Annotated in this window: 52 protein-coding genes and 1 riboswitch (2 of these 53 cut by a window edge); of the genes, 19 read left to right on the forward strand and 33 right to left on the reverse strand. The window is 71.5% G+C overall.

From position 1 onward, the window contains the following. The 3 genes from OG522_RS26630 to OG522_RS26640 all read right to left on the reverse strand — a co-directional run. Window positions 1–614 carry the 5' portion of a methyltransferase gene (locus OG522_RS26630; protein WP_329467748.1) on the reverse strand. 523 nt of this gene lie to the left of the window's left edge, so the window shows 614 of its 1,137 coding nt (coding positions 1–614); it begins with the start codon at window positions 612–614; its stop codon lies beyond the left edge, outside the window. 101 nt (window positions 615–715) lie between these two features. Then, complete coding sequence (locus tag OG522_RS26635; RefSeq protein ID WP_329465525.1) at window positions 716–1,363, reverse strand: response regulator transcription factor; 648 nt, start codon at window positions 1,361–1,363, stop codon at window positions 716–718. Continuing rightward, the gene (locus OG522_RS26640) at window positions 1,348–2,613 is read right to left on the reverse strand and encodes a sensor histidine kinase (RefSeq protein WP_329465526.1); all 1,266 of its coding nucleotides are present in this window, start codon (window positions 2,611–2,613) and stop codon (window positions 1,348–1,350) included. Before OG522_RS26640 ends, OG522_RS26635 begins: the two co-directional genes overlap by 16 nt. A 229-nt stretch (window positions 2,614–2,842) precedes the next feature. Here OG522_RS26640 and OG522_RS26645 point away from each other — a divergent pair, with 229 nt between their 5' ends. Then, window positions 2,843–4,969, forward strand: coding sequence for an MMPL family transporter (locus OG522_RS26645; RefSeq protein WP_329465527.1), 2,127 nt, complete (start codon window positions 2,843–2,845; stop codon window positions 4,967–4,969). Here OG522_RS26645 and OG522_RS26650 read toward each other — a convergent pair. Next, complete coding sequence (locus OG522_RS26650; RefSeq protein WP_329465528.1) at window positions 4,951–5,532, reverse strand: winged helix-turn-helix domain-containing protein; 582 nt, start codon at window positions 5,530–5,532, stop codon at window positions 4,951–4,953. The two genes, OG522_RS26645 and OG522_RS26650, sit on opposite strands and share 19 nt — an antisense overlap. 375 nt (window positions 5,533–5,907) lie before the next feature. After that, window positions 5,908–6,939: a glutamine synthetase gene (gene glnII, locus OG522_RS26655; RefSeq protein ID WP_329465529.1), complete on the reverse strand. Its 1,032-nt coding sequence runs from the start codon at window positions 6,937–6,939 to the stop codon at window positions 5,908–5,910. Window positions 6,940–7,264: 325 nt separating this feature from the next. Between glnII and OG522_RS26660 the strand changes: the two genes are divergently transcribed. Further along, on the forward strand, window positions 7,265–8,176 hold the full coding sequence (locus OG522_RS26660) for a Gfo/Idh/MocA family protein (protein WP_329465531.1): 912 nt from the start codon (window positions 7,265–7,267) through the stop codon (window positions 8,174–8,176). On the opposite strand, the gene OG522_RS26665 is transcribed toward OG522_RS26660, so the two are convergent. Continuing rightward, window positions 8,173–8,532: an arsenate reductase family protein gene (locus OG522_RS26665; RefSeq protein ID WP_329465532.1), complete on the reverse strand. Its 360-nt coding sequence runs from the start codon at window positions 8,530–8,532 to the stop codon at window positions 8,173–8,175. The two genes, OG522_RS26660 and OG522_RS26665, sit on opposite strands and share 4 nt — an antisense overlap. A 117-nt stretch (window positions 8,533–8,649) precedes the next feature. Here OG522_RS26665 and OG522_RS26670 point away from each other — a divergent pair, with 117 nt between their 5' ends. After that, window positions 8,650–8,931 carry a hypothetical protein gene (locus tag OG522_RS26670; protein WP_329465533.1) on the forward strand — a complete coding sequence of 94 codons (282 nt, stop codon included), beginning with the start codon at window positions 8,650–8,652 and terminating at the stop codon, window positions 8,929–8,931. A 132-nt stretch (window positions 8,932–9,063) separates the two neighbouring features. On the opposite strand, the gene OG522_RS26675 is transcribed toward OG522_RS26670, so the two are convergent. Further along, entirely contained in the window at window positions 9,064–9,426 is a 363-nt protein-coding gene (locus tag OG522_RS26675) for an ArsR/SmtB family transcription factor (RefSeq protein ID WP_329465534.1), read from the reverse strand. A gap of 90 nt (window positions 9,427–9,516) precedes the next feature. Beyond that, window positions 9,517–9,715, forward strand: a riboswitch (cobalamin riboswitch). A 28-nt stretch (window positions 9,716–9,743) separates the two neighbouring features. Here OG522_RS26675 and OG522_RS26680 point away from each other — a divergent pair. Beyond that, window positions 9,744–10,853 (forward strand): HoxN/HupN/NixA family nickel/cobalt transporter, encoded by a 1,110-nt coding sequence (locus OG522_RS26680; protein WP_329465535.1) that lies wholly within the window; start codon window positions 9,744–9,746, stop codon window positions 10,851–10,853. Window positions 10,854–11,030: 177 nt separating this feature from the next. Here OG522_RS26680 and OG522_RS26685 read toward each other — a convergent pair whose 3' ends face one another. Beyond that, complete coding sequence (locus tag OG522_RS26685; RefSeq protein ID WP_329467749.1) at window positions 11,031–12,833, reverse strand: ABC transporter ATP-binding protein; 1,803 nt, start codon at window positions 12,831–12,833, stop codon at window positions 11,031–11,033. A 288-nt stretch (window positions 12,834–13,121) separates the two neighbouring features. Then, window positions 13,122–14,531: a type I glutamate--ammonia ligase gene (gene glnA / locus OG522_RS26690; RefSeq protein WP_329465536.1), complete on the reverse strand. Its 1,410-nt coding sequence runs from the start codon at window positions 14,529–14,531 to the stop codon at window positions 13,122–13,124. A 208-nt stretch (window positions 14,532–14,739) separates the two neighbouring features. Here glnA and OG522_RS26695 point away from each other — a divergent pair, with 208 nt between their 5' ends. Continuing rightward, the gene (locus OG522_RS26695; RefSeq protein ID WP_329465537.1) at window positions 14,740–15,207 is read left to right on the forward strand and encodes an RDD family protein; all 468 of its coding nucleotides are present in this window, start codon (window positions 14,740–14,742) and stop codon (window positions 15,205–15,207) included. Window positions 15,208–15,301: 94 nt separating this feature from the next. Here OG522_RS26695 and OG522_RS26700 read toward each other — a convergent pair whose 3' ends face one another. The 4 genes from OG522_RS26700 to lipB all read right to left on the reverse strand — a co-directional run bounded on the left by OG522_RS26700 (window position 15,302) and on the right by lipB (window position 18,368). Then, complete coding sequence (locus OG522_RS26700) at window positions 15,302–16,009, reverse strand: DUF4191 domain-containing protein (protein WP_329465538.1); 708 nt, start codon at window positions 16,007–16,009, stop codon at window positions 15,302–15,304. Between the two features lie 19 nt (window positions 16,010–16,028). After that, window positions 16,029–16,241: an SCO2195 family GlnR-regulated protein gene (locus OG522_RS26705; protein WP_329465539.1), complete on the reverse strand. Its 213-nt coding sequence runs from the start codon at window positions 16,239–16,241 to the stop codon at window positions 16,029–16,031. 262 nt (window positions 16,242–16,503) lie between these two features. Then, on the reverse strand, window positions 16,504–17,457 hold the full coding sequence (gene lipA / locus OG522_RS26710) for a lipoyl synthase (RefSeq protein ID WP_329465540.1): 954 nt from the start codon (window positions 17,455–17,457) through the stop codon (window positions 16,504–16,506). Window positions 17,458–17,570: 113 nt separating this feature from the next. Next, window positions 17,571–18,368 carry a lipoyl(octanoyl) transferase LipB gene (lipB, locus tag OG522_RS26715; protein WP_329465541.1) on the reverse strand — a complete coding sequence of 266 codons (798 nt, stop codon included), beginning with the start codon at window positions 18,366–18,368 and terminating at the stop codon, window positions 17,571–17,573. A gap of 231 nt (window positions 18,369–18,599) precedes the next feature. On the opposite strand from lipB, the gene OG522_RS26720 reads away from it, so the two are divergent. After that, complete coding sequence (locus OG522_RS26720; protein ID WP_329465542.1) at window positions 18,600–20,048, forward strand: regulator; 1,449 nt, start codon at window positions 18,600–18,602, stop codon at window positions 20,046–20,048. Between the two features lie 12 nt (window positions 20,049–20,060). Here the strand turns inward: OG522_RS26720 and OG522_RS26725 are convergent, their stop codons facing one another. Together OG522_RS26725 and OG522_RS26730 are read right to left on the reverse strand one after the other, a co-directional pair. Next, window positions 20,061–21,377: an NAD(P)/FAD-dependent oxidoreductase gene (locus tag OG522_RS26725; RefSeq protein WP_329465543.1), complete on the reverse strand. Its 1,317-nt coding sequence runs from the start codon at window positions 21,375–21,377 to the stop codon at window positions 20,061–20,063. 222 nt (window positions 21,378–21,599) lie between these two features. Next, window positions 21,600–22,499 (reverse strand): TIGR01777 family oxidoreductase, encoded by a 900-nt coding sequence (locus tag OG522_RS26730; RefSeq protein ID WP_329465544.1) that lies wholly within the window; start codon window positions 22,497–22,499, stop codon window positions 21,600–21,602. Between the two features lie 36 nt (window positions 22,500–22,535). Here OG522_RS26730 and OG522_RS26735 point away from each other — a divergent pair, with 36 nt between their 5' ends. After that, a complete protein-coding gene (locus OG522_RS26735) occupies window positions 22,536–23,060 on the forward strand; it encodes a GNAT family N-acetyltransferase (protein ID WP_329465545.1) in 525 nt (174 codons plus the stop codon). Between the two features lie 68 nt (window positions 23,061–23,128). Further along, entirely contained in the window at window positions 23,129–24,391 is a 1,263-nt protein-coding gene (locus OG522_RS26740; RefSeq protein WP_443074755.1) for an amidohydrolase, read from the forward strand. 18 nt (window positions 24,392–24,409) lie between these two features. Here OG522_RS26740 and OG522_RS26745 read toward each other — a convergent pair whose 3' ends face one another. Beyond that, the gene (locus OG522_RS26745; RefSeq protein WP_329465546.1) at window positions 24,410–25,057 is read right to left on the reverse strand and encodes a TetR/AcrR family transcriptional regulator; all 648 of its coding nucleotides are present in this window, start codon (window positions 25,055–25,057) and stop codon (window positions 24,410–24,412) included. 193 nt (window positions 25,058–25,250) lie between these two features. Here OG522_RS26745 and OG522_RS26750 point away from each other — a divergent pair, with 193 nt between their 5' ends. After that, window positions 25,251–26,054 (forward strand): SDR family NAD(P)-dependent oxidoreductase, encoded by an 804-nt coding sequence (locus OG522_RS26750; protein WP_329465547.1) that lies wholly within the window; start codon window positions 25,251–25,253, stop codon window positions 26,052–26,054. Window positions 26,055–26,079: 25 nt separating this feature from the next. Here OG522_RS26750 and OG522_RS26755 read toward each other — a convergent pair whose 3' ends face one another. After that, window positions 26,080–26,601: a DUF4240 domain-containing protein gene (locus OG522_RS26755; RefSeq protein ID WP_329467751.1), complete on the reverse strand. Its 522-nt coding sequence runs from the start codon at window positions 26,599–26,601 to the stop codon at window positions 26,080–26,082. A 124-nt stretch (window positions 26,602–26,725) separates the two neighbouring features. Beyond that, a complete protein-coding gene (locus tag OG522_RS26760) occupies window positions 26,726–27,598 on the reverse strand; it encodes a winged helix-turn-helix domain-containing protein (RefSeq protein WP_329465548.1) in 873 nt (290 codons plus the stop codon). A gap of 264 nt (window positions 27,599–27,862) precedes the next feature. Here OG522_RS26760 and OG522_RS26765 point away from each other — a divergent pair, with 264 nt between their 5' ends. Continuing rightward, window positions 27,863–28,090 carry a hypothetical protein gene (locus OG522_RS26765; RefSeq protein WP_329465549.1) on the forward strand — a complete coding sequence of 76 codons (228 nt, stop codon included), beginning with the start codon at window positions 27,863–27,865 and terminating at the stop codon, window positions 28,088–28,090. A 33-nt stretch (window positions 28,091–28,123) separates the two neighbouring features. On the opposite strand, the gene OG522_RS26770 is transcribed toward OG522_RS26765, so the two are convergent. From OG522_RS26770 to OG522_RS26800, 7 genes are all read right to left on the reverse strand, one after another. Then, a complete protein-coding gene (locus tag OG522_RS26770; RefSeq protein WP_329465550.1) occupies window positions 28,124–29,035 on the reverse strand; it encodes a FadR/GntR family transcriptional regulator in 912 nt (303 codons plus the stop codon). A 98-nt stretch (window positions 29,036–29,133) separates the two neighbouring features. After that, window positions 29,134–29,916: a VOC family protein gene (locus OG522_RS26775; RefSeq protein WP_329465551.1), complete on the reverse strand. Its 783-nt coding sequence runs from the start codon at window positions 29,914–29,916 to the stop codon at window positions 29,134–29,136. Window positions 29,917–30,016: 100 nt separating this feature from the next. Further along, complete coding sequence (gene aceE / locus OG522_RS26780; protein WP_329465552.1) at window positions 30,017–32,713, reverse strand: pyruvate dehydrogenase (acetyl-transferring), homodimeric type; 2,697 nt, start codon at window positions 32,711–32,713, stop codon at window positions 30,017–30,019. A gap of 226 nt (window positions 32,714–32,939) precedes the next feature. After that, window positions 32,940–33,566 (reverse strand): GntR family transcriptional regulator, encoded by a 627-nt coding sequence (locus tag OG522_RS26785; RefSeq protein WP_329465553.1) that lies wholly within the window; start codon window positions 33,564–33,566, stop codon window positions 32,940–32,942. Between the two features lie 128 nt (window positions 33,567–33,694). Next, window positions 33,695–35,464, reverse strand: coding sequence for a 2-oxoglutarate dehydrogenase, E2 component, dihydrolipoamide succinyltransferase (gene sucB, locus OG522_RS26790; protein WP_329465554.1), 1,770 nt, complete (start codon window positions 35,462–35,464; stop codon window positions 33,695–33,697). A 54-nt stretch (window positions 35,465–35,518) separates the two neighbouring features. Next, a complete protein-coding gene (lpdA, locus tag OG522_RS26795) occupies window positions 35,519–36,907 on the reverse strand; it encodes a dihydrolipoyl dehydrogenase (RefSeq protein ID WP_329465555.1) in 1,389 nt (462 codons plus the stop codon). Window positions 36,908–37,251: 344 nt separating this feature from the next. Further along, window positions 37,252–38,772 (reverse strand): leucyl aminopeptidase, encoded by a 1,521-nt coding sequence (locus tag OG522_RS26800; RefSeq protein WP_329465556.1) that lies wholly within the window; start codon window positions 38,770–38,772, stop codon window positions 37,252–37,254. 312 nt (window positions 38,773–39,084) lie between these two features. On the opposite strand from OG522_RS26800, the gene OG522_RS26805 reads away from it, so the two are divergent. The 5 genes from OG522_RS26805 to OG522_RS26825 are packed head-to-tail and all read left to right on the forward strand — an operon-like array spanning window position 39,085 to window position 45,621. Further along, entirely contained in the window at window positions 39,085–41,118 is a 2,034-nt protein-coding gene (locus tag OG522_RS26805) for a hypothetical protein (RefSeq protein ID WP_443074756.1), read from the forward strand. 52 nt (window positions 41,119–41,170) lie between these two features. Beyond that, the gene (gene pelF / locus OG522_RS26810) at window positions 41,171–42,721 is read left to right on the forward strand and encodes a GT4 family glycosyltransferase PelF (RefSeq protein WP_329465557.1); all 1,551 of its coding nucleotides are present in this window, start codon (window positions 41,171–41,173) and stop codon (window positions 42,719–42,721) included. After that, window positions 42,718–44,154 carry a hypothetical protein gene (locus OG522_RS26815; protein WP_329465558.1) on the forward strand — a complete coding sequence of 479 codons (1,437 nt, stop codon included), beginning with the start codon at window positions 42,718–42,720 and terminating at the stop codon, window positions 44,152–44,154. The genes pelF and OG522_RS26815 overlap by 4 nt, the downstream gene beginning before the upstream one ends. A 34-nt stretch (window positions 44,155–44,188) precedes the next feature. Further along, on the forward strand, window positions 44,189–44,806 hold the full coding sequence (locus OG522_RS26820) for a spherulation-specific family 4 protein (RefSeq protein WP_329465559.1): 618 nt from the start codon (window positions 44,189–44,191) through the stop codon (window positions 44,804–44,806). Beyond that, a complete protein-coding gene (locus tag OG522_RS26825; RefSeq protein WP_329465560.1) occupies window positions 44,803–45,621 on the forward strand; it encodes an endo alpha-1,4 polygalactosaminidase in 819 nt (272 codons plus the stop codon). The genes OG522_RS26820 and OG522_RS26825 overlap by 4 nt, the downstream gene beginning before the upstream one ends. 26 nt (window positions 45,622–45,647) lie before the next feature. On the opposite strand, the gene OG522_RS26830 is transcribed toward OG522_RS26825, so the two are convergent. Further along, window positions 45,648–46,445 carry an adenosylcobinamide-GDP ribazoletransferase gene (locus tag OG522_RS26830; protein ID WP_443074844.1) on the reverse strand — a complete coding sequence of 266 codons (798 nt, stop codon included), beginning with the start codon at window positions 46,443–46,445 and terminating at the stop codon, window positions 45,648–45,650. Between the two features lie 69 nt (window positions 46,446–46,514). On the opposite strand from OG522_RS26830, the gene OG522_RS26835 reads away from it, so the two are divergent. Next, a complete protein-coding gene (locus OG522_RS26835) occupies window positions 46,515–47,270 on the forward strand; it encodes a hypothetical protein (RefSeq protein ID WP_329465562.1) in 756 nt (251 codons plus the stop codon). On the opposite strand, the gene OG522_RS26840 is transcribed toward OG522_RS26835, so the two are convergent. The 4 genes from OG522_RS26840 to OG522_RS26855 form a co-directional block, all read right to left on the reverse strand. Further along, window positions 47,219–47,947, reverse strand: a complete 729-nt coding sequence (locus OG522_RS26840; RefSeq protein ID WP_329465563.1) for a hypothetical protein — start codon at window positions 47,945–47,947, stop codon at window positions 47,219–47,221. The genes OG522_RS26835 and OG522_RS26840 overlap by 52 nt on opposite strands. Further along, window positions 47,944–49,713 (reverse strand): phosphatidylglycerol lysyltransferase domain-containing protein, encoded by a 1,770-nt coding sequence (locus OG522_RS26845; RefSeq protein WP_329465564.1) that lies wholly within the window; start codon window positions 49,711–49,713, stop codon window positions 47,944–47,946. Before OG522_RS26845 ends, OG522_RS26840 begins: the two co-directional genes overlap by 4 nt. A gap of 79 nt (window positions 49,714–49,792) precedes the next feature. Continuing rightward, window positions 49,793–50,878: a nicotinate-nucleotide--dimethylbenzimidazole phosphoribosyltransferase gene (gene cobT / locus OG522_RS26850; protein ID WP_329465565.1), complete on the reverse strand. Its 1,086-nt coding sequence runs from the start codon at window positions 50,876–50,878 to the stop codon at window positions 49,793–49,795. 30 nt (window positions 50,879–50,908) lie between these two features. Next, a complete protein-coding gene (locus OG522_RS26855) occupies window positions 50,909–52,105 on the reverse strand; it encodes a bifunctional adenosylcobinamide kinase/adenosylcobinamide-phosphate guanylyltransferase (protein WP_329465566.1) in 1,197 nt (398 codons plus the stop codon). A 78-nt stretch (window positions 52,106–52,183) separates the two neighbouring features. Here OG522_RS26855 and OG522_RS26860 point away from each other — a divergent pair, with 78 nt between their 5' ends. Continuing rightward, window positions 52,184–52,393: a hypothetical protein gene (locus OG522_RS26860; protein ID WP_329465567.1), complete on the forward strand. Its 210-nt coding sequence runs from the start codon at window positions 52,184–52,186 to the stop codon at window positions 52,391–52,393. Window positions 52,394–52,432: 39 nt separating this feature from the next. Here the strand turns inward: OG522_RS26860 and OG522_RS26865 are convergent, their stop codons facing one another. The 3 genes from OG522_RS26865 to OG522_RS26875 form a co-directional block, all read right to left on the reverse strand. Next, entirely contained in the window at window positions 52,433–53,521 is a 1,089-nt protein-coding gene (locus tag OG522_RS26865) for a S1C family serine protease (RefSeq protein WP_329465568.1), read from the reverse strand. Between the two features lie 97 nt (window positions 53,522–53,618). Beyond that, window positions 53,619–54,353, reverse strand: coding sequence for a class I SAM-dependent methyltransferase (locus tag OG522_RS26870; RefSeq protein WP_365438395.1), 735 nt, complete (start codon window positions 54,351–54,353; stop codon window positions 53,619–53,621). Between the two features lie 59 nt (window positions 54,354–54,412). Continuing rightward, window positions 54,413–55,009 carry a DUF3043 domain-containing protein gene (locus tag OG522_RS26875; RefSeq protein ID WP_329465570.1) on the reverse strand — a complete coding sequence of 199 codons (597 nt, stop codon included), beginning with the start codon at window positions 55,007–55,009 and terminating at the stop codon, window positions 54,413–54,415. A gap of 286 nt (window positions 55,010–55,295) precedes the next feature. Here OG522_RS26875 and OG522_RS26880 point away from each other — a divergent pair, with 286 nt between their 5' ends. Continuing rightward, window positions 55,296–56,090 (forward strand): PspA/IM30 family protein, encoded by a 795-nt coding sequence (locus OG522_RS26880; protein ID WP_329465571.1) that lies wholly within the window; start codon window positions 55,296–55,298, stop codon window positions 56,088–56,090. A gap of 19 nt (window positions 56,091–56,109) precedes the next feature. Then, window positions 56,110–56,310, forward strand: partial view of a PspA-associated protein PspAA gene (gene pspAA / locus OG522_RS26885; RefSeq protein ID WP_329465572.1) — the 5' portion only. 78 nt of this gene lie beyond the right edge of the window; 201 of the gene's 279 nt are visible here — the first part of the coding sequence; the start codon lies at window positions 56,110–56,112; the stop codon falls past the right edge of the window.

Here is a 56,310-nt window from a genome sequence, read left to right on the forward strand (position 1 = left end):
TTGGTCGTGGCGAGACCGGAGGCGGGCCCGATCCCCAGCTCCAGGGAGTACGTCAGTGGCCAGGGGTTCGCGGGCCGCACCAGGTCCGGCTCGGGGGTGGTGAAGATCAGCCGGGCCTTCTTCTCGGCGAGGGAGGTCTTCGTCGGGCCGAGGATCCGCTCGAACAGGGTCAGCGTGGAGGTGTGGATCTCCTTGACCATGCCGGTGCCGACGACGACCGTGCCCGCGTGCACCGAGGGGGCGATCCGGTGCAGCTGGTCCTCCAGGAGGCCGAGGCTCTTGGGCACCCGCACCAGGAGCACGTCGACGCGCTCGGGCACCTCGTCCCGCGTCGACAGCAGACGGACGGCGTCCGGCGCGGCACCCGCCCGCGCCAGATTGGCCCGGGTCGCCTCCTGGGCCAGGAACGAATCACTGATCTGTACGGGGCCGTGCCCGGCCAGCGCGGTCGCAAGGGCGCCCCAGCGGTCGCCGATGACGACCACGCTGCCCGAGAGGTCCAGCTTCTCGATGTGCCGCAGCAGATAGTCGTCGGCGGCGTCCCAGGCCCGCAGCGGGTCGCGGGCGTCTTCGGGGAATCGGGTCAGGTCGTACTCGCCCCAGGGCGTGAGCATGCGGTTCATTGTTCGCCAGGCTAACCCGAAACGGCCGCGGCGCCCCGCCGCGCTGCCCGGCCGGGTGCCGCGGGGCGGCGCCCGGCACCCAAGGCGCCGCCTCAGCCGCGGTCGAGATGGGCGAGCACCGCGAGCACCCGCCGGTTGTCGTCGTCCGAGACCGGCAGACCCAGCTTCACGAAGATGTTGGAGGTGTGTTTGGCGATGGCTCGCTCGGTGACCACCAGGCGCTCGGCGATCGCCGCGTTGGAGCGGCCCTGCGCCATCAGCTCCATCACCTCCAGCTCGCGCGGGGTCAGCCCGCCGAGCGGCTTGTCCTGGGCCCGGCGCGACAGGAGCTGCTGGATGACCTGCGGGTCCATCGCGGTGCCGCCGGCCGCCACCCGGCGTACCGCGTCGATGAACTGCTCCGCGTCGAACACCCGGTCCTTGAGGAGGTAGCCGACCCCGCCGGTACCGTCGGCCAGGAGCTCGCGCGCGTACAGCTGCTCCACGTGCTGGGACAGCACCAGGACCGGCAGGCCGGGCCGGGCGCGCCGGGCGGCGAGCGCGCACTGGAGGCCCTCGTCGGTGTGGGACGGCGGAAGCCGGACGTCGACGATGGCGACGTCCGGCTCCAGCTCGGCCAGTGCCCGGCTCAGCTCCGGGCCGCTCTCCACCGCGGCGAGGATCTCGAAGTCGTACGCCTCCAGCATCCTGACCAGACCGTCTCTGAGCAGGAACAGGTCTTCGGCTAGGACAACTCGCAAGGGATCTCCATGGTCACCAGAGTGGGACCGCCCGCTGGGCTGCTGACGGCCAGGATGCCGTCGAATGTACCGAGCCGGCGTTCTATGCCGCTCAGCCCGCCGCCCGCTCGGGCCGTGGCGCCGCCCCTGCCGTTGTCGCCGACCGAGATGCGCAGCGCGCCCGCGTCGTGCGTCAGGTCGACCCAAATGCTGTCCGCCGAGGCGTGCTTGACCGCGTTGGTGAGGACCTCGCTGACCGCGAAGTACGCCGCCGACTCGACCGGGGCCTCGGCGCGGGCCCGCGCCGGGAGTTCCACCGACACCTCGGTCGCCACCGGCAGGCGCAGCGCCAACGCCCGGATGGCGTCGGCGAGTCCGCGCTCGGCGAGCACCGGCGGATGGATGCCGCGCACCAGGTCGCGCAGCTCGGTGAGCGCCTCGGCCGACGACTCGCGGGCCATCGCGAGGAGTTGCTTCGCCTTCGCCGGATCCTTCTCCACGAGCGCCTCGATGGTGCCCAGGTTCATGCCCATGGCGACCAGGCGGGCCTGCGCCCCGTCGTGCAAGTCCCGCTCGATGCGCCGCAGTTCGGCCGCCGAGCTGTCCAGGGCGTCGTGCCGGGTCTCGGTCAGGCGATCCACGCGCTGCTCAAGCCGGGCCTCGCGGGACGGGGTGAGCAGGGCCCGGGTGAGCAGGAAGTGGCCGCGCAGCAGGGCCGGGTTGACGAACAGGCCGAGCACGAACATCGCGGTGCCGAGGGCCGCGGCCTCGTACGCGCTCTGCCGGCTGATGATGTGGACGAACAGGAACCAGTCGCCGCCCGCGTCCGCGATGGGCCGCCACACGCCGAGCGCCAGGACCCAGCCGTACGCGATGTACAGGAGCAGGGTGGGCGGCAGGATCGCGGTGGCGAACCCGGCCGTCATGTCGACCAGGAGCCAGCGCAGGTCCTGCCAGGTCGCCGGGTCGCGCAGCACCGCCGTACACCGCTCGACCCATCCCGCGAGCCCCGGGCGCCTGGGCACCTGCCGGTACGCCGAGGGGATCGGGAGACCGCACCAGCGGACGGACAAATGGCGCCGGAAGTCGGCGTGCACGCGCATCCGGTCCACGAGCAGCGGGGTGGTGAGCACCCCGAGACCGATGGGGATGAGGGCGATCGAGACGACGGTCAGCGTGAACAGAGTGATCGACCCCACCATCGAGATCAGCGTCAGTGCGAAGCCGCGCACGCCCGCCAGGAGCGCGTCCCGTGCCTTGGTCGCCTTCATCGTTTCCCCGTCTCCTTCGTGCCGGTCGGGCCGGCCTCAAGTGTCGCCGAGCCGCCCGCCCCGGTCACGGGGCTGCGCCCCCGTCCCGGGGTGTACCTGGCAACACCCCCCTGACCTCGCATTTCGCCCCGTCGGCAGGGGGCTTCGACGGCTGGGGCGGCAACGCCGTGCTCCCTAGCGTCGAAGGCGGCGGATCAAAGCGGTCCACGGCCCGACTCTGGGGGACACGATGCGGAACAATCTGGCGGCGCGGCTCGGTGTGTGGAGCGCACACCACCGCAGGGCAGCGATCCTGGGCTGGCTGCTCCTGGTGGTGCTCGCCACGGTGATCGGCGGCTCGTCCGGGCTGCGGGAGATGTCGGACTCCGAGCGGGGCGCGGGCGACTCCGCGCGGGCCCAGAAGATCCTGGACGACGCGGGCCTTGGCACTCCGGCCGGCGAACTGGTCATGGTCAGCGGCCACACCGAGGGCGGCTGGCGCCAGGCCGCCGCGGACCTCGGCGGAGCGCTCGAACGGACCGGCCTGGTCCAGAACGTCCAGCCGCCGCTGCCCTCCGCCGCCGGCACCGACGCACTGGTCCGCTTCGAGCTCAAGGGCGACGCGAACACCGCGGGCGACCGGGTGCGGCCGGTCCTGGACGCGGTACGCGACACCGGGCGCGCGCACAGCGAGGTGCGGCTGTACGAGTTCGGACGGGCGAGCGCCGACCACGAGTTGAGCGGGCTGCTCGGCGACGACTTCAAGAAGGCCGAGTTCACCGCGGTGCCCCTCGCGCTCGGCATCCTGCTCGTCGTGTTCGGCGCGGCGGTGGCGGCGCTGCTCCCGGTGGTGCTCGCCTTCACCGCCTGCATGGCCGCGTTCGGGCTGCTGACCCTGGCCAGCCACCAACTGCACCTGTTCCAGACGACGTACTCGGTGATGTTCCTGATGGGGCTCGCGGTCGGCGTCGACTACTGCCTCTTCTACCTGCGGCGCGAGCGCGACGAACGGGCCGCCGGGCACGACGCGGACACCGCGCTGCGGATCGCCGCCGCGACCAGCGGGCGGGCGGTCCTGGTCTCCGGCATCACCGTGATGGTCGCGATGGCCGGGATGTTCTTCTCGGGCCTGATGCTCTTCGAGGGCTTCGCCGTCGCCACGATCATCGTGGTGTGCATCGCGATGCTCGGCTCGGTGACGGTACTGCCCGCGCTGCTCGCCTGGCTCGGCGACCGCACCGACGCCGGCCGGATCCCGTTCCTGGGCCGGCGCCGCGGGCGCGGGTCGCGCGAGAGCGGCGTACTGGCGGGCGCGGTGCTGCGGCCGGTCCTCGCGCGGCCCAAGCTGTTCGCGGGCGCGGCCCTCGCGGCGCTGCTCGTGCTGGCCGCCCCGGCGCTCGGCATGAAGACCCAGGAGCTGGGCCTGCAACAGCAGTTCGGCTCCGACGCCCCGCTGTCGGTGGCGTACCAGAAGATCAGCGCCACCTTCCCCGACGGGCCGGCGCCGGCCCTCGTGGTGGCGAAGGGGGATCTGTCGGCGGCGTCGACGACGAACGCGATCGACGAGCTGAAGCGGCGCGCGCCGGGAGCACGGGTCACCCTCCACCCGGCGCGGAACATCGCGGAGATCGAGGTCCCGATGGCGGACTCGAAGCAGGCGCTGGCCGAACTGCGCGAGCACACCGTCCCCCAGACGCTGGGCCGCGCCCCCGGGGTGCGGGCCTACGTCGGCGGTGAACTGGCCGGCTCGGTCGACTTCAACGACCAGCTGAAGAGCGGCATCGTGCCGGTGTTCCTCTTCATCGCCGCCGTGACCTTCCTCCTCATGCTGCTCTGCTTCCGCTCGTACGTCATCGCGCTGACCTCGATCGCCCTCAACCTCCTGTCCGTGGCCGCCACTTACGGGGTGATGACGGCCGTCTTCCAGCACGGCTGGGGCGCGGGCCTCATCGGTTCCGAGCGGGTCGGCGCGATCGAGAGCTGGCTGCCGCTGTTCGTCCTCGTGGTCCTGTTCGGCCTGTCGATGGACTACCACGTGTTCGTGGTCTCCCGGATCCGCGAGGCGCACGAGGGCGGCCTTGGCACCCGGGCCGCGATCGGCGAGGGTATCCGCCGCACCGCGGGCGCGGTGACCGGCGCCGCCGCGATCATGGTGGCGGTGTTCGCGGTCTTCGCCACCCTGTCCATGCAGGACATGCAGCAGATGGGCGTCGGCCTCGCGGTCGCGGTGCTGCTGGACGCGACCGTCGTACGGATGGTGCTGCTGCCCTCGGTGATGGCGCTGCTCGGCGACCGCAACTGGGGCGCCCCGCGCCGGACGGCGGGGCACCGCGCGGCGCCCCGCCCCCAACGGGCCGATCAGGGCGCGTACTTGTAGCCCACGCGGCGCACGGTCTGGATGGCGTGGCGGCGCTCGGCACCCAGCTTGCGGCGCAGCCGCGCCACATGGACGTCGACGGTGCGGCCGTCGCCGACGTGCCCGTAGCCCCACACGGTGGTCACCAGCTGATCGCGGGTGTGCACCCGGTGCGGATGCGCCACCAGATGGGCGAGCAGCTCGAACTCCAGGTAGGTGAGGTCGAGTTGCTCGCCGTCCACCTCGGCGGTCCGGCGCACGGAGTCGATCCGTACGAGGGCGTCCCCGCCCGCCGGCCCGGTGGCGGCCGGCGGCTCGGGGGCCGCGGCGAGCGGGGGCTGCTGGTCGGCCGGGACGAGCACGAGATAGCCGATCATCGCGGGGCGGCCCGGCAGTTCGGGCAGGGTGTGCTGCGGCGCGGGCAGCCAAGTGGCGCCCGGCGGAAGGAAGTCGGTGAGGTGACTCGGGGCCGGCTGGGCCACCTCGTCGCGGTCCACGGCTCGCAGTCGGTGCCGGCCCAGTGGCAGGGGAGCGTGGGCGTCGGCGGTCGCGGCGGAGGTCGAGAAGGTGCGGGTGTTCGCCATGAGGGGTCAGCTCTTTCGCGCGGAGAGTCGTCGGCAGGGGACGTACGTCTTGCGCGTCGGCCGAAGGCCTGGAAGGGATCGAGGCGTTAGAGGGCCGGCGCGTTCATCGCGCGGCGACACACCCGGTCGAAGTCGTGGTCCTGACGGGACGGCCAGAACGGTTCGAGGTCGCTGCGACCTGTCACGGAATTCTGGGTGCTGGACATGCCGCCATTCAACCAGACGATCCGCGCCGAGCAGCAGCCCCCTCCCACCCACTGATACGGAACCTTGGCGCAGCGTGACCGGAACCCGTCCGTCCGCGGGCGGTTGGCGGCCACGCGGAAGGACGCCCACCGCGGCAGCGGTGGACGCCCTTCACGACGATGGGACGGCTCAGACCTGGCCGGCCTTCTCCAGGCCGGTGCAGCAGGTGTCGACGATGAGGCGGGTCACCACGTACGGGTCGACGTTGGCGTTGGGACGCCGGTCCTCGATGTAGCCCTTGCGGTCCACCTCGACCTGCCAGGGGATGCGGACCGAGGCGCCGCGGTCGGAGACGCCGTACTTGTACTGGTCCCACGGGGCCGTCTCGTGCAGACCGGTCAGGCGGTCGTCGATGCCGGCGCCGTAGTTCTTGACGTGGTCCATCGGCTTGGAGCCCTCGCCGAGCGCCTCGCACGCGGTGATGATCGCGTCGTAACCCTCGCGCATCGCCTTGGTCGAGAAGTTGGTGTGCGCGCCCGCGCCGTTCCAGTCGCCCTTGACCGGCTTGGGGTCCAGGGTGGCGGAGACGTTGAAGTCCTCGGCGGTGCGGTAGAGCAGCCAGCGCGCGATCCACAGCTGGTCGGAGACCTCAAGGGGGCCGACCGGGCCGACCTGGAACTCCCACTGGCCCGGCATGACCTCGGCGTTGATGCCGGAGATGCTCAGCCCCGCGGCGAGGCAGTGGTCGAGGTGCTTCTCGACGATCTCGCGGCCGAAGATCTCGTCCGCGCCGACACCGCAGTAGTAGCCGCCCTGCGCGGCCGGGAAGCCGTTGACCGGGAAGCCGAGCGGGCGGGCGCCGTCGAAGAAGGTGTACTCCTGCTCGATGCCGAAGATCGGCTCCTGCGCGGCGAACTGCTCGGCGAAGGGACGCAGCAGCGCCCGCGTGTTGGACTCGTGCGGGGTGCCGTCGATGTCGAAGACCTCACACAGGACCAGGATGTTCGCGCCGCCGCGGATCGGGTCCGGGCAGGAGAACACCGGCTTCAGCACGCGGTCCGAGGCGTGGCCCTCGGCCTGGTTGGTGCTGGACCCGTCGAAGCCCCAGATGGGCAGCTCGGCGACGGCGCCGGGCGAACCGGCCATGATCTTCGTCTTGGAACGGAGCTTGGCGGTCGGCTCGGTGCCGTCGATCCAGATGTACTCGGCCTTGAACGTCACGAAAAGCCATCCTTTGCAGGTGCTGCGGGGTGCTGCGCGCTGCCACGCTGCGGCGCTGCGTCTATGACGGCAGCCTCACACCCCGGGATTTCCCGTCCGTTGCCCGTATGTGAACCCGGTGTTACCTGGGGGGTCGCGGCGGCGCCGAGAGGCCCCCGCCTTGTGGTTCCTCCGAGAGTGGTGTCCAAAGGCTCGGCGGTTCGTACCAGGAGGCCGTGCGGAACCGGCCCGATCGCGGGGCGCCGCCGTGCGGTCCGGCTCGTATACCGCGGGTGCTGGGCCGTCCCTCTCGTCCCGGCAAGTCGGCCGGGGCAGACTGTTCCCCATGAACCACAGCACCGTCACCACCCGCATAGGCCTCCTCGGCACCGGCCCCTGGGCCGTCGCCACGCACGCGCCGGCGCTCGCCGCGCACCCCGGGGTCGACTTCGCCGGGGTGTGGGGGCGGCGGCCCGAGGCGGCTCAGGCGCTTGCGCGCGAGCACGGGGTGGCGGTGTACGAGGACGCCGACGCGCTGTTCGCGGACTGTGACGCCGTCGCCTTCGCGCTGCCGCCGGACGTCCAGGCGCCGCTGGCGGTGCGGGCCGCGGCGGCGGGCTGTCATCTGCTCCTGGACAAGCCGGTCGCGACGAGCGTCGAGGGCGCCCGCGCGGTGGCCGAAGCGGCCGAGCGCGCGGGTGTGGCCTCCGTCGTCTTCTTCACGCTGCGGTTCGCCACGGAGACCGCCGGGTGGATCACCCAACAGGCCGCCCTGGACGGCTGGTTCAGCGGCCGCGCCCAGTGGTACGGCTCGCTGTTCACACCGAGTGCCGGGCGCAGCCCCTACGCCGCCTCCCCCTGGCGCGGCGAGAAGGGCGCGCTCTGGGACGTCGGCCCGCACGCGCTGGCCGTGCTGGCCGGGGTGCTCGGCGAGGTGACCGCCCTGACCGCGGCCGCCGGCCCCGGCGACACCGCGCACCTGATCCTGCGGCACGTCTCCGGCGCCTCCAGCACCGCCGACCTGAGCTTCAGCGCGCCGCCGGCCGCCGCGGGCGTCGAGGTGTCGCTGCTGGGGGAGGCGGGCGCGGCGGTGATGCCAGGCTGGGGCGGCGCGCTCGACGCGTTCGGCGCGGCGGTCGACGCCCTGCTGGACGCGGCCCGCACCGGGGTGGCGCACCCGTGCGACGCCCGGTTCGGGGCGCGGATCACCGAACTGCTCGCCGACGCCGAGGCCCAGCTCGGGCGGAGCGACCGCTAGCGGGACAGGACGTCGCGTACGGCGTCGTCGGTGCGGGCGACCACCGCGGTGCCGTCGTCCGCCGTGATGATCGGGCGCTGGATCAGCTTGGGGTGCTCGGCGAGCGCGGTCACCCAGCGCTCGCGCGCGCCCTCGTCACGCGGCCAGTCCTTGAGGCCGAGCTCCCTGGCGGCGGGCTCCTGGGTGCGCGTGATGTCCCACGGTTCGAGGCCGAGCCGGCCGAGCACGGCCCGGATCTCCTCCTTCGACGGCACGTCTTCGAGGTAGCGGCGCACCGTGTAGTCGGCGCCCTCCGCGTCCAGCAGGGTCACCGCGCTGCGGCACTTCGAACAGGCCGGGTTGATCCAGATCTCCATGCCGCCAGGCTACCCGCGATGCGCCCCCAAAGCCTGCCTGGCCAGCGCCGATTGTCAGTGCCTCCCAGTAAAATTGAGGCAGTAAGTGAGGGTTCCCGACCGCCCAGGAGGATGCCCATGACCGCTGCCGTACTCACCTCGCACGCCCCGAAACAGCTGTCCCTCCAGCCCCTTCACAAGGCCCCGCTGCCCGCCGGGCGCCCGCGCGTGTGGTACGAGTCCCACAACCGGCGCCTGAAGGCCATGCGTCTGGCGATCGCCCTGCTCGACACGGGCGTCTACCGGCCCGAACAGGCGCCGGACCGCACGATACGAACCGTGGCCGCGCTCATCGGAGTGCGTCCGCCGTCGGAGACGACCTGCCGGATGGTGCGTGCGCTGATCTACGACGGGCGCTGACGCGCGAAGGGTGCCCTGATGCGTCAACTCCCTTGATGTGTCAGGGGAGTTGACGCGCCTTACGTAACGAGCGGTGTCGAAGTACCGCCCGGGTCACGGCTTCGGGAAGCCGAAGGCGTGGTCCGGGTCGGCTCAACCGGGTACGTCCGCGCCGTACGCGTCGAGCAGACGTGCCGTCGCCCCGTCCACCAACCGGTAGCGCACCACCCGCCCCTCCTTCTCCCCGGCGACCGCACCGGCGGCCCGCAGCAGCCGCAGGGCCTGCGAGACGGCCGGGTCGCGCATGCCGGTCGCCACCGCCAGATCGGAGACGGCGAGCGGACCCGCCCGGTGCAGGGCGAGCAGCAGCGCGAGCCGGTTGGGGTCGGCGAGCAGGGAGAACCGGCTCGCCCAGGCCCGCACCCGGTCCGGGTCACCGATGGCCGCGACGGCGTCGCAGACCCGGTGGCCGTCGATGGTGCGGTGGCCGGCGCGCTCGGCGGGTACGAGATGCATGCCCGCATCCTCGCAGGGCCGCGGCCCGCAGCCCCGTGTGATCTTCGATACCTGCACAGGTGTGCAGCTGTGCAGGCGAGTTGGCAGCGTCTAGGGTGACCTGGCCGTGGTGTTCGGGAAGCCGGTGCGAAACCGGAGCGGCCCTCGCCACTGTGATCGGGTTCCCCAGAGGTCTTGGGGAGCGTCCGTCCCCCCGTGCGCCACTGGCCAGCATCCACCTGGCTGGGAAGGCCGGGACGGTCGCGCGTGTCCCGTCAGCCAGGAGACCGGCCGCGGCATCTCACGAAGTGATCCACGAGGTGCTGGAGCGTGACCGCATGACCCTGTCCACCCGCACGCCCCCCGAGGCGGGCGCCGCCCCGCCGTCCTTCCACTGGCGCCGCGAGGACACCGTTCGCACCGGCATCCTGCTCGCGGTCATAGCCGCGCTCCATGTCGTCGCATTCGGCGTCCTGTTCCTGCTCGTGGCCCCCGCGCACTACGCCGTCGGCACCAAGACCTTCGGCGTCGGCCTCGGCCTCACCGCGTACACCCTCGGCATGCGGCACGCGTTCGACGCCGACCACATCGCGGCGATCGACAACACCACCCGCAAGCTGATGGCCGACGGCAAGCGGCCGGTGTCCGTCGGGTTCTGGTTCGCGCTCGGTCACTCCAGCGTGGTCGTGGTCCTGACCGCCCTGGTGGCCGGCGGCGCACACCTCGCGGGCACCCTCATGAACGAGGACTCCAGCGCCCACCAGGTACTCGGCGTCGTCGGAACCACCGCCTCCGGCTCCTTCCTCTACCTCATCGCCGCGCTCAACCTGGTCGCCCTGTTCGGCATCCTGAAGGTGTTCCGCGCGATGCGCGAGGGCGCGTACGACGAGCAGGAGCTCGAAGCGCACCTGGACTCGCGGGGGTTCATGAACCGTCTTCTGGGCCGCTTCACCAAGTCCGTCTCGCGGCCCGGCCAGATGTTCCCGCTGGGCTTCCTGTTCGGCCTGGGCTTCGACACCGCGACCGAGGTCACGCTGATGGTGATGGCCGGCTCGGGCGCCGCCGCCGGACTGCCCTGGTACGCGATCCTCTGCCTGCCGCTGCTGTTCGCCGCCGGGATGAGCCTGTTCGACACGCTGGACGGCACGTTCATGAACTTCGCCTACCAGTGGGCGTTCTCGAACCCGGTGCGCAAGGTCTACTACAACCTCACCATCACCGGTCTCTCGATCGCGGTGGCGTTCTTCATCGGCACCATCGAACTGGTCGGTGTCCTGCACGAGAAGCTCGGCCTGGACGACCCGGTGAGCGGCTGGGTCGCCTCCCTGAACATGGACAACGTGGGCTTCGTGATCGTCGGCCTGTTCGTGGTGGTGTGGGCGGCGGCGCTGGCGTACTGGCGGCTGGCGAAGGTGGAACAGAAGTGGGTGCGGCGGGCGGAGGGCTGAGGGTGGGGCGGAGCGGGAGGTGAGGGCGGGGCGCGCTCTCGCTGCTGGGCGCGGGCCGAGTGCGGGACCATCCCGCCCGCACCGCCGAGCGCGCCCTTACCACCGAGTGCGGGACCATCCCGCCCCGCGCCGCTGGGTGCGGGGCGTCACGCGCCCTCACCGCTGGGCGGGGCCCGCTCACCCGCCCCCGGCCCCGCCCTGGCGCGGTCCCGGTACTCCGCGGTCGTTCTGGAGCCGCCACAACTCCCTGAACAGGCCGTCCTGCGCGACGAGTTCGGCGAACGTGCCCGCCTGGACGACCCGTCCCCGATCGAGTACGACGATGCGGTCGGCGACCGCGACGTTCGCGAGCCGGTGGGTGACCAGGACCACTGCCCGGTCCCGGGCCACCCGCCGAAGCCCGGTGAAGATGCGGTGCTCGGCCCGCGCGTCCAGCGCGCTCGTCGGCTCGTCCATCACGAGCAGCCCGGCCGGGCGGTGGAAGGCCCGCGCGATCGCGATCCGCTGCCACTGGCCGCCGGACAGCTCCACGCCGCCGAACCACTCCCGGGCGAGCAGCGTGTCGAGCCCGCTCCGCAGTCCGTCCACGACCTCGGCGGCGCCGGAGTGGGTGGCGGCCCGGCGTACCGCCTCGTCACCCCCGTGCGGCTGCCCCAGCGTGATGTTGTCGCGCGCCGACATCGGCCAGTGCGCGAAGTCCTGCGGCACGACGGCGGTCTGCCGCCACAGGGCGAGCGGATCACATTGGTCCAGCGCCACCCCGTCCCAGGTCACCGCCCCTTCGCTCGGCAGATAGAGCCCGGTGAGCAGCTTGCTGAGCGTGGTCTTGCCGGAGCCGTTCTCGCCGACCAGCGCGAGCACCTCGCCCTTGCGCACCTCCAGGGTCACCTTCTCCAGGGCGGGCTGCTCGCTGCCCGGATAGCGGAACGTCAGCGACTCGGCCCGTACGACGTCCGGCGCGGGCGGCTCCAGCGGGCCCCGCTCCATCCGGTGCCCGCCGGCCTCCTCGATGAACTCCGCCCAGTCGTCCAGATAGAGCCCGGTCCGGAACAGCCGCGTCCCGTAGCCGACCACACCCCGCAGCGAGGAGCCGACCGTGCGCAGGGCGAACACCGCGGTGCCCGCCGACGCCACCGACATCCGCCCGGAGGCGAGCAGCCAGGCCAGCGCGCCCCACACCACCCCGGCCGCGACCCCGCCCGCGAGCGCCCCGAGCACCGAGTAACGGGCGCCCTGGTGGACGGCCTTGTCGGTCGCCGCGTCCACCCGCTGCCCGATCGCCCGGTACCGGTCGAGCAGGAACTGCGCCATCGTGCAGGACCGCAGCTGGTCGGCGGTGTCCTTGTCGATCACGAACCACCGCAGCAGACTCAGCGTGCGCCGCTCCGCGCTCATCGCCCGCGACGCCTCGTAGTGCACCCGCGCGGCCTTGACCCCGGCGATGCCCTGCGGCAGCGCGGCAAGCAGCAAGAGGGGGAGCAGCGCGGGATGCAGCACGGTGACGACCCCCGCCGCCGCGACCAGCGAGGCCACACAGGCCATCAGGTCCTGCGAGTCGGTCAGCAGCTGCTGCGCGACCTCGGCGCCCCGGTCGGCCGCCTCCCGCTTGTCGTTGAACCCCGGCTGGTCGTACGCCGACAACTCGGCCCGTACGGCGGCCGCGAGCATCTGCATCTCGGCCTCGCGGGAGATCCGCGGCGAGAGCCGGCCCGAGATGTTGACCACCACGATCCCGAGCAGCGCCCGCAGCCCGGCCGCCGCCGCGAGCACCGCGACCGACGGCAGCGCCTCGCGCACCCGCTCGGTGATGTCGCCGCTCGCGATCAGCGCGGTGATCGTACGCGTCGTCGCGAGCAGCCCGAACGCCTCGAAGAACCCCGACACCGCCTGGCAGCACAGCAGCAGGAGCACCGCCCGCCGGTCCACCCGCCAAGCCAGCGCCAGCGCCCTGCGCACCAGCTGGGGCAGACGCCGCGCCATGCTCCTGGTGGTCACGGGATTCCGCTGCAACACCTCCAACGACCCCGACCGGTAGCGCAGTTCCTCATCGGCCTGCCGCTCTTCCACGTCCTCCACCACGCAGCCCCCTCCACTGGGAATCCGCCCACTTTCCCGCACAAAGCCCCCAACTGGCCCTGTTTGTAGGGTGATCCACCCGATAGGGGCCAGTGGAAAGCGGCGAGCCCGGCAGGGGGAGCGGAGCCCGAAATGCGGCGAGCCCCGCCGCCCGGGAGGGGCAGCGGGGCTCGGGCACGGAACCCGTGGGGCCTAGATGTCGAAGTACAGCTCGAACTCGTGCGGGTGCGGGCGCAGCTGGATCGGGGCGATCTCGTGCGTGCGCTTGTAGTCGATCCACGTCTCGATCAGGTCGGAGGTGAAGACACCGCCGGCCTGGAGGTACTCGTTGTCCGCCTCAAGGGCCTCCAGGACGGCCGGCAGCGAGGTCGGGACCTGCTGCACGTTGGCGTGCTCCTCGGGGGCCAGCTCGTAGAGGTCCTTGTCGATCGGCTCGGCCGGCTCGATCTTGTTCTTGATGCCGTCCAGGCCCGCGAGCAGCAGCGCGGAGAAGGCGAGGTACGGGTTGGACGACGGGTCCGGGGCGCGGAACTCGACGCGCTTGGCCTTCGGGTTCGAGCCCGTGATCGGGATGCGCATCGCGGCGGAGCGGTTGCGCTGCGAGTACACCATGTTGACCGGCGCCTCGAAGCCTGGGACCAGGCGGTGGTAGGAGTTCACCGTCGGGTTCGTGAAGGCGAGCAGCGAGGGGGCGTGCTTGAGGATGCCGCCGATGTAGTAGCGGGCGGTGTCCGAGAGGCCCGCGTAGCCCTGCTCGTCGTAGAACAGCGGGTCGCCGCCGGCCCACAGGGACTGGTGGACGTGCATGCCCGAGCCGTTGTCGCCGAAGATCGGCTTCGGCATGAAGGTCGCGGTCTTGCCGTTGCGCCAGGCGACGTTCTTCACGATGTACTTGAAGAGCATCAGGTCGTCGGCCGCGGCGAGCAGCGTGTTGAACTTGTAGTTGATCTCGGCCTGGCCGGCCGTGCCGACCTCGTGGTGCTGGCGCTCGACCTGGAGGCCGGAGTTCTCCAGCTCCAGGGAGATCTCGGCACGCAGGTCGGCGAAGTGGTCGACCGGCGGGGCCGGGAAGTAGCCGCCCTTGTAACGGACCTTGTAGCCGCGGTTGTTCTCCTCCGAACCGGTGTTCCAGGCGCCGGCCTCGGAGTCGATGTGGTAGAACGCCTGGTTCGCGGAGGTCTCGAAACGCACCGAGTCGAAGACGTAGAACTCGGCCTCGGGGCCGAAGTACGCGGTGTCCGCGATGCCGGTCGAGGCGAGGTAGGCCTCGGCCTTCTTGGCGATGTTGCGCGGGTCGCGGCTGTACTGCTCGCCCGTGATCGGGTCGTGGATGAAGAAGTTGATGTTGACCGTCTTGTCCTTGCGGAACGGGTCGACGCGCGCCGTCGACAGGTCCGCGCGGAGCGCCATGTCCGACTCGTGGATCGCCTGGAATCCACGGATCGAGGAGCCGTCGAAGGCCAGCTCCTCGGTCGGGTCGAACGCCTTCGCAGGGATCGTGAAGTGCTGCATCACGCCCGGCAGGTCGCAGAACCGGACGTCGACGAACTTCACGTCGTTGTCCGCGATGAACTTCTTCGCGTCGTCGGCGTTCTGGAACATCCAACTCCTCCTACTCCCACCCGGGAGGGGCGGGGTTGCAGCTCGATGGTGCGGCCAGTGCGGTGGCACACGCTGGACCCGACCATAGGCAGGCGGGATTTCTCAAGCGTGACCCGTTTGTTTCACCCACGTTAACCGGGCTGGTGGCGGCCACGCCAAGACTGACCCGGGCCGAAGTGATCGAAAACGGGCGCAGTACCGTTGAGCCGTGGACAACAGGCAAGCAATCGGATCGTGGCTCTCGGGGCCCCGCGCGGCCGCCGAGGAGATGGGCGTCGACTTCGGCTACCGGGGCGAGCGGCTCGGTCTGCCCAAGGACGGGCCCGGCTCGGTGGCGCCGCTCGGCCGGCGCTTCGGCGCCATCTTCATCGACTGGGGCCTGTGCGCCCTGATCGCGTACCAGCTGATCGCGCACGGCAACACGCAGGCCGCCAACAACTGGGCCCTGATCTTGTTCCTCACGCTGAGCGTGCTGACGGTGGGGACCCTCGGCTTCACCCCGGGCAAGCGGCTCCTGGGTCTGCGGGTTGTCGCCGAGGAGGGCGGCCGGCTCGGCATCGTCCGGGTGGCCGTCCGCAGCGTGCTGCTGTGCCTCGCGATCCCCGCGCTGATCTGGGACCGCGACGGCCGCGGCCTGCACGACCGCCTCGCCCGCGCGGTCCAGGTCAGGATCTGAGCCCGAAGCCGGCACGAACGTCGGAAGGCGGCCCGGACCGATGTGGTCCGGGCCGCCTTCGTATGCGTACGAGCAGGAGGTGCGAGCAGGAGGGTCAGCGGGTCTTTCCGCCGCGCGGCATCCGCATGCCCTTGGGCATCGGACCCTTCGGCAGCGGCATGTTGCTCATCAGGTCGCCCATGGCGCGCAGCCGGTCGTTGGCCGCGGTCACCTGCGGTCCCGACAGCACGCGGGGCAGCTTGAGGAGGGTGGTGCGCACCTTCTTCAGCGGCACCTGGCCCTCGCCGTCGCCGACGATCACGTCGTGGACGGGGACGTCCACCACGATGCGCGCCATCTTCTTCTTCTCGGCGGCCAGCAGGGACTTCACCCGGTTCGGGTTGCCCTCGGCCACCAGGACGACGCCGGCCCGGCCGACGGCGCGGTGCACGACGTCCTGGCTGCGGTTCATCGCCACGGCCGGAGTGGTGGTCCAGCCTCGCCCGATGTTCTGGAGCACGGCCGCGGCCGCACCCGGCTGGCCCTCCATCTGACCGAAGGCCGCCCGCTCGGCACGCCGTCCGAAAACGATCGCCATCGCGAGCAGGGCCGCCAAGAGGCCCAGAATGCCCAGGTACACCGGGTGCCCGAGCAAGAAACCGATCGCGAGGAAGACACCGATGGTGACGATTCCCACGCCCGCGATGACAAGTCCGATCTTGGAATCGGCCTTGCGGGTCATCTTGTAGGTGAGGGCGATCTGCTTCAGTCGCCCCGGATTCGCGTCGTTCGCAGCGCTCTCTGCGGTTGCCTTCCTCGCCATACCAGGAAGTTTACGTGGCCTAGGAGGGGCGGGTGGCCACGGCCTCCAGTACGTGCTGTGCCTCGACCCGGTCCTTGGCCCGCCGCCGGTCCTCCAGGACCGCGGTCCAGGCGTTGCGGCGGGCGGTGCGCTGGCCGGAGCCCATGATGAGCGACTCCATGGCGCGCAGGGCGCCGGTGACGGTCGGAAGCGTGTTGGCTCGCACGGTCTGCGGTGTCGTTGCGACCTGCATCGTCGTGGTCCCCCCTCGGGACGGGAAGTCAGGGAACGGGCGGTGGGCGTGGGGGCATGCGCGGTGCGTAAAGCCATCGTCACTGATTGGTGTTACCAGGGCGTGTCCGAGCGGTCAAACGCCAATGAAACATTGATACGTACGGGCAAAAGACTGACGCGGCCCGTACGCGCCCCCGACCTGCGGGGGAGGTACGAGCCGCGTCATATCGGCCATTACTGATCAGTAGCCGCTTGTGAGCGGATTCACGCGCGCTGTCGCCTCACGCGGTGGCGGCGCTCCGGGCTTCCATCGCCTGCTGGTACAGCCGGCCCGCACGGTAGGAGGAGCGGACCAGCGGGCCCGACATCACACCGGAGAATCCGATCTCGTCGGCCTCCTCCTTCAGCTCCACGAACTCCTGCGGCTTCACCCAGCGCTCGACGGGGTGGTGGCGCACGGAGGGACGCAGGTACTGGGTGATCGTGATGAGCTCGCAACCCGCGTCGTGCAGGTGCTGGAGCGCCTCGCTGACCTCCTCGCGGGTCTCGCCCATGCCGAGGATCAGGTTCGACTTGGTGATCAGGCCGTAGTCGCGGGCCTTGGTGATCACGTCGAGGGAGCGCTCGTAACGGAAACCGGGGCGGATCCGCTTGAAGATCCGCGGCACCGTCTCGACGTTGTGCGCGAAGACCTCCGGGCGGGCGGAGAAGACCTCTTCCAGCTGCTCGGGGACCGCGTTGAAGTCGGGGGCCAGGAGCTCGACCTTGGTGCGGCCCTCGGCGCGGTCCGCCGTCTGCGCGTGGATCTGGCGCACGGTCTCCGCGTACAGCCAGGCACCGCCGTCCGAGAGGTCGTCGCGGGCGACGCCGGTGATGGTCGCGTAGTTCAGGTCCATCGTGACGACCGACTCGCCGACGCGGCGGGGCTCGTCGCGGTCGAGCGCCTCGGGCTTGCCCGTGTCGATCTGGCAGAAGTCGCAGCGCCGGGTGCACTGGTCGCCGCCGATGAGGAAGGTCGCCTCACGGTCTTCCCAGCACTCGAAGATGTTGGGACAGCCCGCCTCCTGGCAGACCGTGTGCAGTCCCTCGCTCTTGACGAGTTTCTGCAGCTGGTTGTACTCGGGACCCATCTTCGCCCGGGTCTTGATCCACTCGGGCTTGCGCTCGATGGGGGTCTGGCTGTTCCGGACCTCCAGGCGCAGCATCTTGCGTCCGTCGGGTGCGACTGCGGACACGTCCGGCTCCCTATGACTTCGATTCTTCGGCGAACACCAGGGTACGCCCGTTAATTACTGGGTGAGGTGCGGCTCCCGCCAGGGGCAACCCGGCTGGGCCGCGGGGCATTCCCTCAGGCCGAGGCCCGCTCGATCTCCCGCGGCGCGAGTTCGGCGTTCTCCAGGACGTCGCGCAGGTGCTTCTCGGCCACCGGCAGCACCTCGGCGATGGTCACCTCGCGGCCCAGCTCGTACGAGAGCGAGGTCACACCGGCGTCGCGGATCCCGCACGGGACGATCCGGTCGAACCAGGTGTTGTCCGGGTTCACGTTCAACGAGAAGCCGTGCATCGTGACGCCCTTGGCGACGCGGATGCCGATCGCCGCCAGCTTGCGGTCCTCGCGGCGCTGGCCGGCGTTGGAGGGCGCGTACTCGGGGCCGTTGAGCCGGGCGTCGAACTCGTCGTCGTTCAGCCGCGGGTCGAAGTCCAGCGAGAGCCCGCCGAGCCTCGGGCGCTGCTCCACCGGGTCGCCGAGCACCCACACGCCGCTGCGGCCCTCGACGCGGGTGGTCTCCAGGCCGAAGTCGGCGGCGGTGCGGATCAGGGCCTCTTCGAGACGGCGCACGTGCGCGACGACGTCCACCGGGCGGGGCAGCTTCTGGATCGGGTAGCCGACGAGCTGGCCCGGACCGTGCCAGGTGATCTTGCCGCCGCGGTCGACGTCGATGACCGGAGTGCCGTCCAGGGGGCGCTCGCTGTCCGCGGTGCGTCGGCCGGCCGTGTAGACCGGGGGGTGCTCGACCAGCAGGCAGGTGTCCGGAATCTCGTCGGTGAACCGGGCCGCGTGCACCCGGCGCTGCTCGTCCCAGGCCTCCTGGTAGTCGACCGCGTCCTCGCCGAATCCCAGCCGGACAAATCGCAGCTCGTTCACGCCAGCTCCCCTGTCGAACTTCCCGTACGCAATCAGGTGCGCGCCCTCCCTCACTGTACGACCCTGTTCGACCGCCCCGGCACGCCCCCGGAGCCGGCAGAAACGGCACGTCACCACACGATCGGATGAATGCGGGGCGAAGGTGGCGGCACCGGCCGTATTGACCGCTAAATTCTCGCCGTTCCATGAGGGCTGCAAGCTTGGCCCGGAAGGCAGGAGAACGCAGAGCTGATGACGGAACGACCCTCGCAGCGCACCCCCAACCGCCAGCTCGCCGCACTCATCGCAGAAGCCGGGTTCTCCAATGCCGGGCTGGCCCGCCGCGTTGACCAGCTCGGTCTTGAGCACGGCCTGGACCTGCGCTACGACAAGACGTCGGTGACCCGGTGGCTGCGCGGGCAGCAACCGCGCGGCACCACGCCCGCACTGATCGCCGAGGTGTTCACCCGGCGCCTGGGACGCCGGCTCTCCGCACAGGACCTCGGGCTGGACGCGTGCGCCCCGGTGTACGCGGGGCTTGAATTCGCGGCGACACCGGAGGAGGCCGTCGACATCGTCAGCGGCCTGTGGCGCAAGGACTCGGGCAGCCACGCCGAACTGCGCAAGATCGCGTTCACCCCGGCAGGCCTGGTCGTCCCCAGCCGGGACTGGCTGATCGGGCGCCCCGACGACCGCGTGGGGCGGGGAGATCCCACCCCGCAGGGCAACGTGACGCGCATTCCGGCCCAGGGCCGCCCGTCCGTACCCCGCCAGCGGACCACCGATCGCGGCCCCGGCCAGCGCGTGACCGGCGGCGACATCGCGGCGCTGCGCTCGGTCGCCGAACTGTTCCGCACCCTGGACCACGCCTACGGCGGCGGGCACGCCCGGCAGGCGCTGGTGCGCTATCTGGAACACGAGGCCGAGCCGATGCTGCGCGGCACCTACGGCGAGAACGTGGGACGCAGGCTCTTCGCGGCCGCCGCGGACCTGACCAGACTGGCCGGCTGGACCTCGTACGACATCGCCGCCCACGGGCTCGCCCAGCGGTACTTCGTGCAGGCGCTGCGGCTGTCCCAGGCGGCGGGCGACCGGGCCTACGGCTCTTACGTGCTGGTCACGATGAGCCGGCAGGCCGTCTACCTCGGGCACGGGAGGGAGGCGGTCCAGCTGGCCCGGGTCGCCCAGCAGGGGGTCGGGGCCGCGGCGCCGCCCGTGGTGCAGTCGCTGCTCAACGCGGTGGAGGCGCGCGGGCACGGGGTGCTCGGGGAGGTGCGGGCGTGCACCGCCTCGCTGGTGCGGGCCGAACGGGCGCTGGAGAGCGCCAGGCCCGGCGACGACGTGCCGCACTGGGCGCGCTTCTTCGACGAGGCGCAGCTGGCCGACGAGTTCGGCCACGCCCACCGCGACCTCCAGCAGTACCGCGCGTCCGCCCAGCACGCCGAGCGCTCGCTGCAACTGCGTGCCCCCGGCTACGCCCGCTCCCGGCTGTTCTGCCGGGTCGTGCTCGCCACGGCCCGGCTCGGCCTCGGCGAGCTCGACCAGGCGTGCGCGCTGGGTGCGGAGGCGGCCCAGCAGGCCAGCGAGATGCGGTCGGCCCGCGCGGTGGAGTACGTACGCGACTTCGAGCGTCGCCTGGAGCCGTACCGGGACGCGGCCGCGGTGCGCAACTACCGGGACCGGGTGGCCGCGTTGGGCTGAGGAGGCGACCGGTCAGGCCGCCTTGTGGATCACCTCCGGTGCCGCGTGCCAGTCCTGTACGCCTAGGTCGGTGAGGATCGCCTCGGCGGCGCGGCGGCCCGAGTACAGGGCGCCCTGGACGGTGCTGGTGTCCCGGTGGTCGCCGCACACGTACAGGCCCGCGAGCAGGCGGACCGGGCGGCGCAGATCGTGCGGGGCGGCCATCGAGGGCACGGCCTGCGGGGTGTGGTGCACGGCGAGCAGCTCCCAGTCGGCGGTGGACGTCGCGTACAGGCGCGCCAGTTGGCGGCGTACCGCGTCCGCGACGTCGTCGGGCGGAGTGCCGAGCACGGTCGAGGTGATCAGGGCGCGGCCGCGCGGCGCCCGGCTCGGGTCGACCTCGCTCATCACCGAGCTGTACGCCACCGGCCCGCTGCGGTCCGCGTCCAGGAGCAGCGCCGGGTCGGCCAGCGGGGACTCGGGGGCGGTGTGGTGCAGCACGGTGAGCGGGTGGAAGGCGGGCACCCGCAGGCCGGGCAGGAGCTCGGCGGCCGCGGGCGCGTCGGTGGCCAGGAGCAGCGAGCGGCAGCCGAGCACGCCGTGGTCGGCGGTGGTGACCGAGGTGGTGGCGACGGACGTGACCTTCACGCCGGTACGTACGGTGCCGGGCGGCAGGGCGTTCGCGAGGAGTTCGGGCAGCGTGGCCGCGCCGCCCGCCGGAACGCACAGCCGCCCGCGGGCGAAGCCACGCAGCGCGAGGTCGGCGCACCGGCTCGACGTGGTCAGGTCCGGGTCGCAGAGCAGCGCGGACAGCAACGGGCGGACGAAGCCGTCCAGCGTCCGGACGGGCAGGCCCCGGCCCAACAGGGCCTGTCCGATGGGGAGTTCGGGCCGGGCGGTGATCCGCTCGACGGAGGTCGCTGCCAGCCGGGCCAGCGCCTTGCCGAGCCGGGCCTGATCCAGGGCGCCGCCGAGCGGGGTGACCGTGCCCCGGGGGGCGCTCGCTCGGGCGCGCGCGGCGGCCAGCGCGCCCCTTGCGCTCCCTGTCGCGCCTGCCCGGTAGTGCCGGCCCTCGCTGTGCACGAGGACGCCCGGTGCGAACGGTCGCAGCGGCAGGTCCTCCAGGCCGGGGGTGCGGGTCAGTTCCGGGTACGAGGTCGAGAGCAGCTGCCCGATCCGGTCGAGCCGGAAGCCGTCGACGGAGCCGGTCGACATGCGGCCGCCCACGGAAGGGGCCGCCTCCAGAACGCTGACCGTGACTCCCGCGCCGGTCAGCCGATGGGCGGCTGACAGGCCCGCGAGCCCGGCCCCCACGATGAGTACGTCCGCATGGTGTGCGGTGCTGAGCACGTGGCCCTCCCCGAGGTAGGCGCGGCAGGTGGAGGCCTCATGCCCCCAACTGGCCCACGGAATGCCGGAGTTCGAGGAGAGAGTAGGGATGCCGGGCGGGGGCGGGGGGTCCGCGCATGGGGGCATACGGGCGCACGGTGGCCCTCCGGGGAGGGTGTTCGCCCACCCGCCCGTGCGCCGCTCGCCGCGCGAGGTGGCACGGCCCGGCTCCGCCCCGGGCCCCTACCGCGCCGCCGCCCCAATCGCCTCGTCCACCCCCGGGAACGCGAACCTGAAACCCGCCGACAGCAGTTGGCGGGGTACGACGCGTTGGCTCGACAGGACGTCCTGTGCGAGCTCGCCGAGCGCCAGCCGGATCGCGGGGGCCGGGACGGGCAGCAGGGCCGGGCGGTGCAGGACCCGGGACATCGCCGCCGTCACCTCGCGGTTGGTCACCGGCTCGGGGGCGGTCAGGTTCACCGGGCCGGAGATCGACTCCGTATCGATCACGAACCGCAGCGCCGCCACCTCGTCGTGGAGGGCGATGAAGGACCAGTACTGGCTGCCGTCGCCCAGGCGGCCTCCCAGGCCTGCCCGGAACAGCGGGAACAGCCTGGCCCAGGCGCCGCCCTGGCGGGCCACCACCAGCCCCGTCCGGGCGAACGCCGTGCGGATGCCCGCCTCCGCCGCCGGCGCGGCGGCTTCCTCCCACTGCACGCACAGCGACGCGAGGAAGCCGTCGCCCGGCGGCGCCGACTCGTCCACCGCGCGGTCGCCGGTGTCGCCGTAGTAGCCGATCGCCGAGCCGGACACGAGCACCCGCGGCGGGCTGTCGAGCGAGGCCACCGCCTCCGCGATCGCGGCCGTGCCGAGCACCCTGCTGTCCCGCAGTTCCTTCTTGTACGCCTCGGTCCAGCGATGATCGCCGATGCCCGCCCCGGCCAGATGCACCACCGCCTCGCAGCCGACGAGCCCCGCCGTGTCCACGTGCTGGCGTACGGGATCCCATGCGATCTCGTCCGGCGCGGCCGGACGGTGGCGTACCAGACGTACCACCTCGTGCCCGTCCGAGCGCAGCGAGCGCACCAGCGCCGTACCGATCAGTCCTGTCGAGCCCGTCACCGCGATCTTCATGGAAACCATCCTTGCGCCTCGCGGCCCCCGTGGCACAGTGGCTCCATGTCCGAGTCGTACGCCCAGCCCACCGCCGTGCCCGCTCTCCTCATACGCACCGCCCTGCCCGCCGACGACGACGCGCTCAGTGTGCTCACCCGCGAGGTCTGGTCGCCGCTGCACGCCGTGGCGCCGCGCCCGGTGCCGCCGTACGAGCCCTTCTTCGACGACCGGCACCAGCCCGCCGACTTCCTCGTCGCCGAGGTCGACGGTGCGGTAGCGGGGTACATCCGGGTGGCTGCGCCCACCCCACTCGCCTGCAACCGGCACGTACGGCAGGTCCAGGGCCTTGAAGTGGCCGAATCCACGCGCGGCCGGGGCGTCGGGCGCGCGCTGCTGCGCGGTGCGTACGAGGCCTGCCGCCGCCAGGGCGCGACCCGCATCACCCTGCGCGTCCTCGGCCACAACGCCCCGGCACGCGCCCTGTACGAATCGGAGGGCTTCGCCGTCGAGGGCGTACTGCCCGGCGAGTTCCTCCTCGACGGCGCGTACGTCGACGACGTCCTCATGGGGCGTTCGCTGCTCGACTGAGAAGTCTCGGTGGGGCGCTCCCCGCTCGGTCGACCTGGAAACCGTTCCGCATCCGAAAGGTGGGCAGCGTGCCCGAGTACACGGCATCGGCCAAGGCGGCCGCGGAGGCCGCCACGACCGCACTGCGGGGGCTCGACGCCATCCGCGACGATCTCGCCGCCCTCTACCGCGATCTCCACGCCCACCCCGAGCTCTCCTTCGCCGAGCACCGTACGGCGGCCGAAGTCGCCTGCAGGGCAGGGGAGTTGGGGTACGACGTGACCACCGGCGTCGGGCGCACGGGCGTCGTGGCCGTCCTCGCCAACGGGCCCGGACCCACCGTGCTGCTGCGGGCCGACTTCGACGCGCTGCCGGTGCGCGAGCGGACCGGACTCGACTACGCCTCCACCGCCGAAGGCGTCATGCACGCGTGCGGCCACGACATGCACGTCACCTGCCTGCTCGGCGCGCTCGGGCTGCTCGCCGAGGCCCGCTCGCTGTGGAGCGGCACGGTCCTCGGGGTGTTCCAGCCGGCCGAGGAGATCGGGCAGGGCGCGCGGGCCATGCTCGACGACGGGTTCTACGAGCGGTTCGGCACCCCGGACATCGTGCTCGGCCAGCACGTGGCGCCGTTCCCCGCCGGAATGATCGGCGCGCACGCGGGACCCGCCTTCGCCGCCACCGACGCGCTCAAGGTCGTCATGTACGGGAGGGGCGCGCACGGTTCGCGGCCCGAGGCCTCCGTCGACCCGGTGGTGATGGCCGCGTCGACCGTGCTGCGGCTCCAGACGGTCGTGTCCCGGGAGGTCCCGGCCGGTGAGACGGCCGTGGTCACGGTCGGCGCGCTGAACGCCGGAACCAAGGACAACATCATCCCGGACGAGGCCGAGCTGAAGCTCAACATCCGTACGTACAAGGACGAGGTGCGCACCAAGGTGCTCGGCGCCGTCGAGCGGATCGTGCGCGGTGAGGCGGTCGTCGCCGGGGCCGAGCGCGAGCCCGACATCACGGAGATCGACTCCTTCCCGGTGCTCGTCAACGACGCGGACGCCCTCGCGCGGACGATGGCCGCCGTCGGCGCGGTCATCGGTGCCGACAAGGTGATCGATCCGGGTCCCGTGACCGGCAGCGAGGACGTCGGCCTGTTCGGCACCGAGGCCCAAGTCCCGGTCTGCTACTGGCTGTTCGGGGGAGTGGAGGCCGAGGAGTTCGGTGCCGCGTTCGCCGCGGGCACCCGTGACCGGGACATCCCGTCCAACCACTCGCCCTTCTTCGCCCCGCTGGTGGAACCCACCCTGACCACCGGCGTCACCGCCCTGACCACGGCGGCGCTCGCCTGGCTCGACGCGTAAGCGCGTACGCGGGCGGCCTCAACGGGCCAACAGGCGCATGCCGCCGGTGAGTTCGCGCAGGCAGCGCACGGCGAGTTCGGCGGGGGAGCCCGGCCCCGAGGCGGGCGCGTCGGTGCCGGCCCACGCCTCCAGGGCCACCCGGATGGCGTCGGTGGCCGCGGCCGCGGCGAGGCGCACCTCCAGGGGGTCGGCGCCCGGCCCGGCCAGGCGGGCGAGCACGGGCAGCAGGCGCTCCTCGGAGTCCTGGTTCACCCGGTACCAGACCGCGCGCAGCGCCGGGTCGTGCCCGGCCGCGCGCAGCAGCCCGCGGGTCCAGGTGAACTGCTCGGCGGTGGCGGCGTCGGGCACCGAGAGCGCCTGGCCGACCGCGACTTCCAGGGTCTTGGCCAGTTTGCCCGGTTCGGCGGCTTCGAGCAGCGCCCGCCAGCGCTCGGCGCCGCCGGAGAGCAGCGGGCCCACCGCGTCCTGTTTGGAGCGGAAGTACCGGTAGAAGGTGCGCAGCGCGACCCCGGCGTGCCGGGCGATGGCCTCGGCGGTGGTGCCGTCGGGCCCGTGCTCGGCGAAGAGCGCGGCGGCGGCGCGGGCGATGTCGAGCTGGGTCGCGGCCTTGCGGCGCTCGGTCAGGGAGGGCGGGTTTGCGGCAGGCCGGCTCGGGGGCTGAGTCACTTCGCCAGCGTACGCCCGCGACCTCGGTGGCTGCACGCAATGACGCTATGGCAAATCGTGCCACTCGGGCGTACCGTGTACGTCGTCGCCGTCGTCGTCTTCCTGGGCCTCCTCCCCTCGACGTCGTCCGCACCCAGTCCGCACCGAACAAGTCCGGACCGAAGAAATCCACCACGAAGAAAGCTGGACCGCGATGAGCGCGATCACCCTCACCCAACGCTACGAAGGCCGCCGTGCCCTGATCACCGGCGGCGGCTCGGGCATCGGGCAGGCCACCGTGCTGCGGCTGCTCGCCGAGGGCGGCCACGTGGTCGCCGCGGACGTCAGCGAGGCGGGTCTGAAGGACACCGCGGACAAGGCCGGAGCCGGCCTCGGGCGGCTCACCACCCTCGTCCTCGACATAGCGGACGAGGACTCGGTGCGCGCGGGCGTCGCCGCCGCCGTCGGCGCGCTCGGCGGACTGGACGTGCTGGTCAACGCGGCCGGCATCCTGCGCTCCTCGCACACCCACGAGACGAGCCTCGCCGACTTCAACAAGATCATCGCGGTCAATCTGACCGGCACCTTCCTGATGATCCGCGAGGCGATCCCGGCGCTGCTCGAAGGCGACGGCGCGGCAGTCGTCAACTTCAGCTCCACCTCCGCCGCGTTCGCCCACCCGTACATGGCGGCCTACGCGGCCAGCAAGGGCGGCATCCAGTCGATGACGCACGCGCTCGCCGCCGAGTACGCCAAGCAGGGCATCCGCTTCACCGCCGTGCAGCCCGGCTCGATCTCCTCCGGCATGACCGACGGCACCGGCGCCTCCCGCTCCAGCGTGGGCCCCGGCCTGCCCGCGGACGCCGACATGTCGCTCTTCATGAAGCTCGCCCCCGCCATCGGCCAGGGCTTCGCGGGCCCGGAGACGGTGGCGTCGGTGGTCGCGATGCTGGCCTGCGACGACGGCCGCTTCATCACCGGCACCGAGATCCGCGTCGACGGCGGCACGCACTTCTGACCCCCCGGCCGCACGCGCGGTGCGCTCACCCCGTCCCGAAGCGCTCCCACAGCCGGGGGAAGCGGGACGCGAGCGCGGACTCGTCCTCGAAGTCCAGCGGGGTCCCGTGCGGCTCCGGGGGCTGTGGCGGGATGCCGAGATCCGGCGCCACGACACCGGTGAGCTGCTCGTACGCCTCGTCCGCCGCGTAGCCGAGCTCCTCCCCGTCGCCGTCGATCTCCTCGTCGAACTCGCCGAGGAGATCGGCCAGCGCGTCCGGGTCGTGGATCGCGCCCTCGAAGACCTCGCGGCCCTGGCCGATGAGCCAGCAGCGGAAGTAGTCGAAGGCGTCGTCGCTGGCCCCGCCGAGCAGCACGGCCGCCGCGCCCCACAGGTCCCAGTGGTAGGCGCGGTTGTAGCGCGCCTCGAAGTGGCGCGCGAAGTCGAGCACGGAGTCGGGGTCGAGCTGGAGCAGCCGCTCCACGAGCAGCTCGGCCTGCTCCTCGGGGTCGCCGTCGGCGGCCTCGCGAGTGCTGTCTACGATCTCCCAGAACTCCGTCTCGTCCATCACGGAACCAGCATCGTGGGTGGGGGAGTGCGGCGCACGTGGAGCGGCGCATTTCGTCCGGTTGCCGCTCCTGACTCACCCCTGGCACACCTGTCGCCATACCGCTGGCACGCCAAATCGCGCGCTAGTCGTCGAGGAGCCGCAGCGGCTGCGCCACCATGTCCCAGCGGGAGTTGAACCAGGCCTGCACCTGCTGGAACTCCGCGCGCTCCAGAGACCGGGCGCCGTTCCCCTCCAGGGCCGCCGGGAACAGGGTGTCGCTGTGCAGCTCCAGTACCTCTATGGAGGCGTCGTCGACCAGGATGCGGGTCGTGCGCAGCGAGTAGTAGCCGGTCAGCATCTGTGTGCCGTTGATGAGGTACCGCTTCTCGCCGGGCACCGTCGGCAGCCCCCGGATCTCCACCGAGACCGAGGCGACCTTGCCTTCCTCGGCCAGCTGGGTGAGCGAGTGGTGCAGCGCCTCCGCGTACATCCGCACGACTCGGCGCAGCCGCCGCAGCGGGCGCAGGTCAAGGGGGTCCTCGACGTGGCGCGGGTAGGGGTGGTGGGTGTCGAGGTCCGGTACGAGGACCCGTACCCGGATCGACTGCGGGGCGGGCCGGTCGCCGAGCCGGATCAGCTCGGCCTGCTCCTGGACGACCCGGGACAGCTCCTCGGTGTGCAGCGACCAGACGTCGAGCGAGACGTGGGGCGCCTCGAAGGCGCGGGACACGTAGTGGACCAATGGCCGCCCGATGGCAGCCTGGCGGGCCACTCGGGCGCCCCGGCCCGACACCCCGGCCTCCAGGAGGCCCTCCTCGCGCAGCAGCTGGAGCGCCGTCTGCACGGTGCCGCGGCTACAGCCGAACCGGCGCATGAGCTGCTGCTGGGTGGGCAGCGCCTCGCCGGGCGCCGGCACCCCGTTCTGGATGTCCTGGCGCAGTGCGTCGGCGACCAACCGGTAGCGGGGGTTCTCCCCGGCCTGGCCCCGGTCGGCCCCTGAGGTGTGGATCGTCACCCGGCGAGGCTACAACTCCCGGTCAGGACACGACAGATGGCTGCAAGGACCGGTCAACTACCCGAGTTGCTCAGTTGGTTGGACCTGATGGTCGATCAACTCCCCATTGGTATAGATGTGTTGACGGATATACAGCCGGTTGACCATAGATGGCTGCCATTCAGTCCGGGTAGAAAGGAGGGACAGAATCGCCGGCCAATGAGGGTGCCAATCATCAGTCAGTACGGTGCGGTCCGCGGCGGCGACAACCGGAGGAGGTGTTCCATGGGACTGGAGACCCGAGTGCAGATCGTCCTCGAACTGCTGACGAACGCGGGCGTACTGATGCCCCTGCTCGGCCCGTCCGGGCTGCTGGTGCTGGTACTGGGTGTGCTGCTGGCGAAGGGCGGCGCGCGCCGCGAGCCGGCGCGGCCGGTGCCGTCCGCGCCGCGCACCAACCTGGTGTGCGTGGCGGCCGTGCTCCTGGTGTTCCTGCTGATCGCCGCGGCCTGACCCCGCGGAACGCGCCCGGGTCCATGGGTCCGCTCAGTTGGGATCCATGGGGCGGGCGATGGTGTTCCACAACGAGTCGAACCACTGCTGGGTCTGCTCGACGTAGGTGCGGGTCACCTGGTCGTCGTCCACCACGGCGTGGCGGAAGAGCATGCCCTCCACGCCGAGCATGTCGTAGATCTCGATCGGGCTCCGGTCGAGGTCCACCGTCCGCTCCGTCACCTGGTAGTGGCCGGCCAGGACCTCGCGGCCATTGAGGATGTAGACCTTCTGGGTCGGGGTGATCGACACCTTGCGGGCCTCGACGGTCACGTCCGGGACCAGGTCGCGGACCTTGAGCATGCGCAGCGAATGGCGCAGCGAGCCGTAGATGTGGTTGCTGGTGATCCGCAGCCGCTCGCGCGGCCGGGCGTTACTCGGGTCGCCGATCACCTGGGGGAGGGCCAGCGAGTCCTCCGCGGCGGGCAGCAGGATGCGGACGGCCACCCGGCGCGGGCCCGAGCCCTCGGCCTGTATGGCGACCAGCGGCCCCGCGAGCGCGGAGGCCAGCGTCTCACCGTTGAGGCAGTACGCGTCGATGGTCACCTCGTCCTGGCGGAAGCACTGCGCCACCCGCTCGCCGAGGAAGAGCCCCGCCGGCCGCGGCGAATGGCGGCGCGGCTCGGGCACGGGGCGCCCGGTCGCCGGCGTCGGCACAGTCGCGGGGTGGGCGACCGTCGGCGGGGTGCCCTGCTGGGCCCGCCTGATCAGGCCTTCCCGCTCCAGGAGTTCAACGGCGCCGCGGACCGCGCCGCGCGGCACGGCGAACCGCCTGCCGAGTTCCGCCTGGGTCGGGATCCGCTCGCCGACGCGTAATTCCCCGCCGGAGATGAGAGCGCGGAGGCCGTCCGCGACCACATCCCGCGGACGACGCTGTCCATCGGTCGAAGCGCTGTTTCCAGGCACGCCCCAACTCTACAACGGCCTGCCAATGAGCGGGAGTTGTGTGCCAGAACCTGCCAATGCGGGCCCGGACGGTGCGGGCGCCGCCCCGCAGCCCCGCCTCAAAGGCCGGAGGGGCTGGGACCACTCAGGGCGATCACCGAGAACAGGCCGCCCTGCGGGTCGCTCAGCAGGGCGAAGCGGCCCGGGGGGATCGTCGTGGGGGGTACGTGGACCGAGCCGCCCAGTTCCTTCGCCTTCGCCGCCGCCGCGTCGCAGTCCTCGACCTGGACGTACACCATCCAGTGCGGCGGCACCTCCGGCGGGAAGTCGTCGCTCATCCGCATCATGCCGCTGAAGCTCTCCCCCTCCAGCTGCCACTCCGTGTACTCGGAGCCGCCGTAGGGCTCCGAGTCCGCGACCCAGCCGAAGACCGTCCGGTAGAACGTCTTCGCCCGGTCGGAGTCGCGCACCATCAGCTCGAACCAGCACATGCTGTCCGGCCGGGCGACGACGCCGAAGCCCTGGTGCTGCTTGGGCTGCCAGACGCCGAAGACCGCACCCTCGGGGTCGGCGAACACCGCGAGCCTGCCGGACTCGAAGACGTCCATGGGGCCGGCGACGATCGATCCGCCGTTGCCCGTCACCGCCGCGGCCGTCGCGTCCGCGGACTCGACCTGGAAGTACGCCAGCCAGGCCACCGGCTGCCCCGGCGCCATGCACGGCCCGTACCCGCCGACGTACCTGTCGCCGAGCAGGAACATCCCGTATCCGCCCGCCTCCTTCATCGGCACGTCCGCGCCCTGCCAGCCGAAGAGCCCGCCGTAGAAGGTCTTGGCGGCGGCTACGTCGGTCGTCGACAGGTCGGCCCAGGTGGGCGCGGACGGGCGGTTGTAGATCTTCATGCGGTGCTCCCGGAGTGGTGGCGCCCCCGGTCGACCATTCACGCACGCGTGCCCCGCCCCGGCAATCGGGACGGGGCACGCGTGCGTGGACCGGGTGGGCCTACAGGCCGTAGCGCTCGCGCGCTTCCTTCACGGCCGTGACCGGGACCTCGCCGCGCCGGGCGAGCTGGGCCAGCGCCGCGACGACGATCGACTGGGCGTCGACGCCGAAGTGGCGGCGGGCCGCCTCACGGGTGTCGGAGAGGCCGAAGCCGTCCGCGCCGAGCGAGGACCAGTCCTGCTGGACCCACTGCGCGATCTGGTCCGGGACCTGGCGCATGTAGTCGGAGACCGCGAGGACGGGGGAGTCCACACCCTCAAGTGCCTTCTGCACGAAGGGAATTCGCTCCTCGCCGCGCAGCAGGGCCGCATCGGCTTCGAGGGCGTCGCGGCGCAGCTCGGTCCAGGAGGTGGCGGACCACACGTCGGCTGCCACGCCCCACTCCTCGGCGAGCAGCTTCTGTGCCTGAAGCGCCCAGTGGATCGCGGTGCCAGAGCCGAGCAACTGGATGCGGGGGGCGTTGGCCAGTGCCGTGTGGCCTGCCGTTTCCGCCGTGTTGAAGCGGTACAGGCCCTTGACGATGCCCTCGTCGATGCCCGCGGGCTTCGCCGGCTGAGGCATCGGCTCGTTGTAGACGGTGAGGTAGTAGAAGACGTCCCGGTCCTCGCCCGGGGCCGCCTCGCCGTACATCCGGCGCAGACCGTCCTTGACGATGGCCGCGACCTCGTAGGCGAAGGCCGGGTCGTAGGACATGGCCGCCGGGTTGGTCGCCGCGATCACCGGGGAGTGACCGTCCGCGTGCTGGAGACCCTCACCGGTCAGCGTCGTACGACCGGCGGTGGCTCCCACCAGGAAGCCGCGGCCGAGCTGGTCGCCGAGCTGCCACATCTGGTCGGCCGTGCGCTGCCAGCCGAACATCGAGTAGAAGATGTAGAAGGGGATCATCGCTTCGCCGTGCGTGGAGTACGCGCTGGACGCGGCGATGAAGTCGGCCATCGAGCCGGCCTCGGTGATGCCCTCGTTGAGGATCTGGCCGTCCTTGGCCTCGCGGTAGTACATCAGCTGGTCGCGGTCGACCGGCTCATACGTCTGGCCCTTGGGCGAGTAGATGCCGAGCGAGGGGAACAGCGACTCCATGCCGAAGGTGCGGGCCTCGTCCGGGACGATCGGGACCCAGCGCTTGCCGGTCGTCTTGTCGCGGATCAGGTCCTTCATCAGCCGGACGAACGCCATGGTGGTGGCCATGGACTGGCTGCCGGAGCCCTTGTCGAACGCCGCGAACGACTTGTCGGCCGGGGCCGGCAGCGGGGCGATCGCGTGGCTGCGGCGGGCCGGGGCCGGACCGCCGAGCGCGGCGCGGCGCTCCTGGAGGTAGCGGACCTCGGGGGAGTCGGCGCCGGGGTGGCCGTAGGGGACCTGACCGTCCACGAACTGGTCGTCGGAGATGGGGAGTTCAAGAAGGTCACGCATGTTCTTGAACTCGTCGTTGGTGAGCTTCTTCATCTGGTGGTTCGCGTTCTTGGACGCGAAGCCCTCACCGAGGGTGAAGCCCTTGACCGTCTGGGCCAGGATGACGGTCGGCGCACCCTTGTGGGACAGGGCGGCCTTGTAGGCGGCGTACACCTTGCGCGGCTCGTGGCCACCGCGCGAGAGGTGGAAGCACTCAAGGATCTTGTCGTCGGAGAGCAGCTTCGCCATCTCGACGAGCGCCGGGTCCTTGCCGAAGAAGTCCTCGCGGATGTAGGCCGCGTCGCGCGTCTGGTACGTCTGCACCTGGGCGTCGGGGACCTCGCGCAGGCGGCGGACCAGGGCGCCGGTGGTGTCGAGCTGGAAGAGCTCGTCCCAGGCGCCGCCCCACAGCGACTTCACGACGTTCCAGCCGGCGCCGCGGAACTGGGCCTCCAGCTCCTGCACGATCTTGAAGTTGGCGCGGACCGGGCCGTCCAGGCGCTGGAGGTTGCAGTTGATGACGAAGGTCAGGTTGTCCAGACCCTCGCGGGCGGCGAGCGCGAGGGCCGCCGTCGACTCGGGCTCGTCCATCTCGCCGTCACCGAGGAACGCCCACACGTGGGAGTTCGAGACGTCCTTGATGTTCCGGTTGGTGAGGTACCGGTTGAAGCGCGCCTGGTAGATCGCGGAGAGCGGGCCCAGTCCCATGGAGACGGTCGGGAACTCCCACAGCCAGGGCAGGCGGCGCGGGTGCGGGTAGGACGGCAGGCCGTCGCCGGCGGACTCCTGGCGGAACTTGTCGAGGTGCGCCTCGGTCAGGCGGCCGTCGAGGAAGGCGCGGGCGTAGATGCCGGGCGAGGCGTGACCCTGGATGTAGAGCTGGTCACCGGAGCCGTCGCCCTCCTTCCCGCGGAAGAAGTGGTTGAAGCCGGTCTCGTACAGCCAGGCCGCGGACGCGAAGGTCGCGATGTGGCCGCCGACGCCGTACTTCGAGCCCCGGGTCACCATGGCCGCCGCGTTCCAGCGGTTCCACGCGGTGATCCGGCGCTCCATCTCCTCGTCGCCGTCGATGACGGGCTCCGCGGAGGACGGAATGGTGTTGACGTAGTCCGTCTCCAGCAGCTTCGGCAGGGCCAGGCCCGCGCCTTCGGCGTGCTGAAGCGTGCGGCGCATCAGATACGCGGCCCGATGCGGGCCAGCGGCCTTGGCGACGGCATCGAGGGAGGCCGCCCACTCGGCGGTCTCCTCGGTGTCACGGTCCGGGAGCTGGTCGAGCTCGCTCGGAAACTTGGCTACGGGGTCGATCATGATCGCCGCCTTCCGGACAGGAGGGGGGTGGAGAAAAAGGGGCCTTTGTCTGGCAGGACGGGGCCTTGGACTGGTGAGTCCGCCGTTGACTGTAAGCCGACGATCGATGATCGATCAAAGCGTTGAGCCAAAAACTTCTTCGAATCGCGAAAGTCGGCACAGGGTGCCGCCCATCAGGGCACGCGGTGCCTTGGATTTCCAGGTGGTCGGGAAGGCGCCGCGCAGGTCAGGCGCTGCGCGGCGCGCACCCCAGGACATGGGCCTTCACCAGCGTGCCGATGGCCGGATCCCGCCGCCGGAACGCCGCGACGAGGTCCGCGTGCTCTTCGGCGTACGACTTCTGCACGGTGCCGAGCCACCGGATCGACAGGGCGGTGAACACCTCGATGCCGAGGCCCTCCCATGTGTGCAACAGCACACTGTTGTTGGCCGCCCGCACCAGTTCCCGGTGGAAACCGACGGTGTGCCGCACCTGGGCGGTGCCGTCGGCCGCCCGGTCCGCCTCGTACAGCGCCGCCACGTGCGGCTCCAGGGCCGAGCAGTCCTCGGCGAGCCGCTCGGCCGCCAGCTCGGCCGCGATCTGCTCAAGACCGGCCCGCACCGGATAGCTCTCCTCCAGGTCGGCCGCGCTCAGATTCCGCACCCGGACGCCCTTGTTGGGCGCCGACTCGATGAGACGCAGGCTCTCCAGCTCACGCAGGGCCTCCCGTACGGGGGTCTGACTGACCTGGAGCTCCACCGCGATGCGCCGCTCCACGATCCGCTCGCCGGGCTTCCAGCGGCCGCTGACGATCCCCTCCACGATGTGCTCGCGGATCTGCTCGCGCAGCGAGTGGACGACGGGCACGGTCATGGGGGCTCCTTAAGGCGAGCGGTGACCTCCAAACAATACGGCCGCGCCCCCGCCCGGAAGAGCCCCGGGCGAGGGCGCGGCCGCTGGTGAGACGAGTCTTACAACCGCCTCGGCGTGCCTTGTGAGCCTTACAGGCCGAGCTCGACCTCGAACTCGCCGGCCTCCAGGATCGCCTTGACAGCCGTCAGGTAGCGGGCCGCGTCGGCGCCGTCCACCAGACGGTGGTCGTAGGAGAGCGCCAGGTACGTCATGTCACGGACGCCGATGACGGTGCCCTCGGCGGTCTCGATGACCGCCGGACGCTTGACGGTGGCGCCGATGCCCAGGATGGCGACCTGGTTCGGGGGCACGATGACCGTGTCGAACAGCGCACCGCGCGAACCGGTGTTGCTGATCGTGAAGGTCGCGCCGGACAGCTCGTCCGGGGTGATCTTGTTGCCGCGGACCTTGCCGGCCAGCTCGGCCGTGGCCTTGGAGATGCCGGCCAGGTTGAGGTCGCCCGCACCCTTGATGACCGGGGTCATCAGACCCTTCTCGGAGTCCACGGCGATGCCGATGTTCTCCGAGTCGAAGTACGTGATGGTGCCCTCGTCCTCGTTGATCCGGGCGTTGACGACCGGGTGGGCCTTCAGCGCCTGGGCCGCCGCCTTCACGAAGAACGGCATCGGGGACAGCTTGACGCCCTCACGCGCGGCGAAGGAGTCCTTCGCCTGGTTGCGCAGCTTCATCAGCTTCGTGATGTCGACCTCGACGACCGTGGTCAGCTGGGCCTGCGTGTGCAGCGCCTTCATCATGTTGTCGCCGATGACCTTGCGCATGCGGGTCATCTTGACCGTCTGACCGCGCAGCGGGGACGCCTCGACGGACGGGGCGGCCTTCTTCGCGGCGGGAGCGGCGGCCGGGGCGGGAGCCTTGGCGGCCTCCGCGGCGGCGATGACGTCCTGCTTGCGGATGCGGCCGCCGACGCCGGTGCCCTTGACCGCGCCCAGGTCCACACCGGACTCGGAGGCGAGCTTGCGGACCAGCGGCGTGACGTACGCGCCGTCGTCACCGGCGGTGGCGACCGGAGCCGGTGCCTGAGCCACCGGAGCCGGAGCGGCAGCGGGAGCCGGAGCCTGGGCGACCGGAGCCGGAGCGGCCGGGGCGGCGGTCGGAGCCGGTGCCGGAGCGGCCGGAGCCGGGGCGGCAACGGGGGCCGGAGCCGGGGCCGGGGCCGGGGCGGGCGCGGCGGCCGGAGCCGGAGCGGCCGGGGCCGGGGCCGGGGCGGCGGCCGGAGCCGCGCCCGGGGCGCCGATGACGGCCAGCTTGGCGCCGACCTCGGCGGTCTCGTCCTCGCCGACCACGATCTCCAGCAGGACACCGGCGACGGGCGCCGGGATCTCGGTGTCGACCTTGTCGGTGGAGACCTCGAGCAGCGGCTCGTCCTCGGCCACCTCCTCGCCGACCTCCTTGAGCCAGCGCGTGACGGTGCCCTCGGTGACGCTCTCGCCGAGCGCGGGGAGGACGACGTCGGTGCCCTCGGCGGAGCCACCGCCGGAAGCGGCCTGGGCCGTGGGGGCCGGCGCGGGGGCGGCGGCCTCGGTGGAGGGCGTCGCCTGCGGGGCCGGGGCGGCCGGGGCCGCGGCCTGGGCCGGTGCCGGGGCGGCAGCCGGAGCACCGGTGCCGTCGTCGATGATGGCGAGCTCCGCGCCGACCTCGACGGTCTCGTCCTCGGCCACCTTGATGGAGGCGAGGATGCCGGAGGCGGGGGCGGGGATCTCGGTGTCGACCTTGTCGGTCGAGACCTCGAGCAGCGGCTCGTCGGCCTCGACGCGCTCGCCCTCGGCCTTCAGCCAGCGGGTGACGGTGCCCTCGGTGACGCTCTCGCCGAGCGCCGGAAGGGTTACGGAAACCGACATGGTTTCTGTTGCTCCTTACGAATTTGCGGAAGTGGTCGTCGCGCCCGAGGGCAATTAGTCGTGGGAGTGCAGCGGCTTGCCGGCCAGCGCCAGGTGAGCCTCGCCGAGCGCCTCGTTCTGCGTCGGGTGCGCGTGGATGAGCTGCGCGACCTCGGCCGGAAGCGCCTCCCAGTTGTAGATCAGCTGGGCTTCGCCGACTTGCTCGCCCATACGGTCACCGACCATGTGGACGCCGACCACGGCGCCGTCCTTGACCTGGACGAGCTTGATCTCGCCCGCGGTCTTGAGGATCTTGCTCTTGCCGTTGCCCGCGAGGTTGTACTTCAGAGCGACGACCTTGTCCGCACCGTAGATCTCCTTGGCCTTGGCCTCGGTGATGCCCACGGAGGCGACCTCGGGGTGGCAGTACGTCACCCGCGGCACGCCGTCGTAGTCGATCGGGACGGTCTTGAGACCGGCCAGACGCTCCGCCACCAGGATGCCCTCGGCGAAGCCGACGTGCGCGAGCTGGAGCGTCGGGACGAGGTCGCCGACGGCGGAGATGGTGGGCACGTTGGTACGCATGTACTCGTCGACCAGGACGTAGCCGCGGTCCATCGCGACGCCCTGCTCCTCGTAACCGAGGCCCTGGGAGACCGGACCGCGGCCGATGGCGACGAGGAGGACCTCGGCCTCGAACTCCTTGCCGTCGGCCAGCGTGACCTTCACACCGTTGGCGGTGTACTCGGCCTTCTGGAAGAAGGTGCCCAGGTTGAACTTGATGCCGCGCTTGCGGAACGCACGCTCAAGGATCTTGGAGCTGTTCTCGTCCTCGACCGGGACGAGGTGCTTGAGGCCCTCGATGACGGTGACATCGGTGCCGAAGGACTTCCACGCCGAGGCGAACTCGACGCCGATGACGCCGCCGCCCAGGATGATCGCGGACTGCGGGACGCGGTCCAGGGTCAGCGCGTGGTCCGAGGAGATGATGCGGTTGCCGTCGATCTCCAGACCCGGCAGCGACTTCGGCACGGAGCCGGTCGCCAGCAGGACGTGGCGGCCCTGGATGCGCTGGCCGTTGACGTCCACGGAGGTCGCGGAGGACAGCCGTCCCTCGCCCTCGATGTAGGTCACCTTGCGCGAGGCGACCAGGCCCTGGAGACCCTTGTACAGGCCCGAGATGACCTCGTCCTTGTACGCGTGCACGGCGTTGATGTCGATGCCCTCGAAGGTGGCCTTGACACCGAACTGGCCGGCCTCGCGTGCCTGGTCGGCGATCTCGCCGGCGTGCAGCAGGGCCTTCGTCGGGATGCAGCCGTTGTGCAGGCAGGTGCCGCCGAGCTTGCTCTTCTCGATCAGTGCGACGTCCAGGCCCAGCTGAGCTCCGCGCAGGGCCGCGGCGTAGCCGCCACTGCCACCGCCGAGGATCACTAGGTCGAAAACGGTGCTGGCGTCGTTCGCCACGTCACGTCCTCCATGCATGTGCGCCGGGCGCGGTCGTCGATGACCGGCGGCGGCTGGTATTCGGCCGCTTGTCTTCGGCCCTGTGGTGGGGGCCCTGTCCTGCCGAGAACCCATCTTCGCACTTGTTGACGGAAGGCGGGACGCGGGGCCGGGGTATGAGACCGCTGATCGTCCGGCTCGGCGGGTCTCGGGGGTGGGTCCGCCGCCGCGCGCGACGTACGGATTTCACCGCGAGTTTCATCGACAGCGAAATCCGGTCGAGCCCGGAGAGTACGGAGCGTCAACGCGGGCGGCCCCGGACATATGCCCGGGACCGCCCTGTGCGTCGGCGTGGTACGGGGCGGTCAGCCGAGGTCGCCCGCGGCGGTGCGCTCCGTGAGCTTGAGCAGGGTGCGCACCGAGGAGCCGGTGCCGCCCTTGGGGGTGTAGCCGTGCGGGCCGCCCTCGTTGTAGGCGGGACCCGCGATGTCGAGGTGGGCCCAGGTGATGCCCTCGCCCACGAACTCCTTCAGGAACAGACCGGCGATCAGGCCGCCGCCCATCCGCACGCCCATGTTGGCGAGGTCCGCGGTGGGGGAGTCCATGGTCTTGCGCAGGTTGGCCGGGAGCGGCATCGGCCAGGACTGCTCGCCGACCTCCTCCGCGATCTCGTGGATCGCGGTGCGGAAGGCGTCGTCGTTGGCCATGATCCCGAAGGTGTGGTCGCCGAGGGCCAGCACCATCGCGCCGGTCAGCGTGGCGACGTCCACGATGGCGTCCGGCTTCTCCTCGGAGGCCTTGGTGATCGCGTCGGCCAGGACCAGGCGGCCCTCGGCGTCGGTGTTCAGGACCTCGACGGTCTTGCCGCCGTACATGCGCAGCACGTCGCCAGGGCGGGTGGCCGAGCCCGACGGCATGTTCTCGGCGAGCGCCAGCCAGCCGGTGACGTTCGCCTCGACGCCCAGGCGGGCGGCCGCGACGACGGCGGCGAACACCGCGGCGGCGCCGCTCATGTCGCACTTCATCGTCTCGTTGTGGCCGGCCGGCTTGAGCGAGATGCCGCCCGAGTCGTAGGTGATGCCCTTGCCGACGAACGCGAGGTGCTTGGCGTTCTTGGCGTGCGTGTACGAGATCTTCACCAGGCGGGGCGGGTTGGCCGAGCCGACGCCGACGCCGAGGATGCCGCCGAAGCCGCCCTTCTCCAGCGCCTTCTCGTCGAGCACCTGCACCTTGAGGCCGTGCTCCTTGCCGGCCGCCGAGACGACCGCGGCGAAGGCCTCGGGGGTGAGGTCGTTGGGCGGGGTGTTGATCAGGTCGCGGGCGCGGTTGATCTCCTCGGTCAGCGCGAGGGTGCGCTCGACGGCCGCCTTGTGGGCCTTGTCGCGCGGCTTGCCGCCGAGCAGCGCCACCTCGGCGAGCGGGCCCTTGGCGTCGGGGCCGCGGTCCTGGTAGGCGGTGAAGGCGTACGCGCCCAGGAGCGCGCCCTCGCCGATCGCCTCGATGTCCTCGGCGGCCTCGATCGGCAGCGCGAAGGCGGCCTTCTTGATGCCGTGCAGGGCGCGGGCGGCGTTGCCCGCGGCGGTGCGCAGCACCTCGGAGGTGTACGACTCGTCGTCGGCGGGGGCGGCGCCGAGGCCGACCGCGAGGACGAAGGGGGCCTTCAGGCCGGAGGGGGACACGGCCTTGGTCACTTCACCCTCGGCACCACTGGCGCCGAGGACCTCCAGGACGGCGGCGAGCTTGCCGCCGAACGCCTTGTCCACGGCCTCGGCGCCGGGTGCGACGACCAGTCCGCCCTTGGGACCGGCGGCCTTGGCGACGCCGACGACGAGGGCGTCGGCGCGCAGCGTTGCCGCACCGGCAGTGCTGAGAGTCAGAGCAGTCACGGTGGTGAGATCTCTCTTCCTTGAGAATCCTGGCGGATGTTCGACCGTCGGGTGGGCCGGTCGGCGCCCGGTGCATCGTATTTCGGGCGGAGCGCGCACCGACCACGAGCCTACGCTCGGTGATGACGTTCGAGAGCGGTGGCCGCAATTCACTCATCCGTGGTGTCTCTTTCACGTTTGGCCCGCAGGCTCCATGAGAGCTACGTCACACTCACCCCAATCGGGCGCAGAGGACACGGTGCCCCTTTGCATCATCACCACAGGTCCTCCATGCGCGCTCCGCGAGTGGAGGGGTTCCATGAGGGGGGACATATGAAGGCGAAGGCCTTGAAATTGGGCAGAACCCGGCTTGCGCTCACGGCGCTGATGGCCGCTGGACTGCTCAGCACGGCCATTCCGGCCGCGAACGCGGCGGCCACGGCGTCGCCGCGCATCGATCTGAAGGTGCTGGTCCTCGACGACGGCGGCAGCGCGGTCGGAGCCATCGTCGCCGAGCTGAAGAACACCGGGGTGCCGTACCAGACGATCGAGTTGAACGCTGCCGGCCGCCCGACGATCGACGCGGCCTTCCTCAGCGACACCGTGAGCGGCCGTCCGCGCGCCAAGTTCCAGGGCGTGGTCACGCCCAACGAGATCCCGTTCGGCTCCGCGGCCGCCCCCGAGCAGGCCGCCCTCGCCGCGTACGAGACGACCTTCGGGATCCGCCAGGTCGACGCGTACACCTGGGCCCACCCCGAGGTCGGGATCGATTACACCGACCAGAACGGCGGCTGGTCCGGCGTCCTGGACGGCGCCAAGTCCCAGGTCACCGCAGCCGGCAAGGCAGGCCCCTTCGGCTATCTCGACGGGCCCCTCACCTTCGAGGACAACGACCCCTCGGTCCCCGAGAGTTACGGCTACGCGGGCCACCCCAGGGACGGATTCACCAGCTACCTCGACGCGCCGACCGGCGGCACCCTGCTCGGCCAGTACACCCACGACAACCGCAGCGAACTCGTCATCACCTTCGCCTACAACCAGTACCAGGAGCAGTTCCAGGTGCTGGCCAAGGGCATCGTGGAATGGCTGACCCAGGGCATCCATCTCGGGCAGAGCCGCAACTACTTCACGGTGCACGTGGATGACGTGTTCGCGCCCGACTCCCGTTGGGACACGGTCAACAACTGCACCCCGGGCGACTTCGACTGCCCCGCCGGAGGCTCCGCGAGCACCGACATCCGGATGACGGCGGCCGACGCCCAGTACGCCGCGCAGTGGGAGCAGACCAACGGCTTCACCTTCGACATGGTCTTCAACGCGGGCTCCGGGGAGGAGTGGAAGACCGAGAACGGCGGCACCGACGCGCTGGCCGCCCAACTGCTCGCCGACAAGGCCAAGTTCCGCTGGGTGAACCACACCTACACGCATGAGTTCCTCGGCTGCGTCCAGGACAACACCGTCGTGCCGTGGCAGTGCAAGAAGAACGCCGACGGCTCCACGCAGTGGATGAGCCGGGCCGACATCTCCGCGCAGATCTCGCAGAACAACACCTGGGCCGCCCAGAAGGGCCTCCCGGTCGACAAGAGCGAACTCGTCACCGGTGAGCACTCCGGCATGAAGGTCCTGCCGCAGCAGCCCGACGACAACCCGAACCTGGCGGGCGCGCTCGCCGACAATGGCGTCAAGTGGACCGGCAGCGACGCCTCGCGCGAACCGGACCAGCGGGCGGTCGGCGCCGCCATGACCGTGCCCCGGCACCCGATGAACGTGTACTACAACGTCGGCAAGGCCGCCGAGATGACCGACGAGTACAACTGGCTCTACACCTCGAAGGCCAACGGCGGCAGCGGCGTCTGCGAGAACAACCCGGCCTCCACCTGCATGCCCGCACCGCTGGACACCGCCACCGGCTACCAGACGTACATCGTGCCCAGGGAGGCCAAGACCGCGCTGTCGCACGTCCTGTGGAACGACCCGCGGCCGCACTACGTCCACCAGTCGAACCTGGCCGAGGAGCGCATCCTCTACCCGGTCCTGGACAAGGTGCTCGCCGACTACAAGGCGCTCTACGCGGACAGCGCGCCGATCGTCAACCTGCGCGAGAAGGACGCGGGAACCGAGTTCAGCCGCCGTGCGTCCTGGGACAAGGCACTGGCCGCCGGTTCGGTGACCGCCTACCGGATCGGGGACACTGTCACCGTGCAGGGCCCCAAGGGCGTGGCCGCACCGATCACGGCACCGGAGGGCACTCGCAAGCAACTGCTCCTCGGTACCACCGCGTTCGGGACGCCGTACGCCGGTCAGCGCTCCGACTGGTCCTCGCCCGAGCTGCTCCAGTCGGCGATCACGCTGAAGCTGCCGGCCTGACCGGTCGCCTGATCGCACGTCACGCACGACCGCTTGTCCTGGGGGGACATCCATGCCGAGCAGTGGCCGTCATGTCACCATGCTCACGGAAGGCACATATCCGCATATTCACGGGGGTGTGAGCACCTGGTGCGACCAGCTCGTACGCGGCATGCCGGAGGTCGACTTCAATGTCGTCGCCCTCACCGGCAGCGGCCGCGAGCCGGTCACCTGGGAGCTTCCGGCCAACGTCTACCGGCACACGGCCTTCCCCCTGTGGGGGCCGCAGCCCGGCAGGCGCCGGCCGCTCCTCGGCAAGGAGAGGCGCCGGTTCACCGACACCTACGAGCGCTTCCTGCTCGCCATGCTCGACCCGGACTCCGGCTGCGACTTCGCCTCGGCGCTGTACGGCCTGGCGGAACTGGCGCGGGCCGGGCGGCTCTCGGCGGCGCTCCGCTCCGAAGCGGCGCTGAAGTCGCTGATGTGGATCTGGACGATGCCGCACCTGGCACTGTCCAGGGCGAAACCGACCGTGCACGACGCCCTGACGGCGACCGACCTCCTGGAACACGCGCTGCGCCCGCTGTCCGCCCGCATTCCGGCGGACAGCGTGGCGCACGCGGTCAGCAGCGGCCTCGCCACCCTGCCCGCGCTCGCCGCCCAGCACTTCGACGGGGTGCCGTTCCTGCTCACCGAGCACGGCATCTACCTGCGCGAGCGCTACCTCGGCTACCGCACCGGCGAGCAGAACTGGCCGGTGAAATCGGTGATCCTGAGCTTCTACCGGGAGCTCAACTCGCTGGGCTACCGCCGGGCAGACCTCATCACCCCGTGCAACCAGTACAACCGCCGCTGGGAGGAGCGCGGCGGCGCCCCCTCGGAGCGGATCCGCACCGTCTACAACGGCGTCGACCCCGACCTCTTCCCGCACGCCGGACCCGATCCGGCCGTCCCCACCCTGAGCTGGTGCGGACGCATCGACCCCATCAAGGACCTGGAGACCCTGATCCGCTCGTACGCCATCGTGCGCGCCGAACTCCCCGACACCCGGCTGCGGTTGTACGGGGGCGTGCCGGCCGGTGGCGAGGACTACAAGACCCGCCTGGAGAAGCTGGCCGCCGAACTCGGCGTCGCCGACGGCATCTCCTACGAGGGCCGGGTCAGCGACGTGGCGAGCGCGTACGCGTCCGGCAGTGTGGTGATGCTCTCCAGCATCAGCGAGGGCTTCCCGTTCTCGCTGATCGAAGCGATGTCCTGCGGCCGGGCCACCGTGTCCACGGACGTCGGCGGCGTACGCGAGGCGGCGGGGGAGGCGGGGCTCGTCGTGCCGCCCCGGGAACCCGCCGTGATGGCCGAGGCGACCGTCGGGCTGCTCCGTGACCACGAACGGCGGGCACGGCTGGGCGCCGCCGCCCGCCAGCGGGTGATCGACAAGTTCACCCTGCACCGCTCGGTGGACGGCTTCCGCCGCATCTACCTCGAACTCGCCGGACACCCCGAACCCCAGCCGCTCCAGGCCGAGTTCACCCCCGGAGACGAGTGGACCCTGCACCTGACGGACCCGTGGTACCGCGAGCTGTCCAGCGAGGCGCAGCCCAGCTCGCTCGGCGGGTCGCCCTGGTGAGCGGCTCGCTGTGGATCGGCCGGGACGAAGGGCAGGACACCCTGCCCTTCATCCCGCGCCAGCGCCCGTCCTGGGCCGCCGCGATCGACCCCCTCAACGAACTCACCCTCCGCCTTGAGGACTTGATAGCCGCCGCCGTCCACCCGGACGAGATAGCGGCGATCATCGAGTCCGACGGAATGACCGACGCGCAGATAAGCGCCGTCTACGGGCACCCGGACTCCTTCTCGCTGGCCGAGGAGCTCTACGGCCGGGTCGAGCGCCGATACCCCTCGGCGCCGGTCCCGGCCGCCGAACCCTGGCACGCCCACCTCGCCTCCTGTCTGCTGCGCGGCCTCGTCTTCGCGCTGCCCGGACTGGCCTACGTCCTGGGCGCGCCGCTTCTGGGCGGTCCCCGCGGCACCCTCGGGCTGCCCGCAGGAACGATGTGCCTGCTCGCCGGGGCGGTCACCGGCTGGGTGTGGAACCAGTCGCTCTCGCACCGCGCCCACTCCTGGCTCAGCCTCGCCGACCGCCCCGCCGCGGTCCGCGCCCTGCGCCGGGGCGCCCCGCTCGGCGCCGCCCTCGGCGCGCTGGCCGCCCTCGCGGCGGCCGGGCCCGGTGAGCTGAGCGCCGCCGCGTTCGCCGCCGGTCAGTCCTGCTATCTGGCCGCCGCCACCGTCCTGCTGGTCCTCGGCCGTGAACGCCCGCTGTTCTTCGCCCTGCTGCCCATGACGATCGGCGCCGTACCGGGGCTCCCGGCCGCCACCGGGCCGGTACTGCTGCTCGTCTCGCTGGCGGCGGCCGTGACGCTGGCCGTGCGCGCGCTGCGCGGTCCGGCCGCCACGGCTCCGGCACGCGGCGCCGTCTCGCCCCGGCTCACCACCTCGCTCCCGTACGGCTTGTTCGGGCTCGGCGCGGGCGTGCTGGTGCTGTACGCGGCTCTCGGTGATGTCTTCCGGCACGGCTCGGCGGGCTCGGTGGCCGGTCCCTCGGCCATAGCGCTCACTCTCAGCATGGGTCCCGCCGAATGGCTGCTCCACCGCTTCCGTGCCAAGAGCGTGGCCGGGCTGCGGAGCACCTGGAGCGCGTGGGGGTTTCGCGGCTCGGTCGTCGCCACCGTGGCCGTCTGCCTCGGTGTCTACCTGGTGGTCCTCGCCGCGCTCGCCGCCCTCGGCGCCCGCCTGTGGCCGGGCACCCCGCCGCTGGGCGGCTCGCGCCTCGCGACGCTGCTGCTCATCGGCGCGGTGCTGTGGACCGGGCTGCTGCTCCAGTCGTTCGGGGCGGCGCCGGGCGCGGCCCTCGTGTGCTGCACGGCGGCGGTCGCCCAGACCCTGGCGCTGCTCGTCGGGGCGCCGCCGGTGACCGGTCTGGTGGTGTCGGGGACGACGGCCGCCCTGCTGGCCGTCCTGGTCTGTGTCCTACTGGGACGAGCCACCGCCCACCGCCCATGAGCCCGTCGAGAGGGAGCACATTGCGAGGACGTACATGAGCAAACTGCTTGTGCCCTACTACGAGCATCCGGCCGAGCGCCCGGACGCCTGGGAGGCGCTGATCGCCGCCGCGCCCTCGCTGTACGGGGTCGTCCTCAACCCGGCCAGCGGCGCGGGGAGTTCACCCGACGAGGCCTTCGCGGCGGTGGCCGCGCGACTGTGCTCGGCGGGCGTGCGCGTGCTCGGCTACGTGGACACCGCCTACGGGCGGCGCCCACCACAGGACGTGGTGCGCGAGGCGGCCCGCCACCGCGCCTGGTACGGCGTACACGGAGTCTTCCTGGACCAGGTGGCCACCTCCGCCGACCAACTGCCGTACTACGCCGACCTGCGGGCCGCGTTCTTCGCCACGTACGACACCTACGTGACCGTCGTCCTCAACCACGGCGCCCAGCCGCACCCCGGCTACGCTCGGATCGGCGACCTCCTGGTCACCTTCGAGGGGCCCTGGTCCGCCTACCCGCCCACCGGCCCCGCCGGTCCCGACACCTGTCACCTGGTCTACGGCGCCCCACCGGACGCGGTCGCCCAGGCGCCGGTGCACTGCCTCGTCCCCGGTCAACTGCCGCACCCCTGGGGCACGTTGCCGCACCGCTTGGAGCCCGTTTCGTGAGACGCGCACTCTGGCTGCTGGTCCCGCTGCTCCTGCTCGCGGCCTGCACCAGCTCACCGTCCGGCCCCGACGACGGGGACGGCGAGGACACCGGGCCGCCGCCCGCACCCTCGGGCCCGCACTGGCAGCCCAGGCCGGGGCTGAGCTGGCAGTGGCAGCTCAAGGGCAAGCTCGATGCGACCGTCGACGTCCAGGTGTACGACATCGACGCCTTCGACCAGGACGCGGCGGCCGTCGCCGATCTGCACCGCAGGGGCCGCAAGGTCATCTGCTACACCTCGACGGGTGCCTGGGAGGACTGGCGGCCGGACGCCAAACAGTTCCCCAAGTCCGTGCTCGGCAAGGGCAACGGCTGGGACGGCGAGCGCTGGCTCGACATCCGCCGCACCGACGTGCTCGAACCGCTCATCGCCAAGCGCTTCGACCTGTGCAGGGCCAAGGGCTTCGACGCGGTCGAGCCGGACAACATGGACGGTTACGCCAACGACACCGGCTTCCCGCTCAAGGCCGCCGACCAGCTCAAGTACAACGAGCTCATCGCCAAGCTGGCCCACGACCGCGGTCTGGCGGTCGGCCTGAAGAACGACCTCGACCAGATCCCGCGGCTGCTCGCCCACTTCGACTTCGCGGTCAACGAGCAGTGCGCCCAGTACGGCGAGTGCGACAAGCTCACGCCGTTCGTGCGGGCAGGCAAGGCCGTCTTCCACGTCGAGTACGAACTTCCGCCGGCCCGCTTCTGCGCCGAGTCCAAGCAGCTGGGGTTCAGCTCGATGGAGAAGAAGTACGACTTGAAGGAGTGGCGCCAGGCCTGCTGAAAGCCGTCTCTCAGGCCCGCAGGCTCTCAGCCGAGGCCGAGGGCGAGCGCGACCAGTGTCACCGTGGCCGCGGTCTCCGCGACCGCCCCGAACACATCGCCCGTCACCCCGCCGAACCGGCGCACGCAGCGCCGCAGCAGCACCTGCGCGACGGCGAGCCCGGCCGGCACAGCGATCGCGCAGTGCAGCGCCGACCGGGGTCCAAGGAGCAGGCCGGAGGCCGCCGCCGCCGCGGTGACCAGCGCGGCCACCGTGAACGCGCGCCGCGCCGCCACCGTGCCCGCCACCACCGCACCGAGCCCGTCCGGGCGGGCCGCCGGGATGCCGCGCCGGGAGGCGAGGGTGAGCGCGGTGCGGGCGGCCACGGCCGAGATGACGACGGCCCCGGCGCCCCGGGCCCAGCCGTCCTCGTACAGCCGCGACAGCGCGGCGGTCTGGGCCAGCAGGAAGAACAGCAGGGACACGACGCCGAAGGGGCCGATGTCGGAGCGCTTCATGATGCGCAGCGCGTCCTCGGCGGGCTTGGCGCTGCCCAGGCCGTCGGCGACGTCCGCCAGGCCGTCCAGATGCAGACCCCGGGTGAGCAGGGCGGGCGCCGCCGTGCTCACGACCGCCGCGAGCAGTGGCCCCGAACCCAGCACCCAGAACCCGGCGCCCGCGGCCGCCGCGCACAGCCCGACGGCGAGCCCGGCCAGCGGGGCGAGCGTCATCCCGGCGCGGGCGGTCGCGCGGTCCCAGCGCGTGATGCGGGCGGGGAAGACGGTGAGGGTGCCGAAGGCGAAACGTACGCCGTGCAGGGCCTTACTGGGGTTCACCCGGCGCAGGGTATCCCGAGCGGACCGGCCCTCAGCGGCGGTAAATTGCGCATATCAGCGCAAACAGGAGCGGGTGGGATGGGTCACTGGTTCTACCGCAACATCACCGAGCCGGGCAAACTCCCCATGCTGCTCGCCCTGGCCGCCTTCGTCCTGACGTTCGTGATCACCCGCTCGATCACCCGGCTGATCCGGGCCGGGCGCGGACCCTTCCGTAACATCCGGCCCGGCGGGCTGCACATTCACCACGTGGTGCCCGGGGTCGTCCTCACCATGATCGGCGGTTTCGGGGCGGTCGGCAGCGGACGGCACGGGATCGCGGCGTCCTTGTTCGCCGTGGTGTTCGGGACGGGCGCCGGCCTGGTCCTGGACGAGTTCGCGCTGATCCTGCACCTGGACGACGTGTACTGGAGCGAGAACGGGCGCAAGAGCGTCGAGGTCGTGGTGATGGCCGCTGCCCTGATGATGCTCGTGCTCGCCGGATTCTCACCGCTCGGCGTCAACGACGTGAGCGCCGGTGAACGCCAGGACCGGGCGTCCTTCATCGCCACGCTCGCGGTCAACTTCTGCTTCGTGCTGATCGCGCTGGTCAAGGGCAAGGTGCGGCTCGCGATGATCGGTACGTTCGTACCGTTCGTGGCGCTGTTCGGCGCGATCCGGCTGGCCCGGCCGGGGTCCCCGTGGGCGCGGCGCTTCTACCGGAACCGGCCGCGCGCCAGGGCCAGGGCCGGGCTCAGGGCCTACCGTCACGACCAGCGCTGGTCGCGGCGGCGCCGGCGCTTTCAGGACTGGATCGGCGGCGCACCCGACAGGCGTCCGGTGGGCCGCCCCTGATCACACCGGCGGCGGCGCCTCTTGCGCCGTCGCCAGGTGATCCCGCAGAGCACGGCCACCGCGACGAGCGCCGCGATGTGCTCCTTGCCCGCGAGGTTGTTCTTCAGGACCACCTCGATGGCCATCGCCAGCACCACGGCGCCGGCCGTCCAGTACGCCCGGTAGCGCCAGCACACGTACACCGCGAGGGCGACCACCGCCGCCGAGGGGCCGGTGTCGACCATCCGCGCGGCCGCCTTGGGCAGCCCGAGGACGCTGTCCGGACCGATCGCGATGGCGACCCGCGCGTACATGGTCCCGGCCAGCGTCGCCGCGTACGCGATGAGCAGCATCCGGGCCCGGCCGATGCAGATCTCCGCGATGCCGAACACCACCAACACCTGGCCGAGCGCACCCCACACCGGCAGGTCGAGGGCCGGCACGAAGAGCGAGAACGGGGTGCGCAGCAGCGAGATCCACAGCGGGTACTCGGCCTTCACCGAGCCGATGACCTGGATCGGCCGAAAGCCCCAGGACTGGTTCTGCACGATCTGGCAGACCGAGGTCAGCAGGACCGCCGAGAGGGTGAGGGGGATGGCCCGCCAGCGCTGGGTGCGCAGCGCGTACTTGACGGTTTTGAACAGCGGGCCCCACTCCCGCCCGGCGAACCGGCGCACCGCCCCCGTGGCGCCGTTCACCTCTGCGACTCCAGGTGTCTGCGGTGCAGCCACTTGGGCAGGCCGGGGGCTTCCAGGAATCCTTCGGCGCGCGCGGATGCGATGGCGATCCGTGGCAGGTCTGCGCTCTTCTCGAACAAGGTGAACCGCGGCTCCCAGATAGGCCGGTACTTGGCGTTGGACCGGTACAGCGACTCGATCTGCCACCAGCGGGAGAAGAAGCTGAGGAGCGAGCGCCACAGCCTCAGCACGGGTCCTGCCCCGAGCTTCGAGCCGCGCTCGAAGACGGAACGGAACATCGCGAAGTTCAGCGAGACCTGAGTGATCTTGATCTCTTCGGCGCGCTGGAGGAGTTCGATCACCATGAACTCGATCAGGCCGTTCTCGGAGTCGCGGTCACGGCGCATCAGGTCGAGGGAGACTCCGTTGGGGCCCCAGGGCACGAAGCTGAGCAGCGCCCTCAACTCGCCCTCGCCGTCGAAGCATTCGAGCATCATGCACTGGCCGTCGGCGGGGTCGCCGAGCCGGCCGAGCGCCATGGAGAAGCCGCGCTCGGTGGCGCCGTCGCGCCAGTCGTCGGCCTTGCGCAGGAGTTCGGCCATCTCCTCGGCGGGGATGTCCGCGTGGCGGCGGATCCGCACCTCGTAGCCGGCCCGCTTCACGCGGTTGTAGGCCTGGCGCACGGTCCGCATCGCGCGGCCCTCCAGGGTGAACTCGGAGGTCTCCACGATCGCTTCGTCGCCCATCTCCAGGGCGTCCAGGCCGTGCCGGGCGTAGATCTGCCCGGCCTCCTCGCTGGCGCCGGTCACGGCCGGGATCCAGCCGTGCGCGCGGGCCTCGGCGAGCCACGGCTCGATCGCGCCCGGCCAGGCCTCGGGGTCGCCGATCGGGTCGCCGGAGGCCAGCGAGACGCTGTTGATCACGCGATAGGTGACGGCGGCCTTGCCGGTCGGGGACCAGATGACGGCCTTCTCGCGGCGCAGCGCGAAGTAGCCGAGCGAGTCGCGCTCGCCCTGCTTGTCCAGGAGCGCGCGCAGCTTCTCCTCGTCCTCGACGGTGAGCGGGTCGACCGCCTTGCGGTTGCGGAAGGCCGCGTAGATGACCGCGATCAGGAGCAGGGTGGCCAGGACGTTGATGGTGACGTTGACCCAGCCCGGGGTGGTGATGCCCTGGGTGTGCCGGTCGTCGGGGACCAGGAACACAAGCCGCATCACGCCGTAGCGCCAGCGCTCCAGGAAGGTGGAGTGGTCGGCGCCGTCGTAGGTGTTGGTGGCGCTGACCAGGACGGCCGCGCACAGCGATGCGACGAGCAGGCCGCCGACCGCGGTCGCGACCGCCGCCAGTGGATTGGAGCGGTCGCCCTTGGCGTAGAACTCCCTGCGGCCGAGCAGCAGCGCGAGGACGAAGGCCGCGGTCAGTGCGAGGGAGATCCAGTTCTGCGCGTAGCGGTGGATCTCCGGGAAGGCCATGGCGAACGCGAAGAGCAGGAAGAAGAGCCCGCCGAGCACCATGTTGAGGATCCAGGCGGCCCGCTTGCGCCGCCGCATGGTGACGGCGAGGAAGAGCGTGACGACACCGGAGGTGAAGCCGGCTTCGAGCAGGTACGGCGTGAAATAGTCGTCCGTGTTGTGCCGCCGAAGCCCCTGGCCGAGGGTGACCCACACGGCGCTCAGGAAATTGATGAACGTCACGACGCGCAGGTACCACACGGCGAACGCCATGCTGCGTCGCGACCGGGCGGTGCTCGGGTTCGTTCCTTCGGTGGTACTCAAGCGGACTTCTCCCATGAAACGCGATGATATGGGGGCAAAGCGCTTCACAGCGGACGCGGGTGGAGCCGGGGGAAGCCCCCGGCCCTACCGCGGCTCACTCGTCGCTGCTCTCCTCTGGGCTCTCCGTGCGCCGGTCGGTGCGCTCGGGCAGCTCCGCGGCCAAGGCGGCCGCGGCTTGTACGAGGGGAAGAGCGAGCAGTGCCCCGGTTCCTTCGCCCACTGTGACGCCATGATCGAGCAGAGGGTTGAGCGCCAGCCGGTCCAGCGCCTTCGCCTGGCCCGGCTCGCCGCTCAACTGGCCCGCGAGCCACCATTCCGGAGCCCGGAAGGCCGCCCGCTGAGCCACCAGCGCGCAGGCTGACGCGACGACCCCGTCCAGGATCACCGGCAGTCTGCGCACCGCACACTGCAGCAGGAAACCGGTGGTCGCGGCAAGGTCCGCGCCGCCCACCGCGGCCAGAAGTTCCAGCTGGTCGCCGAGAACCGGCCGGGCCCGGCGCAGCGCGTCCCGGATCGCCGCGCACTTGCGCATCCACGCCAGATCGTCGATCCCGGCGCCGCCGCGCCCGGTGACCACCGAGGCGTCCGTCCCGCACAGCGCCGCGATGAGCACCGCGGCGGGGGTGGTGCCGCCGACGCTGACGTCGCCGAGCACCACGAGATCGGTGCCGGAGTCGGCCTCCTCGTCGGCGATCCGCACCCCGAGCCGCACGGCCGCCTCCGCCTCCTCGACGGTCAGCGCGTCCTCGACGTCGATGCGCCCGCTGCCGCGCCGCACCCGGTGGCGTACGACGTCCTCGGGCAGCAGCGCGGGATCGCAGTCAAGACCCGCGTCGACGACGCGGACCGGCACGCGCCGGCCCCGGGCGAGCACCGCGACCGGGCTCGCGCCGTCCAGGATCGCGCGTACGAGTGTGTGCGCGGAGCCCGCCGGGCGGGCGGAGACGCCAAGGTCGGCCACGCCGTGGTCGCCCGCGAACAGGACCACGCGGGGCCGCTCGACGGACCGGACCGGGCTGGCGCCCTGAGCCGCCGAGAGCCAGGTGGCCAGTTCGTCGAGCCGGCCGAGCGCGCCGGGCGGCACGGTCAGCCGCTCCCGGCGTTCCTCGGCGTCCCGGCGCACACCGTTGTCGGGGCGTTCGATCAGATCGGAGAAGTCGTCCAGGTTCAGCCTGCTCATCTGCCGAACAGTACCGGCAGCCCGCCGCGGTCAGCCGCGCAGCGTGAGCGCCTGCCCGGCGACCACGAGGAGCACCTGCTCGCACTCGGCGGCGAACACCGCGTTCAGGCGCCCCAGTTCGTCCCGGAAGCGCCGTCCCGAGGAGGTGGCCGGCACCACGCCCGACCCCACCTCGTTGCTCACCACCACCAGCGTGCGCGAGGTGGCGCGGACCGCGGCGACCAGTTCGGCCGTACGTTCCCTCAGCGCCCGCTCGCCGCCCGCCGCCCACTTCTCGTCGTCCCAGGCGCCGACCCGGTCCATCGCGTCGGTCAGCCACAGCGCCAGGCAGTCGATCAGCAGTGGCGGCCCCGACTCCTTGAGGAGCGGCGCCAGTTCGCAGGTCTCCTCGGTGCGCCACGAGGAGGGCCGGCGCTCGCGGTGCAGTCCGACCCGCGCCGCCCACTCCGCGTCCCCGCTCCGCGAGCCGCTCGTCGCGACGTACACGACCTGCGGAAAGCCCTCCAGACGCCGCTCGGCCTCCACCGACTTCCCCGACCGCGCGCCGCCCAGGACCAGCGTGCGGCGTGGCAGATCGGGCACCGCGTGGTACTCGCCGACCACCAGCGTCGTCCCGTCCGGCACCGCGCGGGCGCCGAGCGCCGCGAGCCGGCGCGTCAACTCCCGGCCGGGCGGCACATCGTGGTCGAGGTGCACGGCGATCACATCGGTGGCCGGCCCGATGCCGCCCGCCGCCCGCAGCCGCGCCAGCGCGTCGGGCCGCCCCGCCACATCGGCCACCACCATGTCGTACGGACGCACCTCGGCCGGGCCCGAGGGCGCGCCGCCCGGCGGCAGGTACAGCAGCCGGTCGCCCTCCGGGGACGTCACCTCGTATCCCGTACCCGGCGAGTCGAGGGGGACCGCAAGCACCCGGTGGCCGCTGATCAGCGTCAGCCTGCGGCCGTCCGGCACCCGTCCGGCCGCGGGCAGCCCGGCGGGCAGTTCCATGGCGGGCCCGTCGTGCGGATGGGTGAGCAGCACCTGCCGCACGCCCGCCAGCGAGTGCCCGGCGCGGGCGGCGGCGAGCGCCGCGCCCGGGGTGAGGTCGAGCAGCAGCGCGCCGTCGACGAGCAGGGCGGTCGCGGCGCGCACCCCGCTGCCGCGGGCGACGGCGCACGCGGCGCAGGGACAGTCGGGGCGCGGCAGCCCGGCGGGGGCCCCGGTGCCGAGGAGAGTCAGTTCCACGGCACGATCCTCCCGCGTCACCGGCCCTCTTGCGCGCCCGGTTACGCTGCGGGCAGCAACGTGACCCAGGAGGCGGACATGGCGTGGACGTGGCGTTTCGAGAAGTCGGACGGTTCGGAGGTCGAGCCGGCGGTGGCGCCGGAGGACTTCACTACCCAGGGCGATGCGGAGTCCTGGATCGGCGAGGTGTGGAAGGACCTGCTCGAAGGCGGCGCCGACCAGGTCTTCCTCTTCGAGGACAGCACACAGATCTACGGGCCGATGAGCCTGCACGCCGAACAGGTCTGACCCCGGCGCGGCCGGGGCGCCGCGCGCCCCCGGCCGCGCTCACACCTCGCCCAGCGTGACCTCGGCGGTCTTCCTGACCCCGTCACGCAGGTACGTCACCTCGATCTTCTGTCCGGGCTTGTGCGCGGCCAGCGCCTCCGTCAGCGAGGTGATCGTCGTGATGTCGGTGCCACCGGCCTTGACGACGATGTCGCCCGGTTTCAGGCCCGCCTTGGCCGCGGCGCCGTCCGCCTTGGCGTCCACGATCGCGACGCCCGCGGGCTGGTAGCCGCTGTCCACCACGGTGCGTCCGGTGATGCCGAGCGCGGGCCGCCCCGAGTCGGTGACCTTGCCGCTCTTGATGATCTGGTCGGCGACCGTCCGCACCATCGACACCGGGATCGCGAAGCCGATGCCGGGTGCCGCGCTGCCGCCCATGTCCGGATCGGTGGCGGCGAGGGTGGGGATGCCGATGACCTCGCTGTCGAGGTTGACCAGCGCGCCGCCGCTGTTGCCGGGGTTGATCGCGGCCGAGGTCTGCACCATGTTGGCGATGGTCGCCCCGGTACCGCCGCCGCCCTGGCCCTCCGAGACGGTGCGGCCGGTCGCGGAGACGATGCCCTGGGTGACGCTGGAGGACAGGCCGAGCGGCGAACCCATCGCCAGGACGATCTGCCCCATCTCGACCTTGGCCGAGTCGCCGAACCTGGCCGGCTTCAGCCCGCTCGGCACGGAGTCGAGCTTGATCACGGCGAGATCCTGCTCGGGATAGGCCGCCACCAGCCGCGCGGTGATCGCCGAACTGCTGCCGGAGGTCCAGACCTTGAAGGTCCGCCCGTTGCCCACGACATGGGCGTTGGTGACGACGTGCCCCTGACCGTCGTAGACGATCCCCGAACCGAGACTGTTGGACGCGTCGATCTGCACGACCGACGGCAGCACGTTCTTGATCACCCGCTGGTAGTCGCTCTGCAGGCTGTCGGTGACGGATCCGCTGCTGCGGGAGGTCGACGCCGAGGGGCTCGACGGCTCCCTCGGCGCGGCGGAGCCGGACTGCGAACACCCGCCGAGGAGCCCGGAGATGGCGACGACGGCGGTCACGATCGGCACGGTACGGCGCACCCGGCTGCGGCGAAGAGATGCATCCATGGCAGGAGTATCCCTTTTGCCCGATATGGCGTCCTGTCGATGGGACCGATCAGGTACCGGAGCCCCGGGCGGGGCCCACTCGGCGGATACCCCTGCCTCAGCCCCGTACGCCGAACAGGTGCAGCAGCGCCGCGACCTGGCGATAGGGGTCGGTGCGAGCGGCCCGGTCCTCGGCCGCGAGCAGCCGCTCCAGCTCGTCGGCGGCCGGCAGCTGCGCGTCGTCGGGCGCGTTGTCGGTGAACACCCGCACCCCGTACCAGGCGTGCAGCGGCGCCGCGATCCCGTCGAGCGTGCGGGTCAGCACGGCCAGACGGTCGGCGCGCACCGCCAGACCCAGGCGGTTGGTGTACGAATCCGTGTCGAAGGCCGACAGGGCGCCCGGCCAGTCCCCGGCGAGCCCCGAGCGCATGGCCAGCGCGTCCGCGTTGCGCACGAGCAGCGAGAGCAGCCCGCCCGGGGCGAGCATCCGGGCCAGCCCCGCGAGCATCGCGTCCGGGTCCTGGACGTACATCAGCACCCCGTGGCAGAGCACCACGTCGAAGGAGCCCGGCAGGAAGTGCACGCCGGTCTCGCGACCGTCGCCCTCGATCAGCCGGACCCGCTCGCGGATACCCTCGGGCTCGGTGGCCAGCGCCTCGCGCGCCACCTTCAGCATCTGCGCGTCGGACTCCAGGCCCGTCACCGAGTGCCCGGCGCGGGCCAGGCGCAGGGCCTGGGTGCCCTGGCCCATGCCGACGTCCAGGACCCGCAGGCGCTGGCCCACCGGGAAGCGGGCGGCTATCTGCTCGTCCAGCTGACGGGCCACGAGTTCCTGGCGGACGACGTTGCGCAGCCCGCCGAGGCCCTTCAGCCAGGCACCGGAGGCGCCGGCGAACCCGGACGCATCCGGACTCAGGGCCGCTCTCCGCGCTTGACCTGCGGCTTCGGCAGCCGCAGCCGGCGCATCTGGAGCGTGCGCATCAGACCGTAGGCGACGGCGCCCTTCTTCGGCTCGTCCGGGAAGCGGGCGGCCAGCGCCCTCTTCAGACGGAAGGCGAGCCCGATCGAGTCGACGACGATCAGCACGATCACGACGAGCCACAGCAGCAGCGAGAGGTTCTGCAGGCTGCCAATGCGGATCATCGAGAGGACCAGGATGATCACCGCGAGCGGCAGGAACATCTCGGCGACCGAGAACCGGGAGTCGACGAAGTCGCGGACGAACTTGCGCACCGGCCCCTTGTCGCGGGCCGGGAGGTAGCGCTGGTCGCCGTTGGCGAGCGCCTCGCGCTGCTTTGCCATGTCGATCCGGCGCGCCTCGCGCTGGCGCTTGGCGGCCTCCTTGCGGTCGGTCGGCACGGTCGAGGCCCGGCGTCGCTGAGTCTGCGCCTCACTCCGCTTGGGAGTGGGGCGCCCCTTGGGGGCCTCGGGGTCGCGGGGCTGCTTGGAGAGGTCCGCCGTCACCTTGGTGGTGGGGGCCTTCTCTTCATTGGAACGGCTACGGAACACAATCCCCAAGGGTACGGGGTGCGCGGCATGGACCCCAGGCCGGTGGGGAACGATCCGGCAACGCCTTGCGTCTGTACGGTCGCGAGCGACCGTGCGCAATGCCCGGTTTCCCAACGGTTTCCCAGGGGTCACCTACTCCTTGCGCCTGATCGGCGCGGAGCGTAGTCGTCCTTGGGGATGAGCGCATCGTTGCCCGAACAGTGCGGTAATGGATGCAGGGCCCGTACTGTGGGTTCTGTTGCAGCAGCTGGAGCTGGAGTCCGTCAGAAGGGGGCGCGCGAAGCCCATGAGCGGTGTCATGAAGCGTATGGGGATGATCTTCCGCGCGAAGGCGAACAAGGCCCTTGACCGGGCCGAGGACCCTCGCGAGACCCTCGATTACTCGTACCAGAAGCAGCTGGAGCTGCTCCAGAAGGTACGCCGGGGCGTCGCCGACGTGGCGACCTCCCGCAAGCGTCTGGAGCTGCAGCTCAACCAGCTCCAGAGCCAGTCCTCCAAGCTGGAGGACCAGGGCCGCAAGGCCCTCTCGCTCGGCCGTGAGGACCTGGCCCGCGAGGCCCTGTCCCGCCGTGCCTCGCTCCAGCAGCAGGTCACCGACCTGGAGACGCAGCACCAGACCCTCCAGGGCGAGGAGGAGAAGCTCACCCTTGCGGCCCAGCGTCTCCAGGCCAAGGTCGACGCCTTCCGTACGAAGAAGGAAACGATCAAGGCCACCTACACGGCGGCCCAGGCGCAGACCCGGATCGCCGAGTCCTTCTCCGGCATCTCCGAGGAGATGAGCGACGTCGGCCTCGCCATCCAGCGGGCCGAGGACAAGACCGCGCAGCTCCAGGCGCGGGCCGGCGCGATCGACGAACTGCTTGCCTCCGGCGCCCTCGACGACCAGTCGGGGCTCGCCAAGGACGACATCCAGACCGAGCTGGACCGGCTGTCCGGTGGTACGGATGTAGAGCTGGAACTGCAGCGGATGAAGGCCGAGCTGATGGGTGGCGGAGCAAGCGGCCAGCAGGCCATCGAGGGCGGCGCCGCAGCTCCCCAGGACAAGGCCCCGCAGCAGAGCCCGCGCTTCGACAAGCAGTGACGAGCGGCAGGAGACGTTCATGATCGTCCGGATCATGGGGGAGGGGCAGGTGAAGCTGGTGGACAGCCACTTCGCCGAGCTCAACAAACTCGACGACGACCTCCTCAATCATATGGAGGCCGGTGACGAGGAGGGCTTCCGCACCACCCTCGGTGCGCTCCTCGACGCCGTCCGCCGCCTGGGCGAGCCGCTGCCCGACGAGGCGCTGGAGCCGTCCGAG

The organism is Streptomyces sp. NBC_01431, from assembly GCF_036231355.1.
Taxonomy (GTDB): domain Bacteria; phylum Actinomycetota; class Actinomycetes; order Streptomycetales; family Streptomycetaceae; genus Streptomyces.

Bases quoted from the DNA above. Each gene is read 5' to 3' on its own strand.
- OG522_RS26640 (WP_329465526.1), bottom strand. From the start codon at position 2,613: ATGAAGGCGACCAAGGCACGGGACGCGCTCCTGGCGGGCGTGCGCGGC.
- OG522_RS26645 (WP_329465527.1), top strand. From the start codon at position 2,843: ATGCGGAACAATCTGGCGGCGCGGCTCGGTGTGTGGAGCGCACACCAC.
- OG522_RS26650 (WP_329465528.1), bottom strand. From the start codon at position 5,532: ATGGCGAACACCCGCACCTTCTCGACCTCCGCCGCGACCGCCGACGCC.
- OG522_RS26660 (WP_329465531.1), top strand. From the start codon at position 7,265: ATGAACCACAGCACCGTCACCACCCGCATAGGCCTCCTCGGCACCGGC.
- OG522_RS26665 (WP_329465532.1), bottom strand. From the start codon at position 8,532: ATGGAGATCTGGATCAACCCGGCCTGTTCGAAGTGCCGCAGCGCGGTG.
- OG522_RS26670 (WP_329465533.1), top strand. From the start codon at position 8,650: ATGACCGCTGCCGTACTCACCTCGCACGCCCCGAAACAGCTGTCCCTC.
- OG522_RS26675 (WP_329465534.1), bottom strand. From the start codon at position 9,426: ATGCATCTCGTACCCGCCGAGCGCGCCGGCCACCGCACCATCGACGGC.
- OG522_RS26680 (WP_329465535.1), top strand. From the start codon at position 9,744: ATGACCCTGTCCACCCGCACGCCCCCCGAGGCGGGCGCCGCCCCGCCG.
- OG522_RS26685 (WP_329467749.1), bottom strand. From the start codon at position 12,833: ATGGCGCGGCGTCTGCCCCAGCTGGTGCGCAGGGCGCTGGCGCTGGCT.
- glnA (WP_329465536.1), bottom strand. From the start codon at position 14,531: ATGTTCCAGAACGCCGACGACGCGAAGAAGTTCATCGCGGACAACGAC.
- OG522_RS26700 (WP_329465538.1), bottom strand. From the start codon at position 16,009: ATGGCGAGGAAGGCAACCGCAGAGAGCGCTGCGAACGACGCGAATCCG.
- OG522_RS26705 (WP_329465539.1), bottom strand. From the start codon at position 16,241: ATGCAGGTCGCAACGACACCGCAGACCGTGCGAGCCAACACGCTTCCG.
- OG522_RS26720 (WP_329465542.1), top strand. From the start codon at position 18,600: ATGACGGAACGACCCTCGCAGCGCACCCCCAACCGCCAGCTCGCCGCA.
- OG522_RS26730 (WP_329465544.1), bottom strand. From the start codon at position 22,499: ATGGTTTCCATGAAGATCGCGGTGACGGGCTCGACAGGACTGATCGGT.
- OG522_RS26735 (WP_329465545.1), top strand. From the start codon at position 22,536: ATGTCCGAGTCGTACGCCCAGCCCACCGCCGTGCCCGCTCTCCTCATA.
- OG522_RS26750 (WP_329465547.1), top strand. From the start codon at position 25,251: ATGAGCGCGATCACCCTCACCCAACGCTACGAAGGCCGCCGTGCCCTG.
- OG522_RS26755 (WP_329467751.1), bottom strand. From the start codon at position 26,601: ATGGACGAGACGGAGTTCTGGGAGATCGTAGACAGCACTCGCGAGGCC.
- OG522_RS26765 (WP_329465549.1), top strand. From the start codon at position 27,863: ATGGGACTGGAGACCCGAGTGCAGATCGTCCTCGAACTGCTGACGAAC.
- OG522_RS26775 (WP_329465551.1), bottom strand. From the start codon at position 29,916: ATGAAGATCTACAACCGCCCGTCCGCGCCCACCTGGGCCGACCTGTCG.
- aceE (WP_329465552.1), bottom strand. From the start codon at position 32,713: ATGATCGACCCCGTAGCCAAGTTTCCGAGCGAGCTCGACCAGCTCCCG.
- OG522_RS26785 (WP_329465553.1), bottom strand. From the start codon at position 33,566: ATGACCGTGCCCGTCGTCCACTCGCTGCGCGAGCAGATCCGCGAGCAC.
- sucB (WP_329465554.1), bottom strand. From the start codon at position 35,464: ATGTCGGTTTCCGTAACCCTTCCGGCGCTCGGCGAGAGCGTCACCGAG.
- OG522_RS26805 (WP_443074756.1), top strand. From the start codon at position 39,085: ATGAAGGCGAAGGCCTTGAAATTGGGCAGAACCCGGCTTGCGCTCACG.
- pelF (WP_329465557.1), top strand. From the start codon at position 41,171: ATGCCGAGCAGTGGCCGTCATGTCACCATGCTCACGGAAGGCACATAT.
- OG522_RS26820 (WP_329465559.1), top strand. From the start codon at position 44,189: ATGAGCAAACTGCTTGTGCCCTACTACGAGCATCCGGCCGAGCGCCCG.
- OG522_RS26835 (WP_329465562.1), top strand. From the start codon at position 46,515: ATGGGTCACTGGTTCTACCGCAACATCACCGAGCCGGGCAAACTCCCC.
- OG522_RS26845 (WP_329465564.1), bottom strand. From the start codon at position 49,713: ATGGGAGAAGTCCGCTTGAGTACCACCGAAGGAACGAACCCGAGCACC.
- cobT (WP_329465565.1), bottom strand. From the start codon at position 50,878: ATGAGCAGGCTGAACCTGGACGACTTCTCCGATCTGATCGAACGCCCC.
- OG522_RS26860 (WP_329465567.1), top strand. From the start codon at position 52,184: ATGGCGTGGACGTGGCGTTTCGAGAAGTCGGACGGTTCGGAGGTCGAG.
- OG522_RS26865 (WP_329465568.1), bottom strand. From the start codon at position 53,521: ATGGATGCATCTCTTCGCCGCAGCCGGGTGCGCCGTACCGTGCCGATC.
- OG522_RS26880 (WP_329465571.1), top strand. From the start codon at position 55,296: ATGAGCGGTGTCATGAAGCGTATGGGGATGATCTTCCGCGCGAAGGCG.